Origin of the sequence: Plantactinospora sp. CA-290183, assembly GCF_050936375.1 — a bacterium.
Taxonomy (GTDB): domain Bacteria; phylum Actinomycetota; class Actinomycetes; order Mycobacteriales; family Micromonosporaceae; genus Plantactinospora.
Genome location: NZ_JBNJMX010000014.1, coordinates 1 through 57,671 on the forward strand (window position 1 = coordinate 1; position 57,671 = coordinate 57,671).

Here is a 57,671-nt window from a genome sequence, read left to right on the forward strand (position 1 = left end):
GCCGGGCACCTGGGCTTCGCCGAGGCGGTCTTCAACATCAAACGGGACCTGCTGGACTTCCTGCTCACCGCCCGGGCGCAGGGCCGGCGGGTGGTCGGCTACGGCGCCCCGGGCAAGGGCAACACGCTGCTCAACCACTGCGCGATCCGGGCCGACCTGCTCGAGTACACCGTCGACCGCAGCCCGCAAAAGCAGGGCCGGTTCCTGCCCGGCACGCACATCCCGATCCACGCCCCGGAGCGGATCGCGCGGGACCGCCCCGACTACGTCCTGGTGCTGCCGTGGAACCTGCGCACCGAGATCTCCACCCAACTGGCCTACGTACGGCACTGGGGAGGCCGGCTGGTCTTCCCGATCCCCGCGCTGGAGGTGGTCTGATGAAGGTCGTCCTCTTCTGCGGCGGGCTGGGGATGCGGATGCGCGAGGACGCCGCCTCCGCACCGAAGCCGATGGCGATGATCGGCGACCGGCCGCTGCTCTGGCACGTGATGCGCTACTACGCCCACTTCGGGCACACCGACTTCATCCTCTGCCTCGGCTACGGTGCCGTCGCGGTCAAGGACTACTTCCTGCGCTACGACGAGACGCTCTCCAACGACTTCAGCCTGGCCATGGGTGGCCGCAACGTGCGGCTCTTCTCCGCGGACATCACCGACTGGAACATCACCTTCATCGACACCGGGCTCGGCACCAGCATCGGCGAGCGGCTGATGCGGGTCCGCGAGTACGTCCAGGACGAGACGATGTTCCTGGCCAACTACGCGGACACCCTCACCGACGCCCCGCTGCCGGAGATGATCGAGCGGTTCTCCGGCAGCGGCGCCGCCGCCAGCCTGCTCGCCGTACCGGTGCAGTCGACGCACCACGTCATCGACATCGCCCCCGGCGACCAGGTCACCCGGGTCCGACCGATCCGCGAGCTGATGCAGTGGGAGAACGGCGGCTACTTCATCCTCCGCCCGGAGATCTTCTCCGTGCTGCGCGAGGGGGAGGACCTGGTGCCGCACGGCTTCGACCGGCTGCTGCCGGAGCGCCGGCTGATCGCCCAGCGCTACACCGGTTTCTGGCGGGCCGCGGACACCTTCAAGGACCGCGCCGAGCTGGAGGAGCTCTACCAGTCGGCCCGCTGCCCGTGGATGCTCTGGGACGCCAACCGGAACCGGGAACCCTGCTCGGCCGCCCTGGAACCCGTGCTCGCCGCCGCACCGCGCCCGCAACGGGCGGCCGCGGGGTTGACCGGCTGATGATGCCGCTGCGACTGGGCGCGGCGCGGTCCGTGGTGCTGCTCGGGGCGCACCCGGACGACATCGAGATCGGGGCCGGCGGGCTGCTGCTCGCGCTCGGCGACAACCCGGGGCTGCGGGTCCACTACGTACTCCTGACCGGGTCGCCGGCCCGGCAGGCCGAGGCGCGGGCGGCGGCCGCCGCGTTCCTGCCCGGCGCGCGAGTCAGCTTCGCCCTGCACGACCTGCCGGACGGCCGGGTGCCGGCGCGGTGGGGGGAGGCCAAGGAGATCGTCGACGCCGCCGCGGCCACGCTCGGCGCCGACCTGGTCCTGGCGCCGGACCCGGACGACGCCCACCAGGACCACCGCACACTCGGCGCCCTGGCACCCACGTCGTTCCGGGACGCCACCCTGTTGTACTACGAGATTCCCAAGTGGGACGGGGACCTGGTCCGACGCAACGTCTACCTGCCGCTGGCCGCCGAGCGGGTGCACCGCAAGGTCGAGCTGCTGCACGCGGCCTACCCGTCGCAGAAGGCGCGGGACTGGTGGGACGACGAGGTGTTCCTCGGACTGGCCCGGCTGCGGGGAATGGAGTGCCGGTCCCGGTACGCCGAGGCGTTCCGGTGCGAGAAAGCGGTGATCGAGCCATGACCCGACCCCGTGCCGCCACCCTGCGGGTCTGCCTCTTCGGCGTACCCGGAGCCCACCTCAACCTGGGGGTCGGCGCGCTGCGCGCCGCCACCCTCGGCGGGCTGCTGGCCCGGGAACCCGCCGCCGAGGTGACCGTCTTCGACGACGGCTGGGGCCGACGCCCGGGGCATGCCTTCGTGGCCGGCGCTCCGGTGCCGATCACCCTGCACGGTGCCCGCCACTCGCGCCGCTACCACCGGCCCGAGTCCTACCTCAACATGCGGGTCAGTGCCGCGCTCGGCGGGCTGCGCAACGCCGGCCTGGCCCGGATCGACGCGGCCGACGCGGTGCTCGACGTCAGCGGCGGAGACAGCTTCAGCGACCTCTACGGCGAGCACCGGTTCCGGACGGTGGCCTGGCCGAAGCGGCTGGCCCTGCTGCGGGGCCGGCCGCTGGTGCTGCTGCCGCAGACGTACGGGCCGTTCCGTTCGACCCGGCTCCGGGCCGAAGCGGCGGCGCTGGTGCGGGGCGCCGCCATGGCCTGGGCGCGCGATCCGGAGAGCTTCGCCGCCCTCGGCGACCTGCTCGGCGCCGACCTCGATCCCGAGCGGCACCGGGAGGGCGTGGACGTGGCTTTCGCGCTGGAGCCGCGCCCGCCGGAGGAACCGGCGTACGAGCGGCTGGTCGGATGGTTCGAGGCGGCGCCCGGACCGGTGGCCGGGATCAACGTGAGCGGCCTGCTGACCCGCCCCGAGGGCCGGGCCCGGTTCGGGCTGGCCGGCGACGCCCACCAGGTGGCGCGGCGGCTGGCCGAACGGCTGCTCGACCGTGCACCGACCCGGGTGATCATCGTGCCGCACGTGCACACCCCGAACGGCGCCGACGACGACCGGGTCGCCAGCGAGCGGCTGTACGCGACCCTCGCCGCCCGGTACGGCGACCGGGTCGCGCTCTCCCCGGCCGGGCTGGATCCGCACCAGACGAAGTGGGTGATCGCCCGCACCGACTGGTTCTGCGGGATGCGGATGCACGCCACCATCGCCGCGCTCTCCTCGGCGGTACCGGCGGCGGTCGTGGCGTACAGCGACAAGGCGCGCGGCGTCTTCGCCAGCGTCGGGCAGCGCCGGCACGTCGCCGACGCCCGCCGGTTGGGTGAGGAGGAGCTGCTGGAGCTGCTCTTCCAGTCCTGGACCGACCGTGCCTGCGCCGCGGCCGAACTCGGGCTGCGGACCCCGGTGGCGGTCCGCCGCGCCGCCGCCCAGATGGACGAGTTCGTCGCCGTGGCCCGGGCCGAGCGGCACCGGCGCGGCGTGGCCCGGGTCGGCTGATGCGCCGGCCGCGCACCGTGCACGACGTCGCCGCCGCCCAGCTCTGCACCGGCTGCGGCGTCTGCGCCCACCTCGCCCCGGACGAGGTCCGGATGGTCGACGTGCTCGACCACGGCCGCCGGCCGCTGCCGATCACCCCGGTCGGGGCCGGCGTGCTGCAGGGTGGTGGCGCCGCCGCCGCGCTGGAGTGCTGCCCGGGGGTGCGGCTGGGGCACGACACGGCACGCCCGGAGCCCGGCGAGATCGCCGAACTCCGCCCGGCCTGGGGACCGGTCCGGGCCCTCTGGGAGGGGTACGCGGCCGATCCGCAGATCCGGCACGCCGCCTCCAGCGGGGGCGTGGCGACCGCGTTGGCCGGCTACTGCCTGACCGGTGAGCGGATGGCCGGGGTGCTGCACATCGGCGCCCGCACCGACGTGCCGTACCTGAACGGGACCCGGCTCTCCCGCACCCCGGCCGAACTGCTCGACAACGCCGGGTCCCGGTACGCGCCGGCCAGCCCCTGCGACCGGCTGGACCTCGTCGAGGCGGCCGACGGGCCGTGCGTGTTCATCGGCAAGCCCTGCGACGTGGCGGCGGCGCGGATGGCCCGCCGGGTCCGGCCGGAGCTGGACGCGCGGCTCGGGCTGACCATCGCCGTCTTCTGCGCCGGCACCCCGACCACCCGGGGCACCCTGGAGATGCTCGCCCGGCTCGGGGTCGACGATCCGGCCCGGCTCGCCTCCGTGCACTACCGGGGGGCGGGCTGGCCCGGGGAGGCCCGGGCCCGGCTGACCGACGACCCGCCCGGGCGGCAGCGACGGCTCAGCTACGCCGAGTCGTGGGGCGACATCCTCCAGAAGCACCGGCAGTGGCGCTGCCACCTCTGCCCCGACCACACCGGAGAGTTCGCCGACGTGGCGGTCGGCGACCCGTGGTACCGGCCGACCGGTGACGATCCGGGACAGTCGCTGGTGCTGGCCCGCACCGAGCGGGGCGTACGGCTGGTCGAGGCGGCCATCGCGGCGGGGGTGCTCGTGCTGACCCCGGTGGCCCCGGGGATCCTGCCCGCCTCCCAGCCGAACCTGCTGCGGGCCCGGGGTGCGGTCTGGGGACGGCTCGGCACGCTGCGCGCGGCCGGGCTGATGACGCCCCGGCTGACCCACCTGCCGATGGCCGGCGTCTGGTGGCGGCACCTCTCCGCCGCCGAGAAGCTCCGCTCGACCCTCGGTACGCTGCGCCGGATCGGGCGCCGGCGGCTACGGCAGCCGGCCGCGCTGGTGCCGTACGAGCCGTCGGTCCCCCCGGGGGCGGCGGTGACCGCCGAGCCCCCGGCCACGGGGCGTGGAGCCGGTCAGATGACCACGGGCAGCCCGTTGTCGAAGTAGACGTTGGTGGCCCGCTCCCAGATCACGCCCGCCCGGTTGTACCCGGAGACCACGCCGTACCGGTAGTCCCGGCCGTACTTGTTGTTCCGGAACAGGATGTTGGCGCCGAGCAGCCGGGGGCTGATCCCGATGGAGTAGTTGCCGCCGTTGCAGTAGTTGTCCTCGACGGTCATGTTGGTCAGCGTCGGGCTGGTCTCCGAGCCGATCGTGACGCACGAGTTGAACGGATCCCTGGTGGCCGGGTTGTAGGAGAGCAACGTGTTGTGCCGGACCAGGATGTTGGTGCCGCCGGTGCTCTGCAGGATGTCGTTGTGCGAGCCCGCGACCCGGGTCAGGCTGTGCAGGTAGGAGTCGAGGATCCGGGTGTTGTTGGTCAGCCGGGGCCCGTCGATCATGTTGTAGACGTTCCCCCGTTGCAGGGTGTAGTCGCTGCAGCAGATCGAGGCCGAGTTGGTGGCCGTACCGTTGATCTCGACGTCCTGGATCAGCAGGTTGAGCGTGCCGGCGAGGGTGCGGATCGCGTAGGTGGGACTGGTGCAGGTGATCCTGGAGCGGAGGATCTGCACGTTGGCCGCCGCCACGGTGATGCAGCCGACGATGTTCAGCCCGGTCACCACCTGGCCGGCGGTGCGCAGGCTCAGCGAGCCCGAGTTGCGCAGCGCGGTCCCGACCGGGACGCCGGTGTTCGCCGCGCTGGGCCAGTAGGTGATCGGGGTCGGGGCCACGGCCGGCGCGTAGGGCCCGTCGGCGGAGGGCGCCGGTCCGGCGGCCGGCGGCGCCGGGCTTCCGGCCGCCGGATTCCGGTACGGCTCACCGTCCCGGTACGACTCCAGGATGGTCGCCGGTGCGCCGGCCACCTGCCGGAACGCCTCGGCGCAGCCGTCGACCCGGACCCGCAGCGCGGAGTAGTTGCCCGCCGCGACGCCGTCGGTCCTCCGCGAGGTGCAGTGGATGTCCGTGTCCTCGATCAGCGTGCCGACCACGCCGGAGCGGACCGAGATCGCGGCGGCGCCGCCGGTGCGTACCGTCACGCCCCGGAGGATGACGTTGTCGGCGGCGATCTCGATCGGCCGTTCGAACTTCCGGTCCGCCACCACCGTGTCCGGCCGGTCGAGCAGCAGCGGGGTGGGTCGCCGGTCGGTTTCGGTGAGCCGCAGCGCGAGGTACCCGCTGGCGGCGATGAGGACGGCGACGAGGACGAAGATCCCGAGGAGCAGGATCCGGCGTGGACGGCCGGGCAGCCGGATGAAGGTGGCCGGGTCGACCCCCGGTCTGGCGTTGGTTTCGGGCACGGCTACCCCCCACGGGCGTCTCGCATGAAGCCGCGGGCGCGATCGTCACTGCACAAGCCCCGCCCGACAGCCGAATCGGCCATGCCCGCGCCGCCCGCTCCGGTCGGCACGCTCCGTAAGGCCCGGAGACCGTCCCGAACGCCTGGAGCCCTGGCGATCCGGATCTTCTCCATCTGTTGGCCGCAGCTGAATACTACAAGCTGGAGCGAAGCGGTTACTATTCTCGATTCAGACGGATTGTGGACAGAACCGGTTGCGGCCCGTCCGCTCCGGACCCTGGAGCCGCTGGTCAGCGGGTTTCCACCCGCAGCGGGCCCGCTGCCGGGAAGCATCACCCCGCGCAGCACCCAGCTACACCGCCGGGATGGCCACCAGGGCGCCGATGACGCCGAAGAGCGCTACTCCGAGTAGCGCCGCGGGCCGCGGGACCCGGGGCGGTACGCGCGAGCGGGTACGCCGCAACGACGTACCCGCTCGTGATGCCGCTGGTGGTCCGACCCGGCTACTCCGAGTCGACCGTGACCCGCTTGGACTTCGCGCCCTGGTCCTCGACGGTCGGCTTGCCGTTCCGCTTGCCCGCGTCCCCGGTGCTGGTGATCTTGGTGGGCATCGGCTCCCGGCCGCCCTCGCCGGGCACCGCGGCCACGGTGGGCTCACCGTCCACGCCGCCGTCGACGCCACCGAGCACCGGCTCGGTCACCCGGGCCGGCTCCGGCCTGGCCGGACGCCCCTGCGGGGAACGGTGGCCGTCCGGCGAGGGCTCGCCCGCCGCCTCCGCCAGCTGCTGGATGTCGGCCTCGGTCTGGGCCAGCTGCTCCCCGGCCTGCTGGGCCGACTGCTCGGTACCGGTCAGCCGCTCCTGCTCGTCGGCGAGTTGCCGCTGGGCCGCGGCCAGCTGCCGCTGGATCCGGTCGGACTCCTGCCGCGACGCCACCGTCTCCTGCCGGATGTCCGCGAGCGCCTGCTGCGCCTGGGCCAGCTCCTGCATGACCTCGGCCAGCTGCTGCCGCCCGGCCACCGCCTCCTGCTGGGTGGTGGCCAGGTGCTGCTGGGTGGTGGCCAGGTGCTGCTGCGCGGTGGCCATGTACTCCTCGAACTGGCGGCGGGACGCGGCGAGCTGGTCCTCGGCCTGGCGCCGCAGCTCGGCGACCTCCTCGTCGACCTGGCGCCGGAGGTTCGTGGCGTACTCCTCGGCCTGCCGCCGGATCCCCTCCACCCCCTCCTCGATTTCCGCCTGCCGTGCCTCGTACGCCTGTTCCAGCTCGGTGCGGCGCTGGTCGAACTCGCGGTCCGCCGCGGCCCGGTAGGAGGCGAGTTCCTCCTCCAGCGCGGCCCGGCCGGCGACGAGTTCCTGCTCGGCGGTGGCCCGCTGGGCGGCGATCTCCTGCTCGGCGGCGGCGGTGCGGCGGTTGACCTCCTGCTCCACCCCGGCCCGCCAGGCGCCCAGCTCCTGCTGGCTCTCCGCCCGGATCCGCGACGCGTATTCCTCGGCCTCCGCCCGGGACTGCCGGACGAGCTCGGCGGTCTCCTCGGTGATCCGCTTCGCCTCCTGCTGGGCCTTGGCGTGTGCCGCCTGGCCTGCCTCGCGGAGCTGGGTGGCCTCGTGCTTCGCCTTCGCGTACGCCCCCTGGCCGGCCTCGCGGAACTGCGCGCCCTCCTGCTTGGCCAGCTCGATGAGCCGGTCGGCCTCCTGCCGGGCGGCGTCGAGGAGCCGCTGCGACTCCTGCTGGGCCTGGGCGTGGGCGGCCTGGCCGGCCTCGCGCAGCCGGGTCGCCTCCTGCTGGGCGGCGTCGCGCACCCGGTTGGCCTCGTGCTGGGCCGCGTGGCGCAGCCGGGCCGACTCCTCCCGGGCCCGCTCGGTGACCTGCTGCGCCTCCCGGGCGGTCCGCTCGGTCAACTCCCGGGTCTCCTGGGCGGTCCGCTCGGAGAGCCGGTGGGCCTCCTGCTCGGCGGTGTCGCGGAGCTGCTTCGCCTCCTGGAGGGCCTTGGCGTGTGCCGCCTGGCTCGCCTCACGCAGCCGGTTCGCCTCCTCGGCGACCCGGTTGCGCAGCTCGGAACTCTCCCGCTCGGCCTTGGCGAACGCGGTCTGGCTGGCCTCGCGCAGCCGGGTGGCCTCCTCGGCGGCGGCGGCCACCGCGGCGTCCGCCTCGGCCCGCCGGGCCGTGTTGATCTTTTCTTCCTCGGCCCGCCGGGCGCTGAGCGCGAGCTCGAAGTCACGCAACGCGGTGGCCGCCTGCTCGCGGGCGTCCGCGAGGACGTGGTCCGCCTCGGCCCGGCGCGCCTCGATCTCGGCGGCGGCGCCCGCGTGGATGGACTCGGCCTGCTCCTCGGCGAGCGTCAGGATCTGTTCGACGACCGGTCCCAGATGGCGGAACGAGGCCCGGTCCAGCACCCCGACCTGGCGCCGTACGGCGGTCAGGTCGCGCTGTAGCACCTCGACCTGGCCGGCCAGCTTGTGGATCTGCCCGTACGCCTGTTCCCGCTCGGCGGCCAGGCTGGCGATCTCGTTCTCGGCGCGTGCGACGTAGCGGTCGACCTGCCGTTTGTCGTAGCCCCGCAGGGCCGACTCGAAACTCGGTTCCGTGGTCACGTCCCCGCTGAGGGCGAACAGTTCCTCGCCGTGCGACATGCTCCCATCCTCACACGCGTTGCCTAGTTGTGCGGCGATACCGACGGCGCTGATGGGGCCACGCTCACTGGTGTCGACATGCCAGAAATTACCGGATTCCTCTCCGGCACAGCGTAAGGGGCCGTGCCGGAAGATCCGGCACGGCCCCCCACCGTGTTGCTGCTGCCCCTCGGGTCCGACCCGTGACCGTCGCGCGGTCAGTTCGCCGCGTCGGCGGTCACCCGGTCGGTGGAGTCGTCCTTGTCGGAACCCTTGGTCTCGGTCTTCGCCGCCGAGCCGACACCCGGCACGATGCCGGCCAGCCCGGAGAGCATCTGGCCGAGCTGCGAGGTGACCGCGTCCTTCTGCCGGGTGAGGTCCTCGACCTCGCGCCGGGCGGCCTGGGTGGTCAGGTCGGCCTCGGTGCGCGCCTCGGTGAGCAGGCGGTGCGCCTCGGCGCGGGCCTCGTTCAGGGTCTTGTCGGCCAGGGCCTTGGCCTTGTCGATCGTGTCGGCGGCGGTCCGCTCCGACTCGATCCGCCGGGCCTCGGCGCGCTGCTCGATCTCCTTGGCGCGGTCCTGCGCGGCGCGGGCCCGCTGCTCGGCCTCGGCCACCAGCTTCTGGGTCTGTGCCACCTGGGCGGCGTGCCGCTCGGACTCCTCGCGCTCGGCCTTCTCCCGGCGCTCGGCGAGCTGCAGCTCCAGGGCCTGGAGGTCCTTGTCGCGCTTGTCCCGGGCGTCGGTGAGCAGCTTGGTCGCCTCGGCGCGCTTCTCCTCGGCCTCGCGGGCCGCCTTCGCCCGCTGCTGGGTGATCTCCCGCTCGGCGGTGGCGCGGAGGGTCGCGACCTCCCGCTCGACGGTGGACTTCAGCTCGGCGACCTCGTGCGCGGTCACCGTACGGAGCTGCTTGGTTTCGCGCTCGGCGTCGGCGCGCAGCGTGTCGGCCTCGCGGCGGGCCTGCACCCGGACCTCGGCGGCCTCCCGCTCGGCGGCGGTGCGGACGGTGCCCGCCTCCCGCTCGGCGGAGGCCTTCATCGCGGCCGCCTCGGCACGCGCCTTGTCGGTGATCTCCCGCGCCTCCAGCCGGGCGGCCGAGAGAATGCCCTCGGACTCGCGCTTGGCCTCGCCGCGGTGGTCGTTGGCCTGCTCCTCGGCGAGGCGGAGGATCTGCTCGACCCGCGTGCCCAGACCGGAGAGGGTCGGCCGGTTGTTCTCCTCGAGCTGCTTGTTGGTGTCGGTGAGCTTCTGCTCGACCGCGGCCAACCGCTGCTCGGCCTGGCGGAGCCGACGCTGGGCGTCGTTCATCCGCTGCTCGGCCTCGGCGCGCGCCTGCTCGGACTGGTTCAGTGCCGCGTTCAGCCGGCCGAGGTGACCATTGACCTGCTCGCGGTCGTAGCCGCGCAGGGCCACCGTGAAATCTGGCTGTGAGTTCGCGTTATCGAAGAACGCAAGAGGGGAGGACTGCTGCTGGGGCATTGGGACATACTTGCAGACTCCCCGGGGTGCTTCGCAAGAGCCGGGCCGTTGTATCGCGTGCCGTTCACAAGGTCAACTCGACCCGCCGGGCCGGCCCGGGTTTTCCGCGACCACCGTCCACTCAGGCCCGGCGCCGGGGCCGCGCGTCTGGCCTTCCGCGCCGAAACCGCACGTGAACTAACCTCACCGGGTGACCTTCGACGCCCTCGTCGGTGTCTTCCTCTGCGGCTGCGGGGAATGCGCGCCGGATCGGGACCACTGGGAACGGATGCTCGGTGAGGTCGACACCGTGCTCCGGGACGCGGGCCTGCCCGCCCACCACGAGCCGCGCTCGGTCGCCGGGATCGATCCACCGCTGGGGCCGGAGGACGACCCGTGCCTGCTCGGCGTGGGCCTGGGTTTCTACAGCGACCGCAAGTACCAACGGCTGGCGCAGTTCGCCCAGTACGTCGCGGTGCACCGGGCCGCGCCGCCGGACGACGAGTTCCGCCCCGAGGTCGAGGAGGCGTACGACGCCCTGCCCGACCGGCGGGTCGCGTTCGACCACCTCATCGCCGCCGTCGGGATGGAGACCCTCGTCCTGCCCGGCCGGTTCGACCGGGTCCTGGCCGCGTACGGCCGGTCGGACATGTTCTGCCGGATCGCCTCCGCCGGCCGGCTGCTGACCGAGGCGGTGGCGCTGGAGTACGTGCTGCGCGGCACGGACTCGCCGGTGCTCGACCGGTTGCGCGGGCGGCGTCTCGACGACCTGTCGTTCGCGGAGCTGGACGCCCGGATCGCCGCCGACGACGACACGGCGGAGCAGTGGTGCAACGAACTGAACCTCTGCGCCCGCCTGGTCCGGCTCGCCTCCAACGTGCTGCGCAGCGGAGCCCTCGCCGTCACCGGTTGACGGGCCCGCCCCCCGCCGGGCCCGTTCACCGGCGCCGGTGCCGTGCCGGGTGTCAGTGGCCGTGCCGGGGGTCAGTGGCCGGCCAGTCGGGCGACGATCGGGGCCGCGGCGTCCAGGTTGCCGCCCAAATGCAGGTAGGTGACGCCGTAGCGGGCGCGGAGTTCGAGGAGCCGCTCCACGCACCCGTCGACGCTGCCGTGCAGCACCGCGGGGGAGGACGCCAGCGTCGCCGGGTCCACGAGCCGGGCGTGGCTGGAGGTGGAGCGGTGCTCGACCCCGCGGTGCGTCACCCGTACGTCGAACATGCGCGACTGGAACTCCAGGGCGTCGGCGTCGCGGCCGGCGGCCCGCGCGGCGGTCCGGGCCCAGCCCACCTTGCGGGCCAGCCGCTCGGGGCCCAGTTCGGCGACCGCGGCCAGCGGGTCCACGTCCGCGGCCAGCCGGGGGTTGACCCCGACGATGTCGGCCCGGCGGCCGGCCAGTTCCAGGATCCGGCGACTGCCGCCGCCGACCAGCAGGGGCGGCCGGCGGGCCGGCCGGGGCACGCCGTCCAGTCCGCTGATCTGGTAGTGGCGGCCGGCGAAGGTCACCGGCTTCTCCCCGAAGAGGCCGAGCAGGATCTCGACCGACTCGGCCAGCCGGTCGACGCGTACCCCGGGCGGGTCGAACGGCAGCCCCACGGCGTCGTGGTCGTCCCGCAGCCAGCCGGCGCCCAGCCCGATCTCCACCCGGCCGGCCGAGAAGACGGCGAGGTTCGCCAGCGCCCGGTGCAGCAGCGCGGGGTGCCGGAAGTCGTTGCAGAGGACCAGGCCCAGCACCCGCAGCCGGGTGGTGGCCTCGGCCGCGACGGTCATCGCCACCAGCGGGTCCATCGCCCAGCCGCCGATGAGGTGGTCGGAGACGGAGACCGAACTGAACCCGAGGTCCTCGATCCGGCGGATCTCGTCCCGCCAGCGCGGGACGGGCCGGTCCAGCGGCGGCATGGACGCGGTGAACCGGAACGGACGCGCCGTGACCGCCTCGCCGGACACCGGTCCGGACGCCTCGCCGGGCACCGGTCCGGACGCCCCGCCGGACGCGCCGGGCACCGGTCCGGGAGCGGCGGAAACCGGGTACGGGGGCGGCATCGCCCGACTCTATGCGCCGCCGGGGCGCCCACCGCCCCGCTAAGCGGCACCGTCGGCGGCGAAGTCGGATTATCGACACGGCGCGTACCCGACCGCACGGCTCCTTCCGGGGCCGCCCCGCGGCGGCTTACCGTGGCCGCGGCGCAGACCTACCGGGAGCAACCGCAGGAGGCCGCGATGACGGTGGTGTACTTCGACTCGCCGATGTCCGACGACGAGCGCCGGGAGCGGCTCTTCGCCGGGGACATCTTCGTCTACTCGCCGACGCCGCACTCGATGGCCCTGGTCGCGTTCGCCCGGGAGATGGCCGAGACGGCGTTCGCGCCGCACTTCCCGCCGGACGCCCAGCACCACCTCGCCGGCCCGGACTACGTGCGGGTGCTCGCCGACCTCAAACCCACCTTCATCAACCACGCGCGCAGCGCCGAGCTCGTCCGGGGCCTGCTGGCCGACCTCGGCGCCGAGCCGGGACAGACCTACTTCGACGTACCCCGGCTGCGCACGATGACCAGCGACTATCTCAACGCCGGGCTGACCCTGCAGTTCGAGTCGCACCGGGACACCTGGTTCTCCGCGCCGATGTCGCAGGTCAACTTCTGGATGCCGGTGTACGAGGTGGAGGAGGCCAACGTGATGGCCTTCCACCCCAGGTACTTCTCGACCGGGGTCCGCAACTCCTCCCGGGAGTACAACTACGCGCAGTGGGTGGCGCACGGGCGTACCGCCGCCGCCCAGCAGGTGGAGATCGAGACGCGGCGGCAGCCCGGGGCCGAGGAGCAGATTGAGCGGGAGCCGGACCTGCGGGTGATCACCCCGCCCGGCGGCATCCTGATCTTCTCCGGCGCGCAGCTGCACACCACCGTGCCGAACACCTCGGGCCGGACCCGCTTCTCCATCGACTTCCGGGCCGTCAACCGGCGGGACGTCCAGGCCCGGGCCGGCGCCCGCAACGTCGACTCCGAGTGCACCGGCACGACCCTCGGCGACTTCCTGCGCGCGAGCGACCTCACCCCGCTGCCGGCCGAGCTGATCCGCTCCTACGACACCGTCCCGGCCGCCTGAGCGCCGGCGGGCTGCTGCACGAGTTCGACGAGGACCCCGCCGGCGTCCCGTGGATGCACGAAGTTGATCCGGGATCCGGCCGTACCGCGCTTCGGCGTCTCGTAGAGCACCCGTACGCCCCGGTCGCGCAGCGCCGCACAGGCGGCGTCGATGTCCGCCACCCGGTACGCCACCTGCTGGATGCCCGGCCCGTTGCGGTCCAGGAACCGGCCGATCGCCGAGTCGGGGGAGAGCGGGGCGAGCAACTGCACGCAGCCGCCCTCCGTCGACGGGCCGACGGTCAGCATCGCCTCCCGTACGCCCTGCTCGGCGTTGGTCTCCTCGTGCACGCAGCGCATTCCGAAGACGCGCTGGTAGAACCCGATCGCCGCGTCGAGGTCGGGCACCGCGACACCCACGTGATCGATGCCGAGCAGGCCGATGCCTGTGACAAAGTCGGCAGCGGGGCTGCCCGGGACGTCCTCACCCATCACGCTAGTCTGGCCTAACCATCGTTAAGACTCCTCGCCAGGTCCCCCCGGAGGCGACAGTTCCATGGCATCCGTGATCGTGAGCGGCGCCCGTACCCCGATGGGACGGCTGCTCGGCAACCTCAAGGACTTTCCGGCGACCGGGCTCGGCGGGGTCGCGATCTCCGCCGCCCTGGAGCGCGGCGGGGTGGCCCCCGACCAGGTGCAGTACGTGATCATGGGTCAGGTGCTGCAGGCCGGCGCCGGCCAGATCCCGGCCCGGCAGGCGGCCGTGGCGGCCGGCATCCCGATGTCCGTACCGGCGCTGACCATCAACAAGGTCTGCCTCTCCGGGCTCGACGCGATCGCGCTGGCCGACCAGCTCATCCGGGCCGGCGAGTTCGACATCGTGGTCGCCGGCGGGATGGAGTCGATGACCAACGCCCCGCACCTGTTGCTGGGGCAGCGCGCCGGCTACAAGTACGGCGACGTGGTCGTGAAGGACCACATGGCGCTGGACGGCCTCACCGACGCCTGGGACTGCTGCGCGATGGGCGAGTCCACCGAGCGGCACAACGGCCGGCACGGGATCACCCGGGCCGAGCAGGACGCCTTCGCGGCGGCCAGCCACCAGCGGGCCGCCGCCGCCCAGAAGAACGGCGCGTTCGCCGAGGAGATCGTTGCGGTGAGCGTGCCGCAGCGCAAGGGCGACCCGCTGGTGATCAGCGAGGACGAGGGGATCCGGCCGGACACCACCGCCGAGTCGCTGGGCCGGCTGCGGCCCGCCTTCGCCCCGGACGGCACGATCACCGCCGGCAGCTCCTCGCCGATCTCCGACGGCGCCTGCGCGGTGGTGGTGATGAGCAAGGCCAAGGCGGTCGAGCTGGGCCTGACCTGGCTGGCCGAGATCGGTGCGCACGGCAACGTCGCCGGTCCGGACAACTCGCTGCACTCCCAGCCGTCCAACGCGATCAACCAGGCCCTGCGCAAGGCCGGGCTCGGCGTCGCCGACCTGGACCTGATCGAGATCAACGAGGCGTTCGCCCAGGTCGGCATCACGTCCACCCGCGACCTCGGGGTGAGCCCCGAGATCGTGAACGTCAACGGCGGCGCGATCGCCCTCGGGCACCCGATCGGGATGTCCGGGGCCCGGCTCGTCCTCACCCTGGCGCTGGAACTGCGGCGGCGGGGCGGCGGCACGGGTGCGGCGGCGCTCTGCGGCGGTGGCGGCCAGGGCGACGCGTTGATCATCCACGTGCCCGGGCAGGGCGGCGGGCAGGGGTGACGCCGCCGCACCCGATCCCGCCCGTGCGGCGCAGCCGGGACGTACCCCTGCTGGTCGAGCGGGCCCGGGCGGGCGACCCGCGGGCGGTGGCCCGGCTGATCACCCTGGTCGAGTCCGGTGACGAGCTGCTGCCGCGGGTCGCGGCGGCGTTGGCGCCGTACACCGGTCGGGCCCAGGTCATCGGCCTCACCGGTTCGCCCGGGGTGGGCAAGTCGACCACCACCAACGAGCTGGTCCGGGCGCTGCGGGCCCGCGACCACCGGGTGGGGGTGCTCGCCGTCGACCCGTCCAGCCCGTTCACCGGCGGCGCGATCCTCGGGGACCGGGTGCGGATGCAGGACCACGCCACCGACCCGGGCGTGTACATCCGGTCGATGTCCAGCCGGGGGCACCTCGGCGGGCTGGCGGCGGCCACCCCACAGGCGGTCCGCGTGCTGGAGGGCGCCGGCTGCGACGTGGTGCTGGTCGAGACCGTCGGGGTCGGGCAGGCCGAGGTGGAGGTCGCCTCGCTGGCCGACACCACGCTGGTGCTGCTGGCCCCGGGCATGGGGGACGCGGTCCAGGCGGTGAAGGCCGGCATCCTGGAGATCGCCGACGTCTTCGTGGTCAACAAGGCGGACCGGGACGGCGCGGACGCCACGGTCCGGGACATCCAGGGGATGATCGCGCTCGGCGAGCGCGGTCCGGGAGAGTGGCGCCCGCAGGTGATCCGCGCGGTGGCGGTCCGGGGCGAGGGCGTCGACGACGTCGCCGCCGCGATCGAGAAGCACCGCGGCTGGCTGGTCGAACACGGCGAGCTGCGCCGCCGGCGGGAGGCGCGGGCCGCCGCCGAGGTCGAGGCGATCACGCTGGGCGTGCTCCGCGGTCGGATGGGCTCGCTGCGCGCCGGTACGGGCCTCGACGCGCTCGCCGTACGGGTGGCCGAGGGCTCCCTCGACCCGTACGCGGCCGCGGCCGAACTGCTCGCCCAGCTCGACCGGCCGGGCGGCTGACCAGCCGGCTTCTCCGACCAGGCTCACCTGACCCGGCACTTCCGGCGGTACCTCGGCACCGGCCGGCCCGGTACCCCCGGTCCTGACCGCACCGTCCGATGTGCGCGACGGCGGCGCGTCCGATGTGCGCGACGGCGGCGCGGAGTGCGGACGCGAGGTGGCCGCGCCGAGTAGGCTCCGTCGACGCTGACGCGCGGCGCAGGCCGCCGGGACCAGCCGCCAAGACCAGGGGAGATGCGTGAAATGACCGAGGTTGTGCCGAACGATGCGGGCCAGGCTGTGGACGGCTCGGGAGCGGCGGGGCAGGCCGCGACCGCGTCGGGCGCCAGCAGGGGTGCCACCGTGGTGTCCGAGGAGGTCGTCGAGAAGATCGCCGGCACCGCGGCGCGCTCGGTGCCCGGTGTCGCCGATCTCGGCGGCGACGTGGCCCGGTTCTTCAACAGCGTGCTGGACCGGGTCGGGCTGGACGAGGTGGGTGACGCCAGCCGGGGCATCTCGGCGGAGGTCAAGGGGACCAGCGCGGTCATCAAGGTCGTCCTGGTGATCGAGGCGGGTCACGTGGTGGGCGACGTGACCGAGGCGGTCCGGGCCAAGGTGATCGAGGCGGTCGAGAACTACGGCCTGCGGGTCACCGAGGTCAACGTCAAGGTCGACGACATCGAGCTGAACCCGCCCGCGGCCGCCGGCGCCTGACCGCCACCCCCACCGCCGCCCCACCGCCGCCGGGAACGGTTAGGAAGGGCCCCTTCCTATGCAGAAAGCGATAAGAAGGGGCCCTTCCTTACGTCCTTAGCGATCGTTCAGTGAAGCCCTCTAGAATCCGTGGCATGAACGCCGACCAGATTGCCGCCGGCCGCGCCCGCTGGCAGGCCCGGTACGACGCAGCGCGCAAGCGGGAGGCGGACTTCACCACCCTCTCCGGGCTGCCCGTGGAACCGGTCTACGGCCCCGCCGAGGGCGTCGACCACCCCGGCTTCGACCGGATCGGTTGGCCGGGCGAGTACCCGTACACCCGGGGGTTGTATCCGACCGGCTACCGGGGACGGACCTGGACCATCCGGCAGTTCGCCGGCTTCGGCAACGCCCGGCAGACCAACGAGCGCTACAAGATGATCCTCGGCGCGGGCGGCGGGGGTCTCTCGGTCGCCTTCGACATGCCCACCCTGATGGGGCGCGACTCCGACGACCCGCAGGCGCTCGGCGAGGTGGGGCACTGCGGGGTGGCGGTCGACACCGCCGCCGACATGGAGACCCTCTTCGACGGCATCGACCTGGCCGCGGTCACCACCTCGATGACCATCTCCGGGCCGGCGGTGCCGGTGTTCTGCATGTACCTGGTCGCCGCCGAGCGGCAGGGCGCGGACCTGTCCCGCCTGGACGGAACGCTGCAGACCGACATCTTCAAGGAGTACATCGCGCAGAAGGAGTGGCTCTTCGACCCCGAGCCGCACCTGCGGCTGATCGGTGACCTGATGGAGTACTGCGCCCGGGAGATCCCCCGGTACAAGCCGCTCTCCGTCTCCGGCTACCACATCCGGGAGGCCGGCTCGACCGCCGCGCAGGAACTGGCGTACACCCTCGCGGACGGGTTCGGCTACGTCGAGCTGGGCCTGAGCCGCGGCCTGGACGTGAACGTCTTCGCCCCCGGCCTCAGCTTCTTCTTCGACTCGCACGTCGACTTCTTCGAGGAGATCGCCAAGTTCCGGGCGGCCCGGCGGATCTGGGCGCGCTGGCTGCGCGAGGTCTACGGCGCCACCGACGAGCGGGCGCTCTGGCTGCGCTTCCACACCCAGACCGCGGGGGTGTCGCTGACCGCGCAACAGCCGGTCAACAACGTGGTACGCACCGCGGTCGAGGCGCTGGCGGCGGTGCTCGGCGGCACCAACTCGCTGCACACCAACGCGCTGGACGAGACCCTGGCGCTGCCGACGGACGAGTCGGCGGAGATCGCGCTCCGTACCCAGCAGGTGCTGATGGAGGAGACCGGCGTGACCAACGTCGCCGACCCGCTGGGCGGCTCGTGGTACGTCGAGGCGCTGACCGACAAGCTGGAGGCCGAGGCGGAGGAGATCTTCGCCCGGATCCGCCAGCTCGGCGGCGAGGGTCCGCACCCGATCGGGCCGATGACCTCCGGGATCCTGCGCGGCATCGAGGACGGCTGGTTCACCGGTCACATCGCCGAGTCGGCCTTCGTCTACCAGCAGGCGCTGGAGAAGGGCGACAAGAGGATCGTCGGGGTGAACTGCCACACCGGCACGGTCACCAAGGAGCTGGAGATCCTGCGCATCTCGCACGAGGTCGAGGTGGAACAGCGCCGGCTGTTGGCCGACCGCAAGGCGGGTCGGGACGACGCGGCGGTGGCCGCCAACCTGGCCCGGATGGTCGAGGTCTCCCGTACCGGCGGGAACATGATCCCCGCGATGCTGGACGCGGTACGCGCCGAGGCGACCCTCGGGGAGATCTGCGACGCGCTCCGCGCGGAGTGGGGCGTCTACCGCGAGCCGGCCCGGTTCTGAGTAGCGGCGGCCGGGCGGTGCGGATGGTCGGGGTTGGTCGCGTCGCGTGCGAGACTAGACAACCATGAGCGACCCACGGATCACCTCGTCGATCTTCACCCGCGGCGCGGTAGACCTCGGCGCCCTGCGCGCCGCCCAGACCCCCGCACAGCCCGCGGCCAACCCGCCCACCAGCCGCGCCGCCTCCGGCGACGCTCCGCCCGCCCAACCCGCCGCGGGGGCGGGTGGGGTCGCCGTGATCGACGTCACCGAAGCGACCTTCCAGACCGAGGTGCTGGAGCGGTCCCTGACCACCCCGGTCGTCATCGACTTCTGGGCCGAGTGGTGCGGGCCCTGCAAGCAGCTCTCCCCGGTGCTCGAACGGCTGGCGGCGGAGTACGCCGGCGCCTGGGTGCTTGCCAAGATCGACGTCGACGCCAACCCCCGGCTCGCGCAGATGTTCCGGGTGCAGGGCATCCCGATGGTCTACGCGGTGGTCGGCGGCCAGCCGGTCGACGCCTTCTCCGGCGTGGTGCCCGAGGCACAGCTGCGGCAGTGGCTCGACGCGGTACTCAAGGCCGGCGGCGTCGCCGTGGCGGCCCCGGAGGACCCCCGGCTCGACGAGGCCGACGAGGCGCTGATGACCGGTGACCTCGACGCGGCCGAGCAGGCGTACCGGAAGATCCTGGCCGAGGCCCCGGCGGACGCCGCGGCCGAGGCGGGCCTGGCCCAGGTGGCGCTGGCCCGTCGGGTGGGCGGCGCGGACCCGTCGGCGGCGCTCGCCCGGGCGGAGGCGAACCCCGACGACGTCCCGGCGCAGCTGCTGGCGGCCGACATCGAGGTGCTGAGCGGACAGGCCGAGCAGGCGTACGCCCGGTTGGTCGACCTGGTCCGTCGGACCGTCGGCGATGACCGGGAGGCTACCCGGCAGCACCTGGTGTCCCTGTTCACCATCGCCGGTCCGGATGATCCCGTGGTCGCCAGCGCCCGTCGGGCCCTCTCCCGGGCGCTCTTCTGACAATGTGAGTACGAGCAGCGGGTGTGCCGGCCGGGCAGCCGCGATACCGGACGGGAGCACATGATGCGCCGGATCGCCGTCCTGGACGCCCCGTCGAACCTCGGGCTGCGCCCGCCGACCCTGACGTCGGTGCCGGGTTGCGCCAAGGCGCCGGGTGCGCTGCGCGACCATGGCCTGCTCGCCCGGCTCGGCGCCCGGGACGCCGGCTGCCTCACCCCGCCCCGGTACGACCCCGGCGACTGGCGTCCCGGGGACGGGGTGTGCCACGCCGACTCCATCGCGAACTACTCGATGGCGCTGGCCGACCGGATCGGCGCCATCATCGACCAGGGCGAGTTCCCCGTCGTACTGGGCGGGGACTGCTCGGTCCTGCTCGGTTCGGCGTTGGCGATGCACCGGCTGGGCGAGGCGGTCGGTGGGCGGATCGGGCTGGTCTTCGTGGACGGCCACTCCGACTTCCGGCACCCGGGCAACGCCTCGTACGTCGGCGCGGCGGCCGGGGAGGACCTGGCCCTGGTCACCGGCCGGGGACAGGCCGACCTGGCCGCGATCGAGGGGCGTCGGCCGTACTTCCGGGACATCGACGTGGTGGTGCTCGGCATCCGCGCGCACGACGAGTACCGGCTCGACCTGCAGGCCGCCGGCATCGTGACCCGGCCGGTGCCGGCGTTGCGGGCCGAGGGGGCGGCCCGGTCCGCGCAGTGGGCGCACGACCAGCTGACCGACTGCGCGGGCTACTGGGTGCACGTCGACGTGGACGTGCTCGACCCGGCGGTGATGCCCGCGGTCGACGCGCCGGACCCGGGCGGGATCGCCTTCCCCGAGCTGGAGCTGCTGCTCGCCGGCCTGGTCGACACCCCGCACTGCCTCGGGGTGGAGATCACCGTCTTCGACCCCGACTACGACCTCGACGGGACGTACGCGGCCGAGATCGTCGGCACCCTGGTCGCCGGGCTGGCCCCGGTGACCGCTCCGGAGGCGGCCCCGCCCCGGCTCGCGGCGGTCCGGTCCGCGCCGGTCGACCGGGCCGGCAGACTGGCGGCGCGTGCCGGCGCACCGGTTCCGGCCCCCCGGGGCGAGCCCGCCGACCGGCTGTCGCCCGCGGACCGGCTGTCGCCCGCTGACCGGCTTCCCTCCGCCGACCTGCTGCCCCCCGCCGACCTGCTCCCGTCCGCCGATCGGCTGTCGCCCGTCGAGCGGGCTGAGCCGGTCGGTCCGCCCGCCGTGGTCGGCCCCGGGCGGTTGCGCCGCACCTCGCCACCGGGCGACGGCCAGTCCGTCGAGGTCCCGCCGGTCGAGTTCCGGGCCGGTGCGGGGCGGGTGACCGAGGTGCCGCCGCTCGACCTTCGCCCGTTGGATGGCCGGGCCGCCGAGCGCCGGTCGGGGGGCGATGCTCGATCGGGGGATGGCTCGACCGACGGAGAGCACGGTCCCGATGCCGCCCTGAGCAACGGCGACCCCGCTCCGGGCACCGGCCCCGACGCCGAGATCGCCTGATCGTCTGCCCGCCCGCCCGCCCGTCCGTCTGCCGGCCCGTCTGCCCGCCCGTCGGGCTCATCGGCGGTGGTCGGCGTCCGGCGGGCCCGATCCGTCCGGAGCGCGCACCCCGATCGCTGCCGTGACGATGTCCGGCGGCCCGCACGGCTGGGCTTACCGGCCGACCGGAGCATCCTGACTCCGGCACTGTAGAGCTGCCCCGTCTGTGCGCCCGCGCTCGCGCGCCGGTGTTCGTCCGCGCGCCGGTGTTGGTCCGCGCGCCGGTGTTGGTCCGTGCTCGGGTGCCGGTGTTGGGCTGCGCTCGTGTGTCGGTGTTGGGCTGCGCGGTGTGGGTGTTGCTCGCGCACGTGTGAGTGTTGGTCCCTGCCCGGGTGTGGATGGCGGGCTGCGCGCGGGTGCCGGTGTTGGTCCGGGCCCGCGTGTCCGTGCTCGTGCGGGCGGGGGCGCCCCGTTGGTGCGCCCAGGTCTACAGGCGCCGCGGCAGGTGTCGTCCCGGGCCGAGCTCGCGGGTCCGGTGTTCGTCCGGGCCCGCGTGCCCGTGCCCGTGCGGGCGGCGGCGCCCCGTTGGTGCGCCCAGGTCTACAGGCGCTGCGGCAGGTGTCATCCCGGGCCGGGGCCATCGCGGGCCGGGGCCATCGCGGCGGGCCGTGGTCGCGGAAGCACGCCGGGCGCGATTCCGCCTCTTGCCCGAGCCCGCCGTCGGCCGCCGTCGCCGCCGTCGCCGCCGTCGTCCTCGTCGTCGTCGTCGTCGTTGACATGTGACCAAATGGTCACCTATCTTTGGCCGGTGGACGAGGTGTTCAAGGCGCTGGCCGATCCGACCCGCCGGGCCCTGCTGGACGAGCTGTTCCGGGCCGACGGGCAGACGCTCGGCGCGTTGGAGGAGCGCTTCCCGATGAGCCGTTTCGGCGTGATGAAGCACCTGCGGCAGTTGGAGCAGGCCGGTCTGGTGGTGACCCGGCGACGAGGTCGGGAAAAGCTGCACTTCCTCAATCCCGTTCCGATCCGGCTCGTCCACGACCGGTGGGTGAGCAAGTACGCCGAGCCCTGGGCGGCCACGCTCAGCGGCCTCAAGAGCAGACTGGAGCGTTCCATGGAGCGAGTCTTCGAGATCTACATCCGTACGACCCCGGAGCGCCTCTGGGAGGCGATCACCGACGGCGAGATCAGGAGCAGGTACAACTTCGGTTCGCGGGTCAACTCGGACTGGCAGCCCGGATCCCGACTGGAGATGACCCACCCGAACGCGGACGGGCTGCTCGGAGAGGGCGAGGTCATCGAGGTCGAGCCGCCCCGCCGACTGGTGCACAGCATGGTCGCGCTCTGGAGCGACGAGGTGAAGGACGTGGGTGCCACCAGGGTGACCTGGGAGATCGAGCCGGTCGGCGACTCGTGCCGGCTGACGGTGACTCACGGCGAACTTCCGGAGGGGGCGAGCGAGCAGCTCTACGGCGGCTGGCCGATGATCCTCTCCGGGCTGAAGACGTGGCTGGAGACGGGTGAGGTGCTCACCACACCCGGCTCACTCCTCTACGGTCGCTGACCGCGGCGGCTCGGCGCCGGGTGCGGAGTTCCGGCAGGGACATCGGGGCATTCGCGATTGCGGTAGTGTGCGCGGTCGCTGACTCGCTTTTGTCTGTCCTGAGAGGAATAACAATGTCCGCAACCGATACCGCTCCGGCGGTCGGTCAGAAGTCCTGGCTCGTCGCGCTACTGCTCTGCTTCTTCGTCGGCGTTATCGGCGTGCACCGCTTCTACGTCGGCAAGGTCGGCACCGGCATTCTGATGATCGTCACCTTCGGCGGCCTCGGCCTCTGGGTGCTGATCGACTTCATCATGATCGCGGTCGGCAAATTCACCGACAAGCAGGGCCAGGTGCTGGCCGCCCGCTGACCGGGCTTCTCTTCGCCCGATCCGCGAGGTGTCGGGGTGGTCCGGCCGGAACACAGCCGGCGCGACCACCCCGACGGCGGATCAGCGACCGGCCAGGCCGCGCAGGAACCTCTCGGCGATCGGTACGGCGGCAGCCGAACCCGATCCGCCCTTCTCCACGAAGACCGCGAAGGCGATGTCCCCCTGCCAGCCCACGAACCAGGCGTGGGTGTGTGCCGGATTGTCGTCGTACTCGGCGGTGCCGGTCTTCCCGTACACCGGTCGACCCGGCACGTCCCGCAGCGCCGTACCGCTGCCCTTGGTCACCACCTCCCGCATCATCGTGCGCAGTGGCTCCACCGAGCCGGCCTTCAGCGGCGGGCCGGCCGGTGCCGGCTCGCCCGGCGCCGGGTCGACGACCAGCTTCGCCGGCTGCCACCCGCCCCGGGCGACCGCGGCGGTGGCCGACGCCATGGCCAGCGGGCTGACCAGCGTGGTGCCCTGGCCGAACGCGGCGGCGGCCCGTTCGGCGGCCGAACCGCCGGTGGAGACCTTGCCGGTGAACGCGTCGACGCCCACCTGCCAGTTGCCCTCCAGGCCGAGGGCGCGTCCGGCGGCGGCCAACCCGTCCGGGCCGAGCTTCGGGGCCAGCGCCGCGAAGGCGGTGTTGCAGGACTTGGCGAAGTCCACCCGGAACGGCACCCGACCGAGCTCGAAGAAGTCGGAGTTCTTGAACGAGCGCCCGTCGACGGTGAACGTCTTCGGGCAGTCGACCGGGGCGTCGAGGCTGACGGCACCGCCGTCGAGCAGCCCCAGTGTGCTGACCATCTTGAAGGTGGAGCCGGGCGGTACCTGGGCGGTGAAGGCGAGGTTCTCCGCGCTCGCGCCGTTGGCGGCGGCGAGCACCGCCCCGTCGCTGATCCGCATCGCCACCACGGCGGCGCGCTGACGGGTCCCGGCCAGCGCCCGGTCCGCCGCGTTCTGCACCGGTACGTCGAGGGTGGTCCGGAGCGCCTCGCCCGGCTTCGGCTCCTGCCGGAACACCTCCGTCCCGGAGGGGGCGAGTGTGCCGTCCGGCTGCTTGTGGGTGATGATCACACTCGTGCCCACGGTGCCCCGCAACCGCTTGTCGTACCGACCCTGGAGGCCGCCGTGTCCGATCACGTCGCCGACCACGAAGGCGCCGGGGTTGGCCGCCATGTCGTCGGCCTGGACCGGGTCGACGGAGCCGAGCAGGGCCCGGGCGAAGTCCCGGGTGGGTGCCAGCTCGCGCTGCTCCTCCCGGAACTTCGTCCCCGGCAGGTAGTAGATGCGTGGCTTGATCTGCAGATACCCCTCCTTCCGCAGGGTGACCACCTCGACGAAGGCGTCCGGTTCGGCGTCGCGCAGCCGCTGCGGCAGATCGGACAGGTCGACCGCCGGGGTGATCGCCGGTCGAATCGCCCGGAACGCCGAGTCGAGGTCCTTGACCAGGGCCGGAACGTCCGGCACCTCCCGGGGCTGCACCCCGACCACGACCACGGGACGGGGCAGCACGACCGGCTGCCCGGCGCCGTCGGCCACCGGGCCGCGCGGGGCCGGCAGGCGGCGCAGCGCGAGCTGGTCGCCGGCGGTGAGCTGTCCCTGCACGATCTTCGGGTCCCAGACCACCTGCCAGTCCTCGTCCCCGACACGCTTGAGGCGGATCTCCGACGGGTACGTCCAGTGCGTGTCACCGGGCAACGTCCAGTCGACCCGTACGGCCGCGGTCGCCGCGTCTTCTGTGATCTTGACCGCACCCTCCCGGCGTACCGCGGGCGGATTGTCGGCCAGCTCGCCCGCGACCGCCTTGAGCTGCCCGGCCACCTCGTCGGCGGCGATGACCTGCCCGGCGGTGTTGCGGAAGCCCACCGCGCTCAGGTCGCCGCCCCGCCAGCCGCCGATGAAGGCGTCCACGGTCCGCTCGGGACCGTCGGAGTCCGAGCAGCCGGCGAGGACGCCGGCGGCGAGCAGCGCCGGGGTCAGGACGCCGGCCAGCAGCCGGCGGTGCCCGGTGGGCCGGGAGCGGACGAGGAGGTTTACGAAGCGCATGCCGGGATCACCTTCCGGGTGGGAGCACCGCCACGGAGCGCGCGGGCGGCAGCCCGACGGTAGTAGGCGCAGACCAGTCCCCGGTTCAGGGGTGATGGCGCAGTGAGCGTGGGTACTCGGGGGCAGCGTGCCCGGTGCCCGCAACGGGTGAAAGGACAGAGTCCGAATCCGGAAGGCCGGCCGGCGGTCCGCCGACGAAGGCGTCAGTCGGCAGGGCCTAGTCTGGGCGGAGAGTGACCCACAGTGCCGTGGGTCGAGGGGAGTGGCACCGATGGACCGGCGTCCGGCGATCAAACCGGAATCCGATCTCTGGCCGGCATATGCTGACCGGGACGACAGTTTCGACTCGGCGACGGACGACGGCGGGCCCGGGTCACGACTCGCCACCGGCGTGACCGGGGTGCCGGGTGCCAGCATCGACACCCTCTACGACCTGGGGCTGCCCCCGGAGGCGCTGGCCGACGACGTCGAGGACGCGGATCTCGACGAGCCGGTGCCGAACGCCGAGCGGCTGGTCGCCCAGGCCGTGACACTGGCCGGTGACGACCACGACGCGGCCACGCTGGTCGACCGGTTCTGGCGGTTCGCCCCGGACGAGGAGCTGATCGGCTTCACCCCGGAGGAGATGCTGGCCGCCGCGCGGGCGCACCGCGAACTGGCCGAGCAGCGGGTCCCGGGTGAGCTGAAGCTGCGCATCCACGAGCCGGCACCGGACCAGCAGCACACCGTGATCGAGATCGTCACGGACGATATGCCCTTTCTGGTGGACTCTGTCACTGCCCTGCTCACCGGCCACCACCTCGACGTACACCTGCTGGTGCATCCGCTGGTCGTGGTGCGGCGCGAGCCGCTGGGCAGGTTGACCGAGGTCGCCGCCGACGTCGAGCCGGACGACGCGATCGACGGTGACCTGGTGGAGAGCTGGATGCGGATCGAGATCGATCCGATCCGCGGTGCCGACGCCCGCAACCGGCTCCGCGCCGAGTTGCAGCGGGTCCTCACCGACGTGCGGGAGGCGGTGGAGGACTGGCCGAAGATGCGCCAGCGGGCGCTCTCGCTCGCCGACGACCTCGCCTCGGCGCGTACCTCCGACAACCGGCCGCCGGTGCCGGAGAAGGACATCACCGACTCGGTGGAGCTGCTGCGCTGGCTGGCGCACGAACACTTCACGTTCCTCGGCTACCGGGAATACAAGCTGGTCGAGACGGAGAGCGGCGACAAGGCGCTGGAGGCGATGCTCGGCACCGGCCTGGGGATCCTGCGCCAGGACTCGCCGACCCCGCGGGCGCTCTCCTCGATGACCCCCGAGGCGAGCGCGAAGGTGACCGAGAAGCGCCTGCTGATCATCACGAAGGCGAACTCGCGGGCCACGGTGCACCGCTCGGCGTACCTGGACTACATCGGCTTCAAGATCTTCAACGAGGCCGGCGAGGTGACCGGCGAGCGCCGCTTCCTCGGCCTGCTCGCCACGGCGGCGTACCGGACCAGCGTCCGCGAGCTGCCGGTGGTGCGGCGCAAGGTCGCCGAGGTGCTGGACCGCTCCGGGCTGAGCCCGCGCAGCCACTCCGGCAAGGACCTGTTGCAGATCCTGGAGACGTATCCGCGCGACGAGCTGTTCCAGATCAAGACCGACGACCTCTACCACGCGGTCGTCGGGGTGCTGCGGATGGCGGGTCGCCGCCAGCTGCGGGTCTTCCTGCGCCGCGACGGGTACGGCCGGTTCATCTCCTGCCTGATCTACCTGCCCCGGGACCGGTTCACCACCCAGAACCGGTTGCGGATGCAGGAGATCCTGCTACGCGAGTTGAACGGCGTCGGCGTCGACTACACCACCCGGGTGACCGAGTCCATGCTCGCCCGGGTGCACTTCATCGTCCGGACCGACCCGACCAACCCGCCCGGGATGATCGACGCCGACCTGCTGGCCGAGGAGCTGGCCGACGCCACCCGGCTCTGGGACGACGACTACCGGCTGGTGCTGGAGCGCAAGCTCGGCGACGAGCAGGCCAAGCGGCTGTTCAGCCGGTACGCCGACGCGTTCCCGGAGGGCTACAAGGACGGGCACACCCCGTACGAGGCGATGAAGGACCTGGCCAAGCTCGAACTGCTGGAGGAGCGCGGCCAGCTCGAGATGCACATGTTCCGCAAGTTCGGGCCGGCGCGGCCGGGCGTGGTGCAGCGCCCGCCCCGATCGGGTGCCGAGGTCTCCGACGAGCCGGAGGAGGCCCAGGGGCAGCCGGGCGGCCCGGCCGGACCCGACGCCGGGGCCGACGACGTCCGGTTCAAGGTCTACCGGTACGGCGAGCCGATGGTGCTCTCCGCGGTGCTGCCGGTGCTGCACTCCCTCGGGGTACGGGTCGTCGACGAGCACCCGTACGAGGTGGACCGGCTCGACGGGCGGATCTACCTGTACGACTTCGGGCTGGAGCTGCCGGAGGGGGCCCGGGACCTGGCCGAGGTGCGCCCGCACGTGGAGAACGCCTTCTCCGCCACCTGGCGGGGCGAGGCCGAGGTCGACGGCTTCAACGAGCTGGTGCTGCGCGGCGGGCTGACCTGGCGGCAGGTGGTGGTGCTGCGGGCGTACGCGAAGTATCTGCGCCAGGCCGGCACGGTCTTCTCCCAGGACTACATGGAGTCCACCTTCATCGCCTACCCGGGGATCGCCTCGTCGCTGGTGGAACTCTTCGAGGTGCGGTTCTCCCCGACGATGCGGCTGAGCGCCGAGGAGCGCAACCTGCGCAGCAAGGAGCTGGTGACCGCGATCGGGCAGCAGCTCGACGAGGTGTCCAGCCTCGACCAGGACCGGATCCTGCGCTCGTACCTGACGCTGATCCAGGCCACCCTGCGGACCAGCTTCTACCAGCGCCGCACGGACGGCCGGCCGAAGCCGTACGTGGCGTTCAAGCTGGATCCGCAGGCGATCCCGGACCTGCCCGCGCCCCGGCCCAAGTACGAGATCTTCGTCTACTCGCCCCGGTTCGAGGGCGTGCACCTGCGGTTCGGGCCGGTGGCGCGCGGCGGTATCCGCTGGTCGGACCGGCGGGAGGACTTCCGCACCGAGGTGCTGGGCCTGGTCAAGGCGCAGATGGTGAAGAACGCCGTGATCGTGCCGGTGGGCGCCAAGGGCGGCTTCGTGCTCAAGCAGAAGCCGGGCGACCGGGACGAGGCGGTCGCCTGCTACCAGGAGTTCATCTCCGCCCTGCTGGACGTGACCGACAACCTGGTCGGCGGGCAGATCGTGCCGCCGCACGACGTGGTCCGGCACGACGTCGACGACCCCTACCTGGTGGTGGCGGCCGACAAGGGCACCGCGAGCTTCTCCGACACGGCGAACGAGATCTCGGTCCGCCAGGGCTTCTGGCTGGCCGACGCGTTCGCCTCCGGTGGTTCGGCGGGCTACGACCACAAGAAGATGGGCATCACCGCCCGGGGCGCCTGGGAGTCGGTGAAGCGGCACTTCCGGGACATGGGGATCGACACCCAGAGCCAGGACTTCACCGTGGTCGGGGTCGGCGACATGTCCGGCGACGTCTTCGGCAACGGGATGCTGCTCTCCGAGCACATCAGGCTGGTGGCCGCCTTCGACCACCGGCACATCTTCCTGGACCCGGATCCGGACGCGGCGTCCTCCTACGTGGAACGCCGCCGGCTCTTCGACCAGCCGCGTTCCTCGTGGGCGGACTACAACCCGGAGCTGATCTCCGCCGGTGGCGGCATCTTTCCGCGTACGGCGAAGTCGATCCCGATCAGCCCGGAGGTCCGTACCGTCCTCGACCTCGCCGCGGACGTCGACACGCTCTCCCCGCAGGAGCTGATGAAGGCGATCCTGACCGCGCCGGTGGACCTGTTCTGGAACGGCGGGATCGGCACCTACGTCAAGGCGTCGTCGGAGTCCAACGCGCAGGTGGGGGACAAGTCCAACGACGCGATCCGGGTGGACGGCAAGGACCTGCGCTGCAAGGTCGTCGGCGAGGGCGGCAACCTGGGCTTCACCCAGGTCGGCCGGATCGAGTACGCCATGGCCGGCGGCCGGATGTACACCGACTTCATCGACAACGCGGCCGGGGTGGACACCTCGGACCACGAGGTGAACATCAAGATCCTGCTCGGTGCCGCGGTGGCCGACGGCGAGCTGAGCGTGCCGGACCGGGACGCGCTGCTGGCCGAGATGACCGAAGAGGTCGCCGAGCTGGTCCTGCGGGACAACTACGACCAGGCGCGGGCGATCGGCAACGCCCAGGCGCAGGCGGCGTCGCTGCTGCCGGTGCACCGCCGGATGATCTGTGACTTCGAGCGGGCCGGGCACCTCAACCGTGAGCTGGAGGCGTTGCCCCCGGACGAGGAGCTGGCGGTACGGACCGACGCCGGTCTGACCGCGCCGGAGTTCGCGGTGCTGCTCGCGTACGTGAAGATCGTCCTGGAGAAGGAGATCCTCGCCGACAGCCTGCCCGACGAGGAGTGGACCGCCGAGGTGCTGGCCGGCTACTTTCCGACCCCGCTGCGCCAGCGGTACGCCGACCGGATGACCGAGCACCGGCTGCACCGGGACATCGTCACCACGGTGCTGGTGAACGAGGCGGTCAACCGGGGCGGCATCTCGTTCATCTACCGGGTGGTGGAGGAGACGGGGGCCTCGCCGGCCGACGTGATCCGGGCCTACGTGGTGGTCCGCGAGGTGTTCGGGCTCCGGGAGCTGTGGGCCGAGGTGGAGGCCCTGGACAACCGGGTGCCGACGGAGGTGCAGACCAGCATCTACCTGGACACCCGCCGGCTGCTGGACCGCGCCGTACGGTGGCTGGTGACCAACCGGCGCTCGCCGATCGACGTACCGGCGGAGACCGCCCGGTTGCGCGACGGGGTCGCCCGGCTCCTACCGGAGCTGGGCAACCTCTTCTTCGGCGGCGAGCGGCGGGCGCTGGAGGCGCACGTCGAGGCGTCGGTCGAACGGGGGCTGCCCCGGGAGCTGGCCGAACGCGCCACCCGGCTGATGTACAGCTTCGGGCTGCTGGACGTGGTGGAGACCGCCACGGAGACCGGCCGGGACGTCGGCGAGGTGGCCTCGATCTACTTCGTCCTCTCGGACCGGTTCCGGGTCGACTCGCTGTTGTCGAAGATCTCGTTGCTGCCCCGGGACGACCGTTGGCAGACCCTGGCCCGGATGGCGCTGCGGTACGACCTCTACGCGGCGCTGGCGGCGCTGACCGCCGAGGTGCTCGGCTCGACGCGGGCCGATCTCGCGCCGGACGACCGGGTGCAGGAGTGGGAACGGTCCAACGCGACGTCGATCACCCGGACCCGCAAGGCGATGGGGGAGTTCGACGAGTCGCAGGCCGATCTCGCCGCGCTCTCCGTACTGCTGCGGCAGATCCGTACCCTGGTCCGGACCTCGGCAGCCGCCTGACCCGCGCTGGCCTGCCTCTGCGCGCGCAGTGACCGTGGGGTCGTCGTCGGGATCCGTCCGGATCCCGACGACGACTCCGTGCCGGGCCGGGGTCGGCCGGGTCAGGGGGTCCGGGTCGCGGAGACCACGATGTTGTTGGGATAGCTGCGCCGCTTGCTGTCGAAGGTGCCGCCGCAGGTGACCACCTGGAGCCGGGGGGTGTCGGCGGCCCCGTAGACCAGTTCGGTCGGGAAGGCCGTCTTCGGATACGACTTCACGCTGTCCACCGTGAACGTGACGACCGTGCCGTCCTTGCGGGCCACCTGGATCCGGTCGCCCCGCCGCAGTGCGCCGAGCCGGAAGAAGACCGCCGGCCCGATCTCGGCCGAGTCGACGTGCCCGACGACGACGGAGTTGCCGATCTCGCCGGGGCTCGGTCCCGGCTTGTACCAGCCGGCGTTCTGGGCCTCCTTCAGCGGCGGCACCTGGACCGTGCCGTCCGCGTTCAGGCCGAGTGACATGATCTTGGCGTTCACCTTGATCTTCGGGATCGTGATCCGGGTCGGCTCGGCGCGGGGCAGCGCCGGTACGGCGGGTCTCGGGGCCGGCGGCGACGGAGAGCCGGCGGCCCCCGCCGCGCTGGCCGCCGGGGTCCCCGGCTTCGTCGGGCCCGGCACCGTCGGGCCCGGCACCGTCGGGGACTGACTCCCCGCCGTCGCCGGGACCAGGGCCGCTTCCTCGGCGGGCTGGGGCGGCTGCACCGGCGTGGGCCGCAGGCCGGCACCGATCAGGCCGCTTCCGGTCAGGGCGAGCAGCGCGACGAGGGCGATGCCGGCGGCGCGCCACGGTTTCCCGGACCGGCCACCGGCGCGTCCCGCCGCCGGGTCAGAGAGCTGAGCCATCGGTACGCCACCTCGGCGGGAGTCCACCGACGGCAGCCGCCCCCGGCAGCAGGTTCCTCGTCATGAGTCGAGTCGCTCCTTCCCCGTTGACCTCGCCGGACGTCAGTCGAGGTAAGCCGAGATTAGCCAGTTTTGCGGTGTCCTGATGGTGTTAATGAGGATTTCTTCCAAAGAGCGCGTCCTGGGGGTAAGACCCGGGTTTCGTGCCGCCTCAACTGGACGAGTCGTCGCCGCGACGGCCGCGCAGCAGCGCCAGGCCGCCGAGCGCCGCCACCCCGAGCAGTCCCACGCCGCCGACCGCGAGGTTGTCACTGTTACCGGAGGTGGCCCCGCCGTCGCCGCCCTCGATGCCGCCGTTCGGCAGCACGATCAGCTCGCCGCCGCCGCAGGAGCCCTTGAGGGGGTAGTGCCCCGGCTCCGCGTCGCCGGGGATCTCGATGCTGGTCCAGTAGGCGAAGCCCGCCCCGCTGCCGTCCCGTCCCCGCGTGCTGTCCCGTTCACCGGAGGGTGTCCCGTCCTCCGCCCAGCCGTCCCCGCCGTCCCCGTCCCCGCCGCCGTCCTGTCGCGCGGAACCGTCCCTGCCGCGCGCCTCGCCCCGCTCCGCCGGACCCGACCCGGGAGCCAGGTCCACCTTCCCGGTGACCTTGGACCACAACCACGCCTGCTTCTGCGGCTCGGGGCAGACCTGGAGAAGTCGGATCTGGTGGCCCGGCCTCGCCGCCTGCGGCCTGGTGAAGGCGTGGCCCCGGTCGCCCTGCCGGTGGCTCTCCGGGTACCGCCCGCTCTCCGCCGTCGCGGACGCCGGTGCCCAGACGAGTAGGGACGCGCCGCCCAGGGCCGCGCCAGCGATCGCCTTGCCGAGGAACTTCCTGGACATGACTCACGTCATCCTTCCCCTGTTTGTTCCGGCCGCCGGGAGAGGGGCCACGACCGAGATTAGCGACTTTGCGAGTTTTCATCGGGTTATCTCGGCATTTTCCCGAAGTAGCCTCCGAAGAGGTTTCGCGTGCTAGCTGCGCCGCTTTCGACGCATCCGCGCCGCCCGGACCGATCGCCCTGCCGACCGCCCTGCTGCGTTGATCAGGGAGCTGTTTCGCCCGTGTCCCCGGCGGGTCGTGAGGACGGCGCCCTGATCAGGGCGATCTATGTCTCGGCGACGGAATCGGCTAGGGTGCCACCGTCTCCACGAGGCGCGATGCCGGTCAACGGATCGCCCACCGTCAGTACGTGGGGTGTTGTGGTGGAAGCGCTCCCATGCAAGAATTCATCCACTGTGCCGGGGGAGCCACACCGCGCAGCAGACAGACGCCGAGGGCATCCGGTCTTCCGGGCGGCGTCCATCACGGCCGTCGGGTGCGGCCGGCACCACCACCACTTCGCCCGCCCGGGTCGGGCACATCGAAGTCCCCCTGGCGTCTACGGACGTACCCCCAAAGGTCCACGTCCGGCGACTGCCGCGCCGGTCCCACCAATGAGGACCGGCTGGCTCAAGGAGATCAGTGGCATGAGTTTACGGAGTAAGTTGTCCGGCCGGCAGAAGGCGATAGCCCTGGCCGGCGCGAGCACGTTGGTGGCCGCCGGCCTCGTCACCATTCCGGCCAGCATGGCGCAGGCCGCCACCGCCTGCAGCGTCACCTACAGCACCAACCAGTGGCAGGGTGGCTTCAGCGCCAGCATCACCATCCGCAACGTCGGCGACGCCCTCAACGGCTGGACGCTCGGCTTCACCTTCCCGGACAGCGGCCAGCGGGTCAGCCAGGGCTGGTCGGCGACCTGGAGCCAGTCCGGCGCCAACGTGACCGCGACGAACACGGCGTGGAACGGCTCGCTGGCCAGCGGCGCCTCCACGAGCCTCGGGTTCAACGGCACGTTCAGCGGCAGCAACCCGGCACCGACCTCGTTCACCGTCAACGGAGTGAGCTGCAACGGCGCCGCGCCGACGACCCCGCCGACGGGCGGACCGAGCAACCCGCCGCCGAACCCCTCCGCCCGGGTCGACAACCCGTACGCGGGTTCCCGCGGCTACGTGAACCCGGAGTGGAAGGCCAAGGCCGAGAGCGTCTCGGGCGGCAACCGGGTCTCCAACACCCCGACCGGCGTCTGGATCGACCGGATCGCCGCGATCGAGGGCACCCCGGACAGCAGCTCGAACGGCCCGATGGGCGTACGGGACCACCTGGACGAGGCGCTCGCACAGGGCGCCGGCTACATCCAGTTCGTCATCTACAACCTGCCGGGCCGGGACTGCGCGGCGCTCGCCTCCAACGGTGAGCTCGGGCCGACCCGAACTGCCCAAGTACAAGACGCAGTACATCGACCCGATCGCCGCGATCATGGCCGACACGAAGTACAGCGCCCTGCGGATCATCACGATCATCGAGATCGACTCGCTGCCGAACCTGGTCACCAACACCGGCAGCCGGGAGACCGCGACCCCGCAGTGCGACACGATGAAGGCCAACGGCAACTACGTCAAGGGCGTCGGTTACGCCCTGGCCAAGCTCGGCGCCATCCCGAACGTCTACAACTACGTCGACGCCGGCCACCACGGCTGGATCGGCTGGGATGACAACTTCCGGGCCTCCGCCCAGGTCTTCGCCGAGGCGGCCCGCGCCGAGGGCAGCACCCAGGCCAACGTGCACGGCTTCATCGCCAACACCGCCAACTACTCGGCCACTGTGGAGCCCTACCTCACCGTGACCGAGCAGAACCGGCAGTCGAGCTGGATCGACTGGAACCGCTACGCCGACGAGCAGACCTTCGCGCAGGCGCTCCGCACGGAGCTGGTCTCGCAGGGCTTCAGCAGCAGCATCGGCATGCTGATCGACACCTCCCGCAACGGCTGGGGCGGCTCGGGTCGGCCGACCGGCGCGGTCACCTCGGGCGACATCAACCAGCAGGTTGACGGCTCCCGCATCGACCGCCGTATCCACCTCGGCAACTGGTGCAACCAGAGCGGCGCCGGCCTCGGCGAGCGCCCGCGGGCCAACCCGGCCACCGGCATCGACGCGTACGTCTGGATCAAGCCCCCGGGTGAGTCGGACGGCTCCAGCACCGCGATCGACAACGAGGAGGGCAAGGGCTTCGACCGGATGTGCGACCCGACGTACACCGGCAACCCGCGGAACAACAACAACCCGAGCGGTGCGCTGGCCGGTGCCCCGATCTCGGGTGCCTGGTTCGCCGCCCAGTTCACCCAGCTGATGCAGAACGCCTACCCGGCGCTCTGACCGGTGTCGCGCGGCCGAGCAGTCGGCTGAGTCAGCGGGTACACCACCAGGCGGTCCCCGCCTCCACCCCGGAACGGGTCGAGGCGGGGACCGCCGCCTGGTACGGCGGTACGCCCGTACCCCGGGTCGGCGCGGGGTACGGGCGTACCGTTCGCCTCAGGGCACGGTCCGCTCGACCGCGGCCGGCCCGTCCTCCGCCAGTTCCTCCCGGGCCCGCTCGACGTTGGCGGGGTCGGGGTCACGGCCCTGCGCGGCCGCCAGGTCCTCCGGATCCCAGGGCTGTTCGGCACCGGTGCGGGAGTCCGTGCCCCCCGATCCCGCCCCGTAGGCGTCGCCGATCAGGTTGTCGGTCGGCGGGAAGTCGCCCTGGGCCTCGTCCGGGTCGATGAACTCCGGGGTCTGCGCGTCGGGTCCGCCGTCGGAGGCGAACTGCGGTATGGCGGTGTCGTCGTCGACGGCCGCGGCCACCTCGGGGGTCTCCTCCAGCGGTCGGGCCGGTGTCGGTTCGCGCTCCGTCATGGCTGCTACCTCCTGTGCGGGCGTCCGGAAGATCCGGTATGCGGGAGTTCGGGCCTGCCGGTCCTCCGTGTCGACTACCCCGGATGGCCGGCGCCATGCTCCTCCGGTGGGGAGCGCCGAAACGGCGGCTCCCCGGTACCCCACCGCAGCGGGGTGCCGGGGAGCCGGCCGGTCACACCGGCCTGAGGCGTTACAGGCCGAGCACCCGGTCCAGGAAGTCCCGGTAGCGGCGTACCGCCACCCGGAGCTGCTCGGTGTCGGTCGAGTCGCCGCGCCGCCAGCCGCCGAGGTCGTCGCGTCGCGCCGTCAGCGCGGTGGTCACCGCCTCCACCGCCTCCTCGACCAGCCGGTGGGCGTCGGCGGTCGCGTTCGGGGGATCGTCGACGAAGCGCAACTGGACGTCCCGCCACCGGTCGCGGAAGCCCTGTACGTCGTCGGTGGCCAGGATCGCGACGATCGGCTCGGCCGCGACGGCACCGGGGAGCATTTCCCCGCCGACCGTGGTCGGGGTGCCGGGGGAGTCCGCCCCGTCCGTCCGGCCCCCGTCGGCGGCCGGTCCGGAGCGCCCGTCGGTCGCCGCGACGGGATCGTCGGTGCCGGCCGGCCGGGCGCCGGTCACGGGCGCGACGCCGACCGCCACCGTGCCGTCCGGGTCGCCGCCGGCCACCGTGCCGTCCGGGTCGCCGCCGGCCGGTCCGGCTCCGGGGTCGAGATGGCCGCGCGCGTCCGCCGCACCCAGATCGCTTCCGCCGGGTCCGCCGTCGTCGTCGGTCGGGCGTACGGCGCGGCGCTGGGCGTCGATCCGGTCCTCACCCAGGCCGTCGATGCGGTCATCGGCCACGCCGTCCCCGGGGCGTACCGTGTCCTCCTCGCGGGGATCGCGCTCGTCGGCCGGGTTGCCACTGGCCATCGCCGACGCGGCGACCGCGGCGCCGACGCTGGTGGCGCCGAACGCGGTGGGCAGCGGGGCGGGTTCGTGGAACTCCGGCCGCGTCGATCCGCCGCTGCCGGCCGGGTCGTCGTCGCTCGGGTCGTCGCCGGGGTCGTCGCCCGGACCCGCGGGCTCGGCCGGGTTGGCGTCCCGGGCGTCGGCCTGGCTGGCGTCGGCCAGGTCACCCCGGTCGGTACCGGGGTCGGGGTCGGGGTCCGCACCGGCCGAGGGGGTGCGCTCGGTGAGCGCGTCGTCGTCGATCGCCTCGTCCTCGGCGCGCTCCTCGGGGGAGCGGTCCCGCCCGACCCGGTCGTCCGGGTCGTTGTCGTAGGAGCCCCGCTCGTCGATGGCGTCCTCCGGACCGTCCACCGATTGTGGGACCACCCCGCCCGGGACCGGTACGGGAACCGGCTCGCCCCGGCCGTCCTCGGCGCGCTCGCCGTTGAACTGCTGTTCCTGGTGGCGCATGACGAAGTCTCCTTTACCGGCTCGGTACGTCCTGGGCGTCCGGACGGGACTCGTCCGTGTCCTGCTGGCGTACGGGTTCCTCGCCGAGCAGGTCGGTGAAGAGCGCCCGGTAGTGCACGACGGCCTGGCGCAGCTGCTCGGTGCTGGCCTCGCCGCGCTGGTTGCGCAGGTGGATCTCGTGGGCGTCGCGGTAGTGGCCGAGCGTCCGGGCGTGCTCGACGGAGAGCTGGGCGAGTCTGTCGTCGTAGTCCCCGGTCGGGTAGCCCCGTTCCGTGATGAGCCGGGTGACCACTTCGTCCGCCGCGCCGACCGCCTCGGCGGGGGAGTCGACGAATCGGGCCTGGATCTCCTCCCACTCCGCCGCGTACCGGCCACGGGCCTCCGCCGACAGGGGGGTCAGGGTGAGCTCGGCGTGCCGGCGCTCCCGTTCGCGTAGTTCGCGTTCGGCGGCGGCCCGGGTCTGCTGCTCGGCGACGGCCCGTTCGTACTCGGGGCCGAACTTCGTGCGCAGCGCCCGGCGCCGGGACGCAATCAGCACGAGCACGACGGCGGCCGCGGCGGCGAGGACGACGAGGATGATGAGGGCGATCTGCATGGGCGACATGACTCCTCCTTCGTCACCTGGTATTCCCGCTCGCCCCTGATCACCAATCCCGATCCCGCACACTTTCGCGTACGGGGCGCATCGGCCGCGTCCGCCGCCCGGGGTGGCCGGCGACTCGGCCGTCGAGCTGGTCACAAAACTTGACTCATTCCAGAAAACGCGCTTGGGTGGTCAGATGCCGGTCGGATCGCACGTACGGCGCCGGCGGAACCGACGGAACGTCGCTGCCGGGTGACCCGCATCGAGATCACATTCCGGGGCGGTTGCCCCGAGTGCCAGGAAGAGCACCGATCAGGAGGAGACCGATGAGCGATCCCGAGGCCAACAAGCCCACGCTCACGACCCGTCAGGGTCACCCCGTGCACAACAACCAGCAGCAGCGGACCGTGGGCTCGCGCGGCCCGGCCACGCTGGAGAACTACCACTTCCTGGAGAAGATCAGCCACTTCGACCGGGAGCGGATCCCGGAGCGGGTGGTGCACGCGCGCGGTTTCGTCGCGCACGGCGAGTTCGAGGCGTACGGGACGATCGGGGACGAGCCGGCCTCGACGTACACCCGGGCGAAGCTGTTCCAGACCAGGGGCAAGAAGACCCCGCTCACCATCCGGTTCTCCACCGTCATCGGCGGTCGGGACTCCTCCGAGGCAACGCGGGACCCGCGCGGCTTCGCGGTGAAGTTCCGCACCGAGGACGGCAACTGGGACGTGGTCGGCAACAACCTCCAGGTCTTCTTCATCCGGGACGCGATCAAGTTCCCGGACGTGATCCACTCGCTGAAGCCGGACCCGGTGACCTTCCGGCAGGAGCCGAACCGGATCTTCGACTTCATGTCGAACACCCCCGAGTCGATGCACATGCTGACCTGGCTCTTCTCGCCGTACGGCATACCGAAGAACTACCGGACCATGCGCGGCTCCGGCGTCAACACCTACCGCCTGGTCAACGCCGAGGGCGAGGCCGTGCTGGTCAAGTTCCACTGGTTGACCCAGCAGGGCGAGCACAACCTGACCCAGGCCGAGGCGGACGCGATCCAGGCCACCGAGCTCGGGCACGCCTCCAAGGACCTGTACGAGGCGATCGAGCGCGGCGAGTTCCCGCAGTGGGAGCTCAATGTCCAGATCATGAGCGACGACGAGCACCCGGAGCTGGACTTCGACCCGCTCGACGACACCAAGATCTGGCCCGAGGAGCAGTTCCCGTACCTGCCGGTCGGGATGATGACGCTGAACCGCAACATCACCGACCACCACAACGAGAACGAGCAGATCGCCTTCGGCACCGGTGTGCTGGTCGACGGCATCGACTTCTCCGACGACAAGATGCTGGTCGGCCGCACCTTCTCCTACTCGGACACCCAGCGCTACCGGGTCGGCCCGAACTACCTCCAGCTGCCGGTCAACCGGCCGCGCGAGGACGTCCTGGTCAGCACCAACCAGACCGGCGGGCAGATGTCGTACGGGGTGGACAACCGGGGCGCCAACCCGCACATCAACTTCGAGCCGTCCTCGGTTGCCGGCCTGACCGAGGCCGACGACTCCTACCGCGAGTACCGGCCGTTCGTGTCGGGGCAGATCATGAAGGCGCCGATCGAGCGGCAGAACAACTACGCCCAGGCCGGCCGGCGTTTCCGCGAGATGGCCGACTGGGAGCGGGACGACCTGATCCTCAACCTGACCACGCTGCTGGCCCAGTGCGACAAGCACATCCAGGAGAAGATGGTCTGGCACTTCAGCCAGTGCGACGAGGACTACGGCCGCCGGGTCGCCGAGGGCCTGGGCCTGGCCGTCAACGCCTGACCCTCAACGCCTGACCCGATCGACGGCAGGTCCCCCCGGCGCCCCGGCCGGGGGGGCCTGCCGTGCCGGGCCCGTACGTTGCCCCGGGCCGCTACACTCGCCCGCATGACGCGCCGACATTAGGTCCCCGCCCGAGGCCGACGCGGCACCCGCTGCCGCGCCCCGCCGGAACGGTCCGTAACCCACAGGTTGCGCACCATTCCCGTGTGGAGGCCTCATGCTCTCGCCCGCCCGCCGGTTGGCGGCCGTCTTCTACGCCTACACCTTCCTGGACGAGTTCGTCCTGCTCTACCCGGTGTACGCGCTGCTCTTCACCGAGACCGGGCTCTCCGTCGCCCAGGTCTCCTCGCTCTTCGCCGTCTGGGCGCTGACCGGCATCCTGCTGGAGGTCCCCTCCGGCGTACTCGCCGACGCGGTGTCCCGCCGGCTGCTGCTCGTGCTGGCCCCGCTGCTGGGTGCCGCCGGCTTCGCCGCCTGGCTCGCCGCCCCGTCGTACCCCGTCTTCGCGCTCGGCTTCGTGCTCTGGGGCGCGCGCGGCGCACTCCAGAGCGGCGCCGCCGAGGCCCTGCTCTACGAGGAACTGGACCGGCTGGACCGGGCCGACGGGTACGGCCGGGTGCTGGGCCGGGCGAGCGCCGTCGGCCTGGTCGCGGCGATGCTCGCCATCGCCGTGGCCACGCCGGTCTTCGCCGCCGGCGGCTACCCGGCGGTGGGCCTGGCCAGCGTGCTCGCCAGCCTGCTCTGCGCGGCGGTCGGCCTGGCGCTGCCGGAACACCGGAAACCCCGCCCGGCCGCCGGTGCCGCCCGGCCGCCGGGCGACGACCCGGGGCCGGCCAGCTATCTGGCCGTCCTGCGCGCCGGGCTCGCCGAGGCCCGCACCGACCGGTCGGTACGGCGGGCGCTGCTGCTCGTGCCCGCGACCGCGGCTGTCTGGGGCGGGTTGGAGGAGTACCTGCCGCTGCTTGCCGAGCGGATCGTCGCGGCTCCGGCGGTCCCGCCGCTGGTGCTCCTCGTCTGGCTCGGCGTCACGGTCGGCGGCCTGCTCACCCCCGTCGGACAGCGCCTGTCGACCCGGGCCGCCGCCGGGACGGTCGCCCTCGCCGCGCTGGCCCTCGCGGTCGGGGCGCTCAGCGGCCGGCCGGCGGGCTTCGTGCTGATCGCGCTGGCGTTCTGCGCGTTCCAGACGGCGACCCTGGTCGTCGAGGTACGGCTACAGGAGCGGATCCACGGGCCGAGCCGGGCGACCGTGACGTCGCTGGCCGGGCTCGGCACCGAGCTGGTCACGATCGGTGTGTACGGCGGCTACGCCCTCGCCTCCACCGTCGCCGGGCACGGGCTGATCTTCGCGCTGGGTGCCGTGCCGTACCTGCTCGGGGCGGTCTGGCTGGGCCGGCCGTCCCGGGCAGCCGGTCGGCGGGCCGGGGTGGCGGTGGCCGGCCGGCCCGGTGCGCCCGGGTCCGGATGACCACGACGGCGGCCCGGCCGGACGGGGCACCGGCTCGACCTGTGCCGGCTCCGGCGCAGCGGTCCGGTTCGCCGACCCTTCGTCCGGTAGTGCCGGCGGCGGTGATTACGTATCCTTCCGGAGGCGCCCGCGCCCGTGACCCTCGACTCTGGCCGGAGCCGCGGGCCGGCGGGTGCGAAGCGCCCCGGCCCTGACTCCCCTTCCGGCGAGGTCTGATGAAAACCCAGAACTGGCCGATCCGCTCGAAGATCGTCGCGCTGGTCGCCGTGCCGATCGTCGCCCTGTCGGCGCTCTGGATCTTCGCGACCACCCTCACCGTCGGGCCCGCGTCCACCCTGCTCGCGACGCGGACCCTGTTCGACGAGATCGGCCGGCCGGGCGAGGTGCTGGTGGTCGAGCTGCAACGCGAACGGCGGCTCTCGGTGATCCACGTCGCCGGCGGCCGGGACGCCGCCGCCCTCGGCGACCAGCGGGTACGCACCGACCGGGCGGTCGCGGAGTTCCGCCGCCACACCTCGGACCCGGACCTGCGGGACAGCATCGACGACCTGCTCGACGCCCGGCTGGACCAGCTGCTCACCGCCGTCGACGCGCTGCCCTCCGGGCGGGCCTTCATCGACCAGCGGGCCGTCGACGCCACCGGGGTGCTCGGCCTCTACAGCAGCGTCGTCGACTCGGCGTTCCGGACCTTCTCCGCGCTGAACACCCTGCCCGACGAGACCCTCAACCGGGAGGCGAACGGCCTGACCGAACTCGGCCGGGCCCGGGAGGTGCTCGCCCAGGCCGACGCGCTGCTGGCCGGGGTCTTCACCGCCAACCGGTTCGGCGAGGGCGAGTTCGGCCAGCTCGTGCAGATCATCGGCACCCACCGGTTCCTCTACGCCACCGTGGTCGCCGAGCTGTCCGACGCCGACCGGATCGAATACCAGCGGCTGACCGAGGGCGACTCCTTCGTCCGGCTGCGGACCCTGGAGGAGCGCCTGATCGGCAGCGGCGGCACGGCTGCCCTGCCGGTGGACCAGCGGGCCTGGCAGAGCAGCTACGAACCCGTACAGCAGCAGTTGCGGGACTTCGAGATGACCGGCGCCGAGGCGCTCACCGAGCGGAGCCGGCCGGTGGCGATCGGCATCCTGCTCCGTCTGGGCCTGGCCGGGCTGCTCGGCTTCGCGGCCGTACTGCTCTCCGCGGTCATCGCGCTGCGGATCGGCCGGTCCCTGGTACGGCGGCTGACCGGGTTGCGGGCCGCGGCGCTGGAGATGGCGAACGACCGGCTTCCCGAGGTGGTCGGGCGGCTGCGCCGGGGCGAGGAGGTCGACGTCGAGCGGGAGGTCCCCCCGCTGGACTACGGCGACGACGAGATCGGCCAGGTGGGCCGGGCGTTCGGCGAGGTACAGCTGACCGCCGTCAGTTCGGCGGTGGACGAGGCGACGCTGCGGCGGGGGCTGCGGGAGGTGTTCCTCAACATCGCCCGGCGCAGCCAGACGCTGCTGCACCGCCAGTTGGCGTTGCTGGACCAGATGGAACGCCGGACCGCCGAGCCGAAGGAACTCGCCGACCTCTTCCGGCTGGACCACCTGGCCACCCGGATGCGCCGGCACGCCGAGGACCTGGTGGTGCTCGCCGGTGCCACCGCCGGCCGAGGGTGGCGCAACCCGGTCTCCATCGTGGACGTGGTCCGGGGCGCCATCTCCGAGGTCGAGGACTACCCGCGGGTCGACCTGGCGACGGTGCCGCCGGCGGCGATCGCCGGACGGGCCGTGGGTGACGTGATCCACCTGCTCGCCGAGCTGATCGAGAACGCGGCCAGGTTCTCCCCGCCGCACACCCGGGTGCAGGTCAGCGGGGAGGTGGTGCCGAACGGGTATGCGATCGAGATCGAGGACCGTGGCCTGGGAATGAGCGCCGAGGCGATCGAACGGGCCAACCGGCGGCTCGCCGACCCACCCGACTTCGAGCCCGCCAACAGCGCCCGGCTGGGGCTCTTCGTGGTCGCCCTGCTCGGCGCCCGGCACAACGTCAAGGTGCAGCTGCGCAGCTCGCCGTACGGCGGGGTGACCGCGGTCGCGCTGGTGCCGGGTGACCTGGTGGTAGCGGACGACCTGGTCGTACCGGCCGAGCCCGGCGTACCGGCTGAGCTGGCCGCCGGGGTGCCCGCTCCGCGCGGCGGCCGGTCCGGCCCGGAGCCGCAGCCGGCATGGCGGCCGGAGTCGTCGCAACCGGAGTCCTCGTGGCCGGGCTCGTCCCAGCCGGACTCGTCGCGGCCGGATCCGTTGCGGCCGGAGTCGTCGCGGCCGGATCCGTTGCGGTCGGACCCGTTGTGGCCGGACCCGTCGGGGCGGGATCCCGAGCGGCCGGTCGGTCCGGCGGCGGAACCGGCGGGGGCCGGCGCGGGGACCGGACCCGGCGCGGAGCGCGGTGAGGTCGGGGGCGCTGCACCGGTGCCGGAACCGCGCCAGAATCCCCTCGGCCCGAGGCGGACGGCGGGGGCCGCGCTCGACGCGCTCGTCAAGAGCAGCGGTCCGATGCGACGGTTGGCCGCCGACGAGACGACCCGGGCCGACGACGACACCGTGGTGCTGCCACCCGTGCCGCCGGCCGGCCCGGTGCCGCCCGGACTGACCGGTGCGTCGCCGACCGCCGCGGCGCCCGCCGGCTCAGGTGGCCCGTCCCAGGCGGGTTCGTCGCAGGCGGGCTCGTCGCAGGCGGGCTCGTCCCAGGTCGGCTCGTCCCAGGTCGGCTCGTCCCAGGTCGGTTCGTCCCAGGTCGGTTCGTCCCAGGTCGGTTCGTCCCAGGTCGGTTCGTCACCGGCAGGGCCGAGCGACCCGGCGCCGGCCGCTGCGGAGCAGGTCGGGTGGCCGGCGCGGGCCGGATCTACCGGTCCCGACGGGGCGGCGCAGCCGCCACCGGCCGCCCCGGGCGGTCCGCGCCGACCGACCGTGGCGCCGGTCGGCGAGGACGGACTGCCGCGCCGGATCCGGCAGACGAATCTCGCTCCGCAACTGCTCGCGACCCGCCCCGGCCCGCCGGTCGGCGCGGCCGACCCGGCCGGTGCCGGCCGCGGCCGTGCCGTGGGTGCGGGCGTCGCCGGCGATCCGTCCGACGAGCCTTCGCCGCGTACGCCCGAGCAGATCCGGGCGGTCATGGCGGCGCTGCAGGCGGGGACCACCCGGGGCCGCCGCGACGCCGGTGCGCCGCCGGCCTCCGTCGGGCCCCGACCCGAGACCGTCCCACCCACCGGCTCCGGCGATCCCGCGCCGGCGCCCGCACGGGACGAGCCGAAGCCGACCGCCAGCTCGGGGTCGAGTGCCGGTTCCGATGCCGCCCGGGTCACCGACCCGGGCTCCACCGAATCTGAAGGGGACGCGTAAGTGGTGCACACGACGAGGGCGGACGTGGATCTCACCTGGCTGCTCGATGACCTCGTGGAGCGCGTACCCACGGCGCAGCAGGCCGTGGTGCTCTCCGCGGACGGCCTGCTGATGGCCGCCTCCGGCGGTCTGGAGCGGGAGGACGCGGAGCACATGGCGGCGATGGCGGCCGGGTTCCAGAGCCTGGCGAAGGGGGCTAGCCGGCACTTCCAGGCCGGCCCGGTACGGCAGACCGTGATCGAGATGGACACCGCCTTCCTCTTCGTCACCGCCGCGGGTCAGGGGGCCTGCCTCGCCGTACTCTGCAGCGCCGCCTCGGACATCGGCGTCATCGCGTACGAGATGGCGATGCTGGTCGCCCGGGTGGGGGAGAGCCTGACCGCGTCGAGCAGATCACCGGGGGCGCCAGCAGATGCGGGCTGAGGTTCCCGGGCCGCACCATGACTGGCTCGACGACGAGGCGGGGCCGGTGGTCCGCCCGTACACGATGACCGGTGGCCGGGTCCAGCCGGCGGCGGGCCGATTCGACCTGGTGGCCTTCGTGGTGGCCGGCCCGCCGCAGGCGGAGGGGACGCACCCGCCGCCGCAGCCGGAGCATCGCGCCATCATCGCGCTGGCGCAGCGGCCGATCTCGGTGGCCGATCTCGCCGCCGACCTCAACCTGCCGCTGGGCGTGGTACGCGTCCTGCTCGGCGACCTTCTCGGTGCCGGGCAGATCGCGATGTACGAACCACCCGCGACACGGCAGTTTCCAGACGACGACATTCTCAAGGCGGTGGTCAATGGACTCCGGGCTCTCTGATCGGGACGGCGCGGAGCGGCGGATTCCGCTCGCGTTGAAGATCCTGATCGCCGGCGGCTTCGGGGTCGGCAAGACGACCCTGGTCGGCGCCGTGAGCGAGATCCGGCCGTTGCACACCGAGGAGGTGCTGACCGACGCCAGCGCCGGCACCGACGACCTGTACGGCGTGGAAGGGAAGCGGACCACCACGGTCGCCATGGACTTCGGCCGGATCACCATCAACGACGATCTCCAGGTCTACCTCTTCGGTACGCCCGGACAGGACCGCTTCTGGTTCCTCTGGGACGAGCTGGCGTTCGGGGCGCTCGGTGCGGTGGTGCTCACCGACACCCGCCGGCTGGCCGACTGCTTCCCGTCGGTCGACTACTTCGAGCGGCGCGGGATCCCCTTCGTGGTGGCGGTCAACTGCTTCGACGGCGCCAAGCGGTACACCGTCGAGGCCGTGCGCGGGGCGCTCGACCTGGACCCGGAGGTGCCGGTCGTGCTCTGCGACGCGCGGAGCCGGCAGTCCGGCAAGACCGTGCTGGTGGCCCTGGTCGAGCACGTCGCGCAACGCCGGGGCGATCCGGTCCCGGCCGGCTGAGCGGGGCGCCGGCCCGGCCCCGGGTGTTAGGAGGGGGCCCTTCCTATACAAAAAGCGATAAGAAGGGGCCCTTCCTTACTCCACGAGCAGCACGTCGAGCCGGCGAGGGCCGTGCACGCCTTCCACCCGGTCGAGTTCGATGTCGCTGGTGGCCGAGGGCCCGGAGACCATGGTGAGCGGCCGGGTCGGATCGGCGAGCCGGCCGAGTGCCTCGGGCAACCCGTGCACCACCTGCCCGGCGCGTACCACGCAGAGGTGGTGGTCGGGCACCAGGCTGAGGACCCGCCGGCCCTGCTCCGGCCCGCCGTCCATGATCAGCGTGCCGGTCTGCGCCACCGCCACCGCGCATCCGGTCAGCACCGCCACCCCCGGTTCGTCCAGTTCGGCCACGGTCAGGGGGGCACCGTCGCCGTCCCGCCGGATCCGGCCGAGGTACGTCGAGAGCCAGCTCTGCGGCACCCCGGCGGGTACGGCAAGCGTGGGCACCGGGCCGAGTAGCCGGGCCAGCGCGTCGGCCAGTTCCGCGGCGGGGCAGCGGCGTACCGTGGCCCGGTAGTCGACGAGCCGGTCGACGAGCAGGTCGAGCAGTTCGGGCTCGGCCGGCCGGTCGACGTTGCCGCCCGCTGCCGGGGCGGTGTGGTAGTCCCGGGGCACCGTCACCGGGGCGGTCGGCCGGGCGGCCCGGATCCGCGCCATGATCTCGTCGCGGGCGCTGCCCGGGCTCTGCCCCGGCGTACCGGGGGCGCTCCGCCGCGCCGCGCCGTCAGCCGCGACCACGGCCGGCCCACCACTCGCGGAACGTCTCCCCGGCCGGCAGCGGGGCGTCCCGGCTGGCCGTCCAGGCTGACAGCGGCCAGGGGAGCCGGCGTAGCTGGCCGCGCGGGCCGGCGGCCAGCCGTAGCGGCGCCGAGCCGCGGCGGGCGGCCCGCAGTGCCGCCGCGTACCGCCGCCGGTCACGCATCACCCAGGACATCGCGCGCATCGCCGTGCGCTCCGCCGACGGCCGGCCCCGGCGGGCGTCCACCCCGCGCTGGCGCAGGTGCACCAGGACCTCCGGGATGTCGATCCGCACCGGGCAGGCGTCGAAGCACGCCCCGCAGAGCGTGGAGGCGTACGGCAGGGTGCGGTTGGCGCCGGCGTCCGGGCCGGTCATCTGCGGGGAGAGGATGGCGCCGATCGGTCCCGGGTAGACCGAGCCGTACGCGTGCCCGCCGACCCGCTCGTAGACGGGGCAGACGTTCAGGCAGGCCGAGCAGCGGATGCAGCGCAGCGCCTGCCGGCCGACCGGATCGGCGAGCGTCTCGGTACGCCCGTTGTCGACCAGCACGACGTGCACGTCGCGCGGCCCGTCCCCGGGGGTGACGCCGGTCCACATCGAGGTGTACGGGTTCATCCGCTCGCCGGTGGAGGAGCGGGGCAGCAGTTGCAGGAAGACCTCCAGGTCGCGGAAGGTCGGCAGCAGTTTCTCCACCCCGACCACCGAGATCAGCGTCTCCGGCAGGGTGAGGCACATCCGGCCGTTGCCCTCGGACTCGACCACTACCAGGGTGCCGGTCTCGGCGATGGCGAAGTTGGCACCGGAGATCGCCACCCGGGCCTGGAGGAACCGGGCCCGCAGGTGCCGGCGGGCCGCCTCGGCGAGCGCGGCGGGCTCGTCGGTGAGGGTGGTCAGGTCCACCCCGGGCATTCGGCCGGCGAAGATGTCGCGGATCTGCCGCCGGTTGTAGTGGATGGCCGGCACGAGGATGTGGGACGGCGTGTCGTCGGCGAGCTGCACGATCAGCTCGGCGAGGTCGGTCTCGACCGCCGAGATGCCGGCCTCCGCCAGGGCCTCGTTGAGCCCGATCTCCTGGGTGGCCATGGACTTGACCTTGACCACCTCGGTGCTGCCGGTCCGCTGGACCAGCCCGGTGACCACCGCGCAGGCCTCGGTCGAGTCGCGGGCCCAGTGCACGGTCGCTCCGGCGGCGGTGGCGGCGGCCTCGAACTGTTCCAGCAGCTCGGGCAGGCGGGCCAGGACGTCGTCCTTGATCGCCGCGCCGGCGACGCGCAGCGCCGCCCAGTCGGGCACCTCGCCGACCACCCGCAGCCGCTTGTCCCGGATGGTGTGGGTGGCCCGGCGCAGGTTGGCCCGCAGCTGCCCGTTGGCGAGTTCCCGCCGGGCCGCCGTCGGGAACGGCAGCGGGGCGACGATGTTGCCGGTGCCGGGGGTCACGGGCCCACCTCCGTCGTGACCGGTGCCGTACCGGCCGGCTCCGGGTCGTCGGTTCCGGTGCCGGCGAGGATCTCGGCGTAGTGGATGGCGCGGACGTCCCGGCCGGCGCCGGTCCGGTTCCGCCGGGACAGGCCGCCGCCGATGTGGGCCAGGCAGGAGTTGTCGGCCGCCGCCACGTACGCGGCACCGGTGTCGCAGACCGCCGCGCACTTGTCGGCGAGCATCGCGGCCGACACGTCGGGGTTCTTCACCGCGAAGGTGCCGCCGAAGCCGCAGCACTCCTCCCCGCCGGGCAGGTTGACCAGTTCCAGCCCGCGTACCGCGCGCAGCAGCCGCAGCGGCCGGTCGCCCAGCCGCAGCAGGCGCAGCCCGTGGCAGGTGGGATGGTAGGTGACCCGGTGCGGGAAGACGCCGCCGACGTCGGTCACCCCGAGCACGTCGACCAGCAGCTCGGAGAGTTCGTAGACCCGGGGCGCGACCTCGGCGACCGCCGCCGCCAGCTTGGGGTCCGGTCCGGCCAGCCGGGGGTACGACTCGCGGACCATCGCCACGCACGAGCCGGACGGGGCGACCACCGCGTCGTACCCGGCGAAGGTGTCGACGAAGCCGCGGACCAGCGGCAGCGACTCGGCCCGGTATCCGCTGTTGGCGTGCATCTGTCCGCAGCAGGTCTGCGCGACCGGGAACTCCACGGTGTGCCCGAGGCGTTCCAGGATGCGCACCACGGCCCGCCCGGTCTCCGGGAAGACCAGGTCGTTGACGCAGGTGACGAAGAGCGCGATCCGCACGGGTCAGCTCCGCTCGAAGAAGGGGAGGTGCCGGTCGGCGGCGGCGAGCAGGTGGCCGCGCATCGCGGACCCGGCGGCGTCCGGGTCCCCGGTGGCGACGGCGTCGACGATGCGCAGGTGCTCCCGGCCGCTGGTGCCGTGGTGGGCGGTCGGGAAGTGCAGCCGGAACAGGTGCAGGTGGGCGCGGAGCCGGACCACCGCGTCGTGCAGCATCCGGTTGCCGGACTGCTCGGCGAGCAGGTGGTGGAAGCGCGCGTCCTGGGCGGTGAACGCGGCGATCGCGGCGAAGCCCTCGACCCCGGGCAGCGGGTCGGGGCCGCATCTCCACCAGCTCGTCGAACTCCGCCCGGCTGAGCAGCGGCGCCGCGGTGTAGCCGGCGAGCGGGCGCTTGCGGACCAGCCCGTCGGACTCCAGCCGGGCGAGCGCCTCGCGGACCGGGGTGGGGGAGACCTCCAGGCGACGGGCGAGCGCGTCGATGTTGATCCGTTCGCCGGGCGCGACCGCGTGGTCCATGACCAGGGCGCGGACCGACTCGTAGACGTCGTCGGCCAGCGTCACCCGGCGGGCGGGGCGCACGGTTCCCCTCACGATCGAAGATCCTATAGGTTTCGCCGCGCAGGCAGAAGATCCTTCCAGCGGTACGCGACCCGCCGTGCTCTGGTTTGATCGTGGGATGGCTGACGGCTCTGCTTCCGGGACGACCGCCGGTGAGATCGTGCACATCGGCTGCTACACCGCGGCGGGTGGCGGGCACGGCACCGGCATCGTCGCGGCCCGACGCGATCCGGTCACCGGCGCGCTCGACCCGCTCGACGTGGTGGCCACCACCCCGTCGCCCTCGTTCCTCGTCCGGCATCCCCGACTGCCCGTGCTGTACGCGGTCAACGAGCTCACCGACGGCACGGTCAGCGCCTGGACCGTGCACCCCGACGGTGCGCTGACCGCCCTGGCCGTCGTACCGACCGGCGGGGACGGCCCCTGCCACCTGGCCGTGGACCCGCGGGGGCGCCACCTCTTCACGGCCAACTACGGCAGCGGCAGCGTCTCCGTACATCCGCTGGACGGCACCGGCGCGCCGGGCGAGCGGACGGACCTGGTCCGGCACGACGGGCGGGGCCCCGTACCGGACCGTCAGGACGGACCGCACGCCCACATGGTGTCGCCCGATCCGGCCGGCACCGGGCTCTTCGCGGTCGACCTGGGCACCGACTCGATCCACCGGTACGAGGTGGGGGGCGACGGCCGGTTGCGGGAGGTCGCCCGGGTGCGGACCCGCCCCGGTACCGGGCCCCGGCACCTCGCCCGACATCCGGACGGCCGGCGCTGCTACCTCGCCGGCGAGTTGGACGCCTCGGTGACCGCCTACGAGTGGGACGGCGGCGCCGGGCTGACCGAGCGGGGCCGGGTCGGGGCGAGCCGGCGGTCGGGTCCGGTGCAGCCCTCCGAGATCGTCGTCGGGCCGGACGGCCGCTTTCTCTACCTGGCCAACCGGGGGGTCGGCACCGTCACCGTGTTCGCATTGGACGACGACCTGCCCCGGTACGTCGACGAGGTGGCCACCACCGGCGACTGGCCCCGGCACATCGCGCTGCTCGGTGCGCACCTCTACGTCGCGCAGGAACGGGCCGGCGCGGTCGTCGTGTTCCCCGTCGACCCGGAGACCGGGGTGCCGGGGCCGGCCTCGGCGCGGCTGGAAACGGGGACTCCGACCTGTGTGCTCGGCGGGGGTTCCTTAATTTTCCCATAAATATCTATAAGCTTCGCTTGGTTCCGGAAGCGGGGCGGGCGCCGAAAAGGGGCTGTTTTTTCCACGCCGTGGCACCATTCGGCTACCCAGCGCGAGTTTTCGTCATTTAAACGACTGTTGTGAAAAACTTTCGTCCGAACGTCCCTGGCAGGAAGCGGTCAGAGTCCGCAAGATGGTCACCGTGTCTGGCCGCCATCGCATGCGTAGGGGTTTCCGTGGGGCAGGCGCCATCGCGAGTGCGATGGCGCTTGTTCTCGTCGCGGCGGGGGTGTGGTTCGGCTATCGACAGTGGGCCGGGCCCGGCTGCTCCGGTGAGGTGCGACTCAGCGTCGCCGCCGCGCCGGAGATCGAGCCGGCGGTCCGGCGCGCCGCCGGTCAACTGGTCGAGGACGAGACCGAGGTCGAGGGCTTCTGTGTCGCGGTGGACATCACCGCCACCGCCTCGGTCGACGTCGCCGCCGTCGTGGCCGGCCAGCACGGGGTCTCGCTCTCCGGCGTCGTGAGCCCCGGCAACGCCGTATGCCGAGGACGATGCCGAGCAGCAGGTCTCCACCTGGCTGCTCCGGCTGCGCAACGGCGCAGCTGAAGCCACCAGAACGGCGCCTCGGTGGCGCGCAGCCCGGTCGTGGTCGCCATGCCCGAGCCGGTGGCCGCCAGCGTGGGCTGGCCGCAGAAGCGACTCGGCTGGGCCGACCTGTTGAAGAGCATCACCACCGGCACCAAGCTGCGGACCGGCATCGTGGAGCCGAGCCGGGACGCGGCCGGGCTCTCCGGGCTGCTCTCGCTGGCCGCCGCCGCGGGTGCGGCGGGTGCCCAGGCGCAGCAGGCGACCACCGCGGCGCTGCGGGCACTGGCCACCGGCCGCTCGGCGGTCCGCGAGGACCTGGTCGCCCGGTTCCCCCGGTCGGCCGACCCGGCCTCGGTCGCCTCCGCGCTGAGCGCCGCCGCGCTGAGCGAAGAGGACGTCATCGAGTACAACGCGAAGAACGCCGGACATGGCGCCTACCTCGAACCGGCGCCGATGTCGGCGCAAGTGCAGTACGCGGTGATGCCCGGCACCGAGCCGGCCAAGGTCGCCGCCGCCGCGAAGCTCTTCGAGGCGCTCGACACGCCGGGCTTCCACGACCGGCTGGCCGTGCAGGGACTGCGCGGTCCGGACGGCACCTGGGGAGACGGCTTCGTCGCCCCGCGCGGTGCCCCGAGCCCCGCCGGTGCCTCCCCGACCGCGACGGCCGGGGCCAACCCGGGCGGTACGGCGGCGGCCGGGCTGGACGCGACGGCGATGGAGCGGGCCCTCTCCAGCTGGTCCGTGGCTACCCAGACGGGCCGGATGCTCGCGGTCATCGACGTCTCCGGTTCGATGGTGGCGAAGGTGCCGACCGCCGGCAACGCCACCCGGATGCAGGTCACCCTGGAGGCGGCCAAGCGCGGCCTGGCGCTCTTCGACGACTCCTGGGCACTCGGCCTCTGGATCTTCTCCACCAAGCTCGCGGGCAGCCGCGACTACCGCCGGCTCTCCTCGATCGGTCCGCTCTCCGCCCAGCGGGACCAGCTGGAGGCGGCCCTGCGCGGGATCACCGCCAGCCGCGGCGACACCGGGCTGTTCGACACGGTCCTGGCCGCCTACAAGGAGGTCCAGGCCGACTGGGAGCCGGGCCGGGTGAACTCGGTGGTGATGCTCACCGACGGGAAGAACGACGACGACGACGGCATCAGCGAGGCGGCCCTGCTGGCCGAGCTCAAGCGGATCAACGACCCGGACCGCCCGGTCCAGGTCGTGATCATCGGTATCGGCAACGAGGTCAACCGGGCGGAGCTGGACGCGATCACCAAGGTGACCGGCGGCGGTGTCTTCGTGACGCAGGACCCGGCGAAGATCGGCGACATCTTCCTCCGGGCGATCGCGCTGCGGCCGCAGGCGACCCGGTGACCCGTCGCCGGTGGCGCCGCTGACCGATCCACCGCATCCCACCCGCCCGACCTGCGTCCGACCCCGGCCGACCGGCCACCGCGTCCCCGGCGCCGAGGGCCGGCCGTCACAATCAAGTGACAGTAATCTGTCGAAAGCTCTCCGTAGTATCCCGGGTGCGCGAAGATGTCGAGGTGCCCCGGGCGGCTCGGCACCGAGCGGCTGATCGGGATGCCCCCTGAGCTGAGGAGGGCCGGTGACGTCGGCGACATTGCTCAGCCCCACCACGATGCCTCCGGAGTCCACCCCGGAGGCATCGGCGCGATCACCCCGGGCACGGCAGCGCGGCTACGTCCGGGCGATCCTCGTGCTCGACACCGTGATCCTGGTGCTGGCGGTCCTCGGTGGCTACTTCGCGCGGTTCGGTGGTGACGAGGCGCGGGGTTCGGAGATCCCGTACGTTCTCGTCGGCCCGGCACTGGTGCTGGCCTGGCTGACCTCGCTCAAGGTGCTGCGCTGCTACGACGACCGGGTGCTCGGCTACGGCGCGGACGAGTACCGCCGGGTCAGCTCCGCCAGTCTGCGGCTCGCCGGCGCCGTCGCGATCGCCGGCTACCTGACCGACGCGAACGTCTCCCGGGGGTTCCTCGGCATCTCCTTCGCCGTCGGCACGGTGGGGCTGGTCGTGGCCCGGTTCGCCGCCCGCAAGCGACTGCACCGGGCCCGCTCCCGGGGGGCCGGCTGGTCCCGACGGGTGCTGGTGGTCGGCGACACCGCGCACGTGCTGGAGCTGGTGCACACGCTGCGCCGCGAGCCGTACGCCGGCTACCAGGTGGTGGGTGCCTGCATCCCTGACGCGCTGCTGGCCCCGGTGCCGCAGCGGCTCGGCGACGTACCGGTGCTGGGCTCGTTCCGCGCCATCCCGGACGCGGCGGACGCCGTCAACGCGGACACCGTGGCGGTGACCGCCTCCGGCGAACTGACCGCGACCCGGTTGCGCCGGCTCGGCTGGCAGTTGGAGGGGACCGGGATCGACCTCGTGCTGGCTCCGGCGCTCACCGACGTCGCGGGTCCCCGGATCCACACCCGACCGGTCGCCGGGCTGCCGCTGATCCACGTCGAGGCCCCCGAGTTCCGGGGCGCCCGCAAGATCATCAAGGGCTTCGTGGACCGGGCGTTGTCGCTCGCCACGCTGGCGCTGACCCTGCCGCTGCTCGCGGTGATCGCGTTGGCGATCAAGCTGGACGACCGGGGTCCGGTGGTCTTCCGGCAGATCCGGGTCGGTCAGGGGGGTCGGGAGTTCGGCGTCTACAAGTTCCGCACGATGGTGGTCGACGCCGACGCGCTCCTCGCCGAACTGGCCGCGAGGAACGAGAAGGACGGGCTGCTGTTCAAGATGCGCGACGATCCCCGGGTGACCCGGGTGGGCCGGATCCTGCGCAGGTGGTCCCTTGACGAGCTGCCGCAGCTCGCCAACGTGCTGTTCGGACACATGAGCCTGGTCGGGCCGCGCCCGCCGCTGCCCTCCGAGGTCGCCCGCTACGACGGCGACGTCGCGCGACGGCTCCTGGTCAAGCCCGGCATGACCGGTCTCTGGCAGGTCAGCGGCCGGTCGGACCTGACCTGGGAGGACGGCATCCGGCTGGACCTCTACTACGTCGAGAACTGGTCACTCGCGGCCGACCTGACGATCCTGTGGAAGACCTTCGGGGCGGTCATCCGCAGCCGGGGCGCCTACTGATCCTGCGGGCCGGTCCAGTCCAGGCAGACCGCCACGGCGTCGTCGACCAGGTCGCTGCCGACGAACGCCCGCAGGTCGCCCAGCAGGGAGCGGACGGCCTCCAGCGGGGCCAGCGACCCGGTACGCCGGAGGAACCGGTGCAGGGCGGACTCGCCGTACCGGCCTGATCGGGAGACCGCGTCGAAGATGCCGTCGCTGACCACGAAGAGCCGGTCCCCGACGGTCAGCTTGAAGTGCTGCGGCTGGTAGATCGTGCCGTCGAACATGCCGAGCGGGAACTGCTCGTCCAACGCCTGGTCGACCACCTCGCCACCGCGCAGCAGCACCAGCCGGGGCGAGCCGGCGTCCACCGCGGTCACCAGGCCGGTACGCAGGTCCAGCTCCAGCAGCAGCGCGGAGAGATGTTGGGTACCCCGGTGGTAGGCGTAGATCGCCTGGTCGGCCAGGGATGCCTGGTCCGCGAGCTCCAGCCCGCTGCGCCGGGCGTTGCGCAGCGCGTTGGTGCCCAGGCAGGTGAGCATCGAGGAGTTGACCCCGTCGCCCATGCCGTTGACGGTGGCGAGCCAGACCCGCTCGCCGTCGTCGGCCCAGTCGAAGCTGTCACCGCGCACCGCGTACGCCGGTTCAAGCTGGCCGGCCAGGGCGAACGACGGACGGATCCGGCTCCGGCCGGGCAGCATGTCCCACTGCATCTCCGCGGCCAGCGTCAGTCGCCGGGTCCGGGTACCCTTCGCGTAGCGGTCGGTGCCGCCGGTCACCGCGGCCAGCTCGTGCGCCAGCAGCGTCGCCACCTCGGCCAACTCGGCGCGCAGCCGGGGGTCCCCGGGTGCCGGAGCCAACCGGAGTACGCCCCAGCGTTCGCCGCGCATCGTCGCCGGGAGGTGGAGGACCCCGTCCTCGATCACCTCGGCCTGGTGGTCGAAGCACCGCCAGGCGGGGTGACCCGCGCCGACGACGTGGGCGCCGCCGTGCAACGGTATGAGCGCGGAGAGCCGGAGATCGACCTGGAGCAGCTCGGTCTCGGCCACGCCGGCCGAGCGGGCGAGTTCCGCGCCGAGGTGTTCGACCAGGAGATCGGCGGGGGCGGCGGTCAGCACCCGCCGTACCCTGGTCAGCCGGTCCGCCATCTCATGCCCCCCTGCGCGTCTGCGGCGACCTGCGTCGCGGCGGTAGTGTCGGGGTCATCATGGCTGAGCAGGGAGGCCCGGGCGGGCCGGACGCGAGTCTTGTCGCGGCGGTGGACACCGCCGCGGCCAGCCTGCTGTCGGTCTGGGACGCGGCCCGGGAGCAGGCGACCGGTGGGTTGTCCAGCTCGCAGTTGCGGGCGCTGACCGTGGTCGAGCAGGTCGACGGTATCAACCTGCGGGGTCTGGCCGGCTCCCTCGGCATGCTGCTCTCCTCGGCCAGTCGGCTCTGCGACCGGCTGGTCGCCGCCGGCGTGCTGGAGCGGGAGCCGGGCCGCGCCGACCGGCGGGAGATCTCGCTGCACCTCACCCCGGCCGGGGTGAAGCTGCTCGACGAGCTGCGTACCGGGCGTCGGGAGCGGCTGGCCGCCACCCTCACCGGGATGAGCGCCGCCGGACGGCAGGCGCTGCTGCGGGGGCTCGACGAGTTCGACCGGACGTTCCGGGGCGACCTCGGGGCCAGCGAGCGGTCCGCCTGACCCCAGGGCGGCTGCCCCGACGGCTCGGCCGTCGCGCCGTGTCCTCGCCATCCCGTACATCGGCCCGGGTGCTCCTTCGTCCAGCGGCGGTGGTCCCTCCCCGTCACGGGTGGGAAGGCATGGCGGAACCACGCTCCGGAAGGAGCCGTGGACGGAAGATCCGGGTTACCCCGGATAGTTGTTCGACGACAACGATAGCGGGCTGTTCCGGCGGGCCGATGCCGGCTGCCGCCGCTGCCCGCTATGGCGTGGGCCGTCCGGTATGGCGGGCTGACGCGGTATGCCTGACCTGCGGCATCAGGCCGGACGGGTGTCCCGGGCCAGCCAGTGGGCGGGCTGCTCCAGTACGGAGCGCACGGCCGACCCGGCGGCGCCCAGCACGGCGGCGTCCCCGCCGAGCTGCGCGGGGCGTACCGTCACCGGCGACCACGCGGCGGTCAGCACGCGACGGCGGATCTCCGCCTCGACGGGCGGGCAGAGCCAGCGGGCGAGCCGGGCGTAGACGCCGCCCAGCACCACGGTGTCCACGTCCAGCAGGTTGATCACCCCGGCGATCGCCACCCCGAGCGCCGTACCCGCCTGCGCCAGTGCGCGGCACGCGGTCGGCGTACCCCGGTCGGCGGCCTCGACCAGCCGGGTGATCGCCACGCCGGCCAGCCCGGCCGCGCCGGTCAGTCCGGCGGCGGCGAGGATCGACTCCTGTCCCGCGTACTGCTCCAGGCAGCCGCGACCGCCGCAGCGGCAGGCCCGGCCCTCCGGGTGCACCGGTACGTGGCCGATCTCGCCGCTCCAGCCCCGGGCGCCCCGGAACAGCGCCCCGTGCAGCACGATCCCGGCACCGATGCCCACCTCGCCGGAGATGTAGATGAAGTTCGCGGAGGCCGGCGGCGCGACCCGCAGCTCTCCGAGGGCGGCGAGGTTGGCCTCGTTGTCCACGCTCAGGCCCCGGCCGGCGAGCGCCGGGTGGTCGCCGAGCACCGCCGGCACGTCCACGTCCCGCCAGCCGAGGTTCGGGGCGAGCCGGACCACCCCGGTGGAGGTGACCAGGCCGGGGACGGCGAGCGCCGTACCGGCCAGCACCAGCCCCTGGCGGTCGGCCTCGGCACCCGCCTCGGCGATCAGCTCGGAGACCAGGGCCAGGGCGTCGAGCGGCGGGACCGGGCGCAGGTCCACCCGGCGCAGGGCGCGGTGCCGTACCGCACCGGCGAGGTCGACCAGGCAGGCGGCCAGGTAGTCGACGTTGACCTCCAGCCCCAGGCCGGTCGGACCGTTGCTGGCGAGCACCAGCCCCAGTGCCGGTCGGCCGGCGCCGGTACGGGGTGCCGGATCGACCTCGTTGAGCAGCCGGCCGGTGATGAGGTCGTCGACCAGGGCGGAGACGGTGGCCCGGGTGAGGCCGGTGGCGACGGCGAGGTCGGCCCGGGACGGGGGCCGGCCGGCGGTGGCGATGTGCCGGAGTACCAGGGCCAGGTTGTGTTCGCGCAGGCTCGCCTGCCGCACGGCCCGGCCCGCCGCGCTGACCGGCACCGTCGAGGGTTGCGCCACGGTATTGACAATGCCATATCCGGGCCAAATAATTCAACCGATAAACAAATCGGCCGGGTTGCCGACATGTCAACCCGCGACGATGTCCCAAGCCCCGCACCGTCGATGGTCCCGTGGAGGTCCCCATGGCAGCCCAACCCACCCCTGCCGACAAGTTCTCCTTCGGCCTCTGGACCGTGGGCTGGACGGCCCGCGACCCGTTCGGCGAGGCGACCCGGGAGCCGCTGGACGCGGTGGAGGCGGTGCACCGGCTCGCCGAGCTGGGCGCGTACGGCATCACCTTCCACGACGACGACCTGATCCCGTTCGGCTCGGACGACGCCGCCCGCGACCACCACCTCGGACGGTTCCGCAAGGCGCTGGACGAGACCGGCCTGGTCGTGCCGATGGTCACCACCAACCTCTTCACCCACCCGGTGTTCAAGGACGGCGGCTTCACCAGCAACGACCGGGAGGTCCGCCGCTACGCACTGCGCAAGGTGCTGCGCAACATCGACCTCGCCGCCGAGCTGGGCGCGCAGACGTTCGTGATGTGGGGCGGCCGGGAGGGCTCGGAGTACGACGTCGCCAAGGACATCCGGGCCGCGCTGGACCGTTACCGCGAGGCGGTCAACCTGCTCGCCCAGTACGTCATCGACCGTGGCTACGGGCTGAAGTTCGCCATCGAGCCCAAGCCGAACGAGCCGCGCGGCGACATCCTGCTGCCCACCGTCGGGCACGCCCTGGCGTTCATCAACGAGCTGGAGCACCCCGAGCTGGTCGGCCTCAACCCCGAGGTCGGGCACGAGCAGATGGCCGGCCTGAACTACATGCACGGGATCGCCCAGGCGCTCTGGTCGGGCAAGCTGTTCCACCTCGACCTCAACGGCCAGCGTGGCATCAAGTACGACCAGGATCTGGTCTTCGGCCACGGCGACCTGCTCAACGCCTTCGCGCTGGTGGATCTGCTGGAGAACGGCGGCCCGCAGGGCGGCCCGACCTACACCGGCCCCCGCCACTTCGACTACAAGCCCTCCCGCACCGAGGACTACACCGGGGTCTGGGCCTCGGCCGAGGCGAACATGCGCACCTACCTCCTGCTCAAGGAGCGCGCCGTGGCGTTCCGGGCCGACCCGGAGGTGCGGGAGGCGCTGGCCGTCAGCAAGGTCGGCGAGCTGAGCACCCCGACGCTCAACCCGGGCGAGAGCTACGCCGACCTGCTCGCCGACCGCAGCGCGTACGAGGAGCTGGACGTGGACGCGGTGGCCGCCCGCGGCTTCGGCTTCGTCCGCCTCAACCAGCTGGCCCTGGAACACCTCCTCAACGCCCGCTGACCCCCCCTCGGCGT

At 72.9% G+C, this 57,671-nt stretch carries 42 protein-coding genes and 4 pseudogenes; 28 read left to right on the plus strand and 18 right to left on the minus strand.

Going from position 1 to position 57,671, the window contains the following annotated elements; genetic code table 11:
- The 5 genes from ACQEUR_RS18940 to ACQEUR_RS18960 form a co-directional block, all read left to right on the plus strand.
- Positions 1 to 378, plus strand: a 378-nt coding sequence (locus ACQEUR_RS18940; RefSeq protein WP_433032752.1) for a methyltransferase C-terminal domain-containing protein, incomplete at its 5' end; no start/stop codon positions are given.
- The gene (locus tag ACQEUR_RS18945; protein ID WP_433032755.1) at positions 378 to 1,244 is read left to right on the plus strand and encodes a glucose-1-phosphate cytidylyltransferase; all 867 of its coding nucleotides are present in this window, start codon (positions 378 to 380) and stop codon (positions 1,242 to 1,244) included. The genes ACQEUR_RS18940 and ACQEUR_RS18945, both read left to right, overlap by 1 nt.
- Positions 1,244 to 1,879 (plus strand): PIG-L deacetylase family protein, encoded by a 636-nt coding sequence (locus ACQEUR_RS18950; protein WP_433032758.1) that lies wholly within the window; start codon positions 1,244 to 1,246, stop codon positions 1,877 to 1,879. The genes ACQEUR_RS18945 and ACQEUR_RS18950 overlap by 1 nt, the downstream gene beginning before the upstream one ends.
- The gene (locus tag ACQEUR_RS18955; RefSeq protein ID WP_433032761.1) at positions 1,876 to 3,186 is read left to right on the plus strand and encodes a polysaccharide pyruvyl transferase family protein; all 1,311 of its coding nucleotides are present in this window, start codon (positions 1,876 to 1,878) and stop codon (positions 3,184 to 3,186) included. Before ACQEUR_RS18950 ends, ACQEUR_RS18955 begins: the two co-directional genes overlap by 4 nt.
- The gene (locus ACQEUR_RS18960; protein ID WP_433032764.1) at positions 3,186 to 4,553 is read left to right on the plus strand and encodes a Coenzyme F420 hydrogenase/dehydrogenase, beta subunit C-terminal domain; all 1,368 of its coding nucleotides are present in this window, start codon (positions 3,186 to 3,188) and stop codon (positions 4,551 to 4,553) included. Before ACQEUR_RS18955 ends, ACQEUR_RS18960 begins: the two co-directional genes overlap by 1 nt.
- On the opposite strand, the gene ACQEUR_RS18965 is transcribed toward ACQEUR_RS18960, so the two are convergent.
- From ACQEUR_RS18965 to ACQEUR_RS18975, 3 genes are all read right to left on the minus strand, one after another.
- Positions 4,520 to 5,845 carry a hypothetical protein gene (locus ACQEUR_RS18965; protein WP_433032767.1) on the minus strand — a complete coding sequence of 442 codons (1,326 nt, stop codon included), beginning with the start codon at positions 5,843 to 5,845 and terminating at the stop codon, positions 4,520 to 4,522. The genes ACQEUR_RS18960 and ACQEUR_RS18965 overlap by 34 nt on opposite strands.
- Before the next feature lie 502 nt (positions 5,846 to 6,347).
- Complete coding sequence (locus tag ACQEUR_RS18970; protein WP_433032769.1) at positions 6,348 to 8,474, minus strand: hypothetical protein; 2,127 nt, start codon at positions 8,472 to 8,474, stop codon at positions 6,348 to 6,350.
- A gap of 197 nt (positions 8,475 to 8,671) precedes the next feature.
- Positions 8,672 to 9,928, minus strand: coding sequence for a cell division protein DivIVA (locus ACQEUR_RS18975; protein ID WP_433032772.1), 1,257 nt, complete (start codon positions 9,926 to 9,928; stop codon positions 8,672 to 8,674).
- A gap of 190 nt (positions 9,929 to 10,118) precedes the next feature.
- On the opposite strand from ACQEUR_RS18975, the gene ACQEUR_RS18980 reads away from it, so the two are divergent.
- Positions 10,119 to 10,820 carry a hypothetical protein gene (locus tag ACQEUR_RS18980; RefSeq protein WP_433032775.1) on the plus strand — a complete coding sequence of 234 codons (702 nt, stop codon included), beginning with the start codon at positions 10,119 to 10,121 and terminating at the stop codon, positions 10,818 to 10,820.
- 71 nt (positions 10,821 to 10,891) lie between these two features.
- Here ACQEUR_RS18980 and ACQEUR_RS18985 read toward each other — a convergent pair whose 3' ends face one another.
- Positions 10,892 to 11,947, minus strand: coding sequence for a TIGR03621 family F420-dependent LLM class oxidoreductase (locus tag ACQEUR_RS18985; protein ID WP_433032778.1), 1,056 nt, complete (start codon positions 11,945 to 11,947; stop codon positions 10,892 to 10,894).
- Between the two features lie 177 nt (positions 11,948 to 12,124).
- Here ACQEUR_RS18985 and ACQEUR_RS18990 point away from each other — a divergent pair, with 177 nt between their 5' ends.
- Positions 12,125 to 13,009: a hypothetical protein gene (locus ACQEUR_RS18990; RefSeq protein ID WP_433032780.1), complete on the plus strand. Its 885-nt coding sequence runs from the start codon at positions 12,125 to 12,127 to the stop codon at positions 13,007 to 13,009.
- Here ACQEUR_RS18990 and mce read toward each other — a convergent pair.
- Positions 12,985 to 13,479, minus strand: coding sequence for a methylmalonyl-CoA epimerase (mce, locus tag ACQEUR_RS18995; RefSeq protein ID WP_433032783.1), 495 nt, complete (start codon positions 13,477 to 13,479; stop codon positions 12,985 to 12,987). The two genes, ACQEUR_RS18990 and mce, sit on opposite strands and share 25 nt — an antisense overlap.
- A gap of 64 nt (positions 13,480 to 13,543) precedes the next feature.
- Here mce and ACQEUR_RS19000 point away from each other — a divergent pair, with 64 nt between their 5' ends.
- From ACQEUR_RS19000 to ACQEUR_RS19035, 8 genes and pseudogenes are all read left to right on the plus strand, one after another.
- Positions 13,544 to 14,743, plus strand: a complete 1,200-nt coding sequence (locus ACQEUR_RS19000) for an acetyl-CoA C-acetyltransferase (RefSeq protein ID WP_433032786.1) — start codon at positions 13,544 to 13,546, stop codon at positions 14,741 to 14,743.
- Positions 14,740 to 15,735 (plus strand): methylmalonyl Co-A mutase-associated GTPase MeaB, encoded by a 996-nt coding sequence (meaB, locus tag ACQEUR_RS19005; RefSeq protein ID WP_433032789.1) that lies wholly within the window; start codon positions 14,740 to 14,742, stop codon positions 15,733 to 15,735. The genes ACQEUR_RS19000 and meaB overlap by 4 nt, the downstream gene beginning before the upstream one ends.
- A gap of 243 nt (positions 15,736 to 15,978) precedes the next feature.
- Complete coding sequence (locus tag ACQEUR_RS19010; RefSeq protein WP_433032792.1) at positions 15,979 to 16,428, plus strand: Asp23/Gls24 family envelope stress response protein; 450 nt, start codon at positions 15,979 to 15,981, stop codon at positions 16,426 to 16,428.
- A 134-nt stretch (positions 16,429 to 16,562) separates the two neighbouring features.
- A complete protein-coding gene (locus tag ACQEUR_RS19015) occupies positions 16,563 to 18,251 on the plus strand; it encodes an acyl-CoA mutase large subunit family protein (protein ID WP_433032795.1) in 1,689 nt (562 codons plus the stop codon).
- A gap of 64 nt (positions 18,252 to 18,315) precedes the next feature.
- Positions 18,316 to 19,248: a tetratricopeptide repeat protein gene (locus ACQEUR_RS19020; protein ID WP_433032798.1), complete on the plus strand. Its 933-nt coding sequence runs from the start codon at positions 18,316 to 18,318 to the stop codon at positions 19,246 to 19,248.
- Positions 19,249 to 19,308: 60 nt separating this feature from the next.
- Positions 19,309 to 20,254: pseudogene (locus tag ACQEUR_RS19025) on the plus strand (arginase family protein); the annotation flags it as partial.
- A gap of 1,278 nt (positions 20,255 to 21,532) precedes the next feature.
- Positions 21,533 to 22,288 (plus strand): ArsR/SmtB family transcription factor, encoded by a 756-nt coding sequence (locus tag ACQEUR_RS19030; protein ID WP_433032801.1) that lies wholly within the window; start codon positions 21,533 to 21,535, stop codon positions 22,286 to 22,288.
- Positions 22,289 to 22,401: 113 nt separating this feature from the next.
- Complete coding sequence (locus ACQEUR_RS19035) at positions 22,402 to 22,638, plus strand: TM2 domain-containing protein (protein ID WP_433032804.1); 237 nt, start codon at positions 22,402 to 22,404, stop codon at positions 22,636 to 22,638.
- 81 nt (positions 22,639 to 22,719) lie between these two features.
- On the opposite strand, the gene ACQEUR_RS19040 is transcribed toward ACQEUR_RS19035, so the two are convergent.
- On the minus strand, positions 22,720 to 24,687 hold the full coding sequence (locus ACQEUR_RS19040; RefSeq protein WP_433032807.1) for a penicillin-binding transpeptidase domain-containing protein: 1,968 nt from the start codon (positions 24,685 to 24,687) through the stop codon (positions 22,720 to 22,722).
- Positions 24,688 to 24,958: 271 nt separating this feature from the next.
- On the opposite strand from ACQEUR_RS19040, the gene ACQEUR_RS19045 reads away from it, so the two are divergent.
- On the plus strand, positions 24,959 to 30,088 hold the full coding sequence (locus tag ACQEUR_RS19045; RefSeq protein ID WP_433032810.1) for an NAD-glutamate dehydrogenase: 5,130 nt from the start codon (positions 24,959 to 24,961) through the stop codon (positions 30,086 to 30,088).
- Between the two features lie 101 nt (positions 30,089 to 30,189).
- On the opposite strand, the gene ACQEUR_RS19050 is transcribed toward ACQEUR_RS19045, so the two are convergent.
- Positions 30,190 to 30,969: a class F sortase gene (locus ACQEUR_RS19050; protein ID WP_433032813.1), complete on the minus strand. Its 780-nt coding sequence runs from the start codon at positions 30,967 to 30,969 to the stop codon at positions 30,190 to 30,192.
- Between the two features lie 211 nt (positions 30,970 to 31,180).
- Positions 31,181 to 31,846, minus strand: coding sequence for a hypothetical protein (locus ACQEUR_RS19055; RefSeq protein ID WP_433032816.1), 666 nt, complete (start codon positions 31,844 to 31,846; stop codon positions 31,181 to 31,183).
- Positions 31,847 to 32,572: 726 nt separating this feature from the next.
- Here ACQEUR_RS19055 and ACQEUR_RS19060 point away from each other — a divergent pair.
- Positions 32,573 to 34,199: pseudogene (locus tag ACQEUR_RS19060) on the plus strand (glycoside hydrolase family 6 protein).
- Positions 34,200 to 34,355: 156 nt separating this feature from the next.
- On the opposite strand, the gene ACQEUR_RS19065 reads toward ACQEUR_RS19060, so the two are convergent.
- The 3 genes from ACQEUR_RS19065 to ACQEUR_RS19075 form a co-directional block, all read right to left on the minus strand.
- Complete coding sequence (locus tag ACQEUR_RS19065; RefSeq protein WP_433032819.1) at positions 34,356 to 34,718, minus strand: hypothetical protein; 363 nt, start codon at positions 34,716 to 34,718, stop codon at positions 34,356 to 34,358.
- Between the two features lie 190 nt (positions 34,719 to 34,908).
- Complete coding sequence (locus tag ACQEUR_RS19070) at positions 34,909 to 36,117, minus strand: hypothetical protein (protein WP_433032821.1); 1,209 nt, start codon at positions 36,115 to 36,117, stop codon at positions 34,909 to 34,911.
- 13 nt (positions 36,118 to 36,130) lie between these two features.
- A complete protein-coding gene (locus ACQEUR_RS19075) occupies positions 36,131 to 36,721 on the minus strand; it encodes a hypothetical protein (protein WP_433032824.1) in 591 nt (196 codons plus the stop codon).
- A 305-nt stretch (positions 36,722 to 37,026) separates the two neighbouring features.
- Here ACQEUR_RS19075 and ACQEUR_RS19080 point away from each other — a divergent pair, with 305 nt between their 5' ends.
- The 6 genes from ACQEUR_RS19080 to ACQEUR_RS19105 all read left to right on the plus strand — a co-directional run bounded on the left by ACQEUR_RS19080 (position 37,027) and on the right by ACQEUR_RS19105 (position 44,735).
- Positions 37,027 to 38,517: a catalase gene (locus ACQEUR_RS19080; RefSeq protein ID WP_433032826.1), complete on the plus strand. Its 1,491-nt coding sequence runs from the start codon at positions 37,027 to 37,029 to the stop codon at positions 38,515 to 38,517.
- A gap of 217 nt (positions 38,518 to 38,734) precedes the next feature.
- Complete coding sequence (locus tag ACQEUR_RS19085; RefSeq protein ID WP_433032829.1) at positions 38,735 to 39,982, plus strand: MFS transporter; 1,248 nt, start codon at positions 38,735 to 38,737, stop codon at positions 39,980 to 39,982.
- A gap of 215 nt (positions 39,983 to 40,197) precedes the next feature.
- Positions 40,198 to 43,350 (plus strand): nitrate- and nitrite sensing domain-containing protein, encoded by a 3,153-nt coding sequence (locus ACQEUR_RS19090; protein WP_433032832.1) that lies wholly within the window; start codon positions 40,198 to 40,200, stop codon positions 43,348 to 43,350.
- A complete protein-coding gene (locus ACQEUR_RS19095) occupies positions 43,351 to 43,773 on the plus strand; it encodes a roadblock/LC7 domain-containing protein (protein WP_433032835.1) in 423 nt (140 codons plus the stop codon).
- A complete protein-coding gene (locus ACQEUR_RS19100; RefSeq protein ID WP_433032838.1) occupies positions 43,763 to 44,152 on the plus strand; it encodes a DUF742 domain-containing protein in 390 nt (129 codons plus the stop codon). Before ACQEUR_RS19095 ends, ACQEUR_RS19100 begins: the two co-directional genes overlap by 11 nt.
- Complete coding sequence (locus ACQEUR_RS19105) at positions 44,133 to 44,735, plus strand: GTP-binding protein (RefSeq protein WP_433032841.1); 603 nt, start codon at positions 44,133 to 44,135, stop codon at positions 44,733 to 44,735. Before ACQEUR_RS19100 ends, ACQEUR_RS19105 begins: the two co-directional genes overlap by 20 nt.
- A 75-nt stretch (positions 44,736 to 44,810) precedes the next feature.
- On the opposite strand, the gene ACQEUR_RS19110 is transcribed toward ACQEUR_RS19105, so the two are convergent.
- The 5 genes and pseudogenes from ACQEUR_RS19110 to ACQEUR_RS19130 all read right to left on the minus strand — a co-directional run.
- On the minus strand, positions 44,811 to 45,512 hold the full coding sequence (locus ACQEUR_RS19110) for a LutC/YkgG family protein (RefSeq protein ID WP_433032844.1): 702 nt from the start codon (positions 45,510 to 45,512) through the stop codon (positions 44,811 to 44,813).
- On the minus strand, positions 45,499 to 46,950 hold the full coding sequence (locus tag ACQEUR_RS19115; RefSeq protein ID WP_433032957.1) for a lactate utilization protein B: 1,452 nt from the start codon (positions 46,948 to 46,950) through the stop codon (positions 45,499 to 45,501). Before ACQEUR_RS19115 ends, ACQEUR_RS19110 begins: the two co-directional genes overlap by 14 nt.
- Entirely contained in the window at positions 46,947 to 47,738 is a 792-nt protein-coding gene (locus ACQEUR_RS19120; protein WP_433032847.1) for a (Fe-S)-binding protein, read from the minus strand. The genes ACQEUR_RS19115 and ACQEUR_RS19120 overlap by 4 nt, the downstream gene beginning before the upstream one ends.
- Before the next feature lie 3 nt (positions 47,739 to 47,741).
- The gene (locus ACQEUR_RS19125; RefSeq protein ID WP_433032960.1) at positions 47,742 to 48,044 is read right to left on the minus strand and encodes an FCD domain-containing protein; all 303 of its coding nucleotides are present in this window, start codon (positions 48,042 to 48,044) and stop codon (positions 47,742 to 47,744) included.
- 130 nt (positions 48,045 to 48,174) lie between these two features.
- Positions 48,175 to 48,462, minus strand: a pseudogene (locus ACQEUR_RS19130) (hypothetical protein); the annotation flags it as partial.
- On the opposite strand from ACQEUR_RS19130, the gene ACQEUR_RS19135 reads away from it, so the two are divergent.
- From ACQEUR_RS19135 to ACQEUR_RS19145, 3 genes and pseudogenes are all read left to right on the plus strand, one after another.
- Positions 48,413 to 49,486 (plus strand): lactonase family protein, encoded by a 1,074-nt coding sequence (locus ACQEUR_RS19135; RefSeq protein WP_433032850.1) that lies wholly within the window; start codon positions 48,413 to 48,415, stop codon positions 49,484 to 49,486. The pseudogene ACQEUR_RS19130 and the gene ACQEUR_RS19135 sit on opposite strands and share 50 nt — an antisense overlap.
- Positions 49,487 to 49,685: 199 nt before the next feature.
- Positions 49,686 to 51,416: pseudogene (locus tag ACQEUR_RS19140) on the plus strand (VWA domain-containing protein).
- Between the two features lie 268 nt (positions 51,417 to 51,684).
- Positions 51,685 to 53,136: a sugar transferase gene (locus tag ACQEUR_RS19145; protein WP_433032963.1), complete on the plus strand. Its 1,452-nt coding sequence runs from the start codon at positions 51,685 to 51,687 to the stop codon at positions 53,134 to 53,136.
- Here the strand turns inward: ACQEUR_RS19145 and ACQEUR_RS19150 are convergent.
- The gene (locus ACQEUR_RS19150; RefSeq protein WP_433032853.1) at positions 53,130 to 54,263 is read right to left on the minus strand and encodes a PP2C family protein-serine/threonine phosphatase; all 1,134 of its coding nucleotides are present in this window, start codon (positions 54,261 to 54,263) and stop codon (positions 53,130 to 53,132) included. The genes ACQEUR_RS19145 and ACQEUR_RS19150 overlap by 7 nt on opposite strands.
- Positions 54,264 to 54,322: 59 nt before the next feature.
- Between ACQEUR_RS19150 and ACQEUR_RS19155 the strand changes: the two genes are divergently transcribed.
- The gene (locus tag ACQEUR_RS19155; RefSeq protein WP_433032856.1) at positions 54,323 to 54,799 is read left to right on the plus strand and encodes a MarR family winged helix-turn-helix transcriptional regulator; all 477 of its coding nucleotides are present in this window, start codon (positions 54,323 to 54,325) and stop codon (positions 54,797 to 54,799) included.
- Positions 54,800 to 55,096: 297 nt separating this feature from the next.
- On the opposite strand, the gene ACQEUR_RS19160 is transcribed toward ACQEUR_RS19155, so the two are convergent.
- Complete coding sequence (locus ACQEUR_RS19160) at positions 55,097 to 56,344, minus strand: ROK family protein (RefSeq protein ID WP_433032859.1); 1,248 nt, start codon at positions 56,342 to 56,344, stop codon at positions 55,097 to 55,099.
- A gap of 125 nt (positions 56,345 to 56,469) precedes the next feature.
- Here ACQEUR_RS19160 and xylA point away from each other — a divergent pair, with 125 nt between their 5' ends.
- A complete protein-coding gene (xylA, locus tag ACQEUR_RS19165) occupies positions 56,470 to 57,657 on the plus strand; it encodes a xylose isomerase (protein ID WP_433032862.1) in 1,188 nt (395 codons plus the stop codon).
- The last annotated feature ends 14 nt before the right edge of the window (positions 57,658 to 57,671 follow it).

Excerpts from the sequence above, each read along its gene's own strand:
- ACQEUR_RS18945 (WP_433032755.1), top strand. The coding sequence starts at position 378 with ATGAAGGTCGTCCTCTTCTGCGGCGGGCTGGGGATGCGGATGCGCGAG.
- ACQEUR_RS18950 (WP_433032758.1), top strand. The coding sequence starts at position 1,244 with ATGATGCCGCTGCGACTGGGCGCGGCGCGGTCCGTGGTGCTGCTCGGG.
- ACQEUR_RS18955 (WP_433032761.1), top strand. The coding sequence starts at position 1,876 with ATGACCCGACCCCGTGCCGCCACCCTGCGGGTCTGCCTCTTCGGCGTA.
- ACQEUR_RS18960 (WP_433032764.1), top strand. The coding sequence starts at position 3,186 with ATGCGCCGGCCGCGCACCGTGCACGACGTCGCCGCCGCCCAGCTCTGC.
- ACQEUR_RS18970 (WP_433032769.1), bottom strand. The coding sequence starts at position 8,474 with ATGTCGCACGGCGAGGAACTGTTCGCCCTCAGCGGGGACGTGACCACG.
- ACQEUR_RS18975 (WP_433032772.1), bottom strand. The coding sequence starts at position 9,928 with ATGCCCCAGCAGCAGTCCTCCCCTCTTGCGTTCTTCGATAACGCGAAC.
- ACQEUR_RS18985 (WP_433032778.1), bottom strand. The coding sequence starts at position 11,947 with ATGCCGCCCCCGTACCCGGTTTCCGCCGCTCCCGGACCGGTGCCCGGC.
- ACQEUR_RS18990 (WP_433032780.1), top strand. The coding sequence starts at position 12,125 with ATGACGGTGGTGTACTTCGACTCGCCGATGTCCGACGACGAGCGCCGG.
- mce (WP_433032783.1), bottom strand. The coding sequence starts at position 13,479 with ATGGGTGAGGACGTCCCGGGCAGCCCCGCTGCCGACTTTGTCACAGGC.
- ACQEUR_RS19000 (WP_433032786.1), top strand. The coding sequence starts at position 13,544 with ATGGCATCCGTGATCGTGAGCGGCGCCCGTACCCCGATGGGACGGCTG.
- ACQEUR_RS19010 (WP_433032792.1), top strand. The coding sequence starts at position 15,979 with ATGACCGAGGTTGTGCCGAACGATGCGGGCCAGGCTGTGGACGGCTCG.
- ACQEUR_RS19015 (WP_433032795.1), top strand. The coding sequence starts at position 16,563 with ATGAACGCCGACCAGATTGCCGCCGGCCGCGCCCGCTGGCAGGCCCGG.
- ACQEUR_RS19020 (WP_433032798.1), top strand. The coding sequence starts at position 18,316 with ATGAGCGACCCACGGATCACCTCGTCGATCTTCACCCGCGGCGCGGTA.
- ACQEUR_RS19035 (WP_433032804.1), top strand. The coding sequence starts at position 22,402 with ATGTCCGCAACCGATACCGCTCCGGCGGTCGGTCAGAAGTCCTGGCTC.
- ACQEUR_RS19040 (WP_433032807.1), bottom strand. The coding sequence starts at position 24,687 with ATGCGCTTCGTAAACCTCCTCGTCCGCTCCCGGCCCACCGGGCACCGC.
- ACQEUR_RS19045 (WP_433032810.1), top strand. The coding sequence starts at position 24,959 with ATGGACCGGCGTCCGGCGATCAAACCGGAATCCGATCTCTGGCCGGCA.
- ACQEUR_RS19050 (WP_433032813.1), bottom strand. The coding sequence starts at position 30,969 with ATGGCTCAGCTCTCTGACCCGGCGGCGGGACGCGCCGGTGGCCGGTCC.
- ACQEUR_RS19055 (WP_433032816.1), bottom strand. The coding sequence starts at position 31,846 with ATGTCCAGGAAGTTCCTCGGCAAGGCGATCGCTGGCGCGGCCCTGGGC.
- ACQEUR_RS19065 (WP_433032819.1), bottom strand. The coding sequence starts at position 34,718 with ATGACGGAGCGCGAACCGACACCGGCCCGACCGCTGGAGGAGACCCCC.
- ACQEUR_RS19070 (WP_433032821.1), bottom strand. The coding sequence starts at position 36,117 with ATGCGCCACCAGGAACAGCAGTTCAACGGCGAGCGCGCCGAGGACGGC.
- ACQEUR_RS19075 (WP_433032824.1), bottom strand. The coding sequence starts at position 36,721 with ATGTCGCCCATGCAGATCGCCCTCATCATCCTCGTCGTCCTCGCCGCC.
- ACQEUR_RS19080 (WP_433032826.1), top strand. The coding sequence starts at position 37,027 with ATGAGCGATCCCGAGGCCAACAAGCCCACGCTCACGACCCGTCAGGGT.
- ACQEUR_RS19085 (WP_433032829.1), top strand. The coding sequence starts at position 38,735 with ATGCTCTCGCCCGCCCGCCGGTTGGCGGCCGTCTTCTACGCCTACACC.
- ACQEUR_RS19090 (WP_433032832.1), top strand. The coding sequence starts at position 40,198 with ATGAAAACCCAGAACTGGCCGATCCGCTCGAAGATCGTCGCGCTGGTC.
- ACQEUR_RS19100 (WP_433032838.1), top strand. The coding sequence starts at position 43,763 with ATGCGGGCTGAGGTTCCCGGGCCGCACCATGACTGGCTCGACGACGAG.
- ACQEUR_RS19105 (WP_433032841.1), top strand. The coding sequence starts at position 44,133 with ATGGACTCCGGGCTCTCTGATCGGGACGGCGCGGAGCGGCGGATTCCG.
- ACQEUR_RS19135 (WP_433032850.1), top strand. The coding sequence starts at position 48,413 with ATGGCTGACGGCTCTGCTTCCGGGACGACCGCCGGTGAGATCGTGCAC.
- ACQEUR_RS19145 (WP_433032963.1), top strand. The coding sequence starts at position 51,685 with ATGCCTCCGGAGTCCACCCCGGAGGCATCGGCGCGATCACCCCGGGCA.
- ACQEUR_RS19150 (WP_433032853.1), bottom strand. The coding sequence starts at position 54,263 with ATGGCGGACCGGCTGACCAGGGTACGGCGGGTGCTGACCGCCGCCCCC.
- ACQEUR_RS19155 (WP_433032856.1), top strand. The coding sequence starts at position 54,323 with ATGGCTGAGCAGGGAGGCCCGGGCGGGCCGGACGCGAGTCTTGTCGCG.
- xylA (WP_433032862.1), top strand. The coding sequence starts at position 56,470 with ATGGCAGCCCAACCCACCCCTGCCGACAAGTTCTCCTTCGGCCTCTGG.